The sequence below is a fragment of the uncultured Leifsonia sp. genome (genome assembly GCF_945957465.1).
In the GTDB taxonomy this organism is placed as follows: Bacteria; Actinomycetota; Actinomycetes; order Actinomycetales; family Microbacteriaceae; genus Leifsonia.
The window spans coordinates 57,672-115,342 of sequence record NZ_CAMFLC010000001.1; the positions used below are offsets into that span (position 1 = coordinate 57,672).

A 57,671-nucleotide genomic window follows, 5' to 3' on the forward strand; every position below is an offset into this window, starting at 1 on the left:
AGACGCCGGCCGCTTTGGCGTACGCGGCGATCTTGCCGACCTGGTCGTCGAACTTGCGGATGTTGCCCGGGTTGACGCGGACGGCCGCGCAGCCCGCGTCGATCGCCGCGTAGACGTAGTTCGGCTGGAAGTGGATGTCGGCGATCACCGGGATCTGGCTCTTCTTGGCGATGATCGGCAGCGCCTCGGCGTCGTCGCGGCTCGGAACGGCGACCCGCACGATGTCGCAACCGGAGGCGGTGAGCTCGGCGATCTGCTGGAGGGTCGCGTTGATGTTCGTCGTCGGCGTCGTGGTCATCGACTGGACGCTGACGGGGGCGTCGCCTCCGACCAGGACCTTGCCGACGCGGATCTGACGGGACTTGCGACGGGGTGCGAGGGTCTCGGGGACCTTGGGCATCCCCAGGTTGATAGCTGCCACCCGACAATCCTACGCGTGCGGGTGGGAGGCGGCTGGGCGTGACTCGTGAGCCGCCTCAACCGAACAGGTTGACCGGTTTGACGATGTCGGCGTACATGAGCAGCAGGCTCATCCCGCCCAGGACGACCACGACGGCCATCGTCAGCGGCATCAGCTTGGCCATGTCGACCGGTCCAGGATCGCGGCGCTTGAAGAGCTTGGCCATCGTCCTCCGGAAGCCCTCCCAGAGCGCCCCGGCGATGTGGCCGCCGTCGAGCGGGAGCAACGGGATCAGGTTGAAGACGAAGAGGGCGACGTTCAGCGAGGCCAGGATGCCCAGCATCGTGTAGACCTTGTCGATCACCGGGACGCCGTCCAGCGCCGTGAGTTCTCCCGCCGCCCGGCCCACCCCGACGAGACTGATGGGACCGTTGGGGTCGCGCGTGCCCGAGCCGAAGGCCGCGTTCCAGACGTCGACCATGCGCTGCGGGAGGTGGATGACGACCCCGACCACCGCCGACGTCTGGGCGCCGACCGCCGGCAGAACGGATGTGATCGGCTGCGGGACGAGCTCGGGAACCGAGCCGATCCCCACGAAACCGGCGGTCAGCGTCTCGGTGCTGCCGTCGGCCGCCTTCACGATCTGTCCGTTCGCGTCGGTCTTCGCGACGGTGTTGGTCTTCGGTGTCAGCGTGACCGTGCGCTCCTGGCCGTCTCGGCGCACGACGACGGTCAGCGCGCGATCGGCCGAGTCGCGGATGATCGCGGTCGACTGCGCCCACGACGTGATGGGCGTGCCGTCGATGCTGACGATGGTGTCGCCGGGCTTGAGCCCCGCTGCAGCGGCCGGCCCCTGCGGATCGCTCGCCGCGCAGGTCTGGCTCGTGGTCGTCGCCGGGAGGACGCACTGGCTGACCGAGCCGATCGTCGTCGAGTTCTGCGGCGTGCCGAAGCCCATCAGGATCACGCCGAACAGCACGGTCGCGATCACCAGGTTCATGAACGGTCCGCCGAACATGACGATGATCCGCTTCCACACCGGGAGCCGGTAGAAGGTGCGGTCCTCGTCGCCGACCATCACCGTCTCCGAGCTCGCGGTGCGGGCGTCCTGCACCATCGCCTGCATGAAGCCGGTCGTCGCGTTGCGGCCGGAGCCGCCCGCCTTGCCGGGCGGGAACATCCCGATCATCGAGATGTACCCGCCGAGCGGAATCGCCTTGATTCCGTACTCGGTCTCACCCCGCTTGACGGAGAACAGCGTTCGGCCGAACCCGATCATGTACTGGGTCACCTTGACGCCGAACAGCTTCGCGGGCACCAGGTGGCCGATCTCGTGCAGCGCGATCGAGAGGGCGACGCCGATCAGGATGATGACGACGCCGAGGATGAACAGGAGCACGGAATCCACGTGCTCAGGTTAGTGGCGATCGCTTGGAGGGAGCCGGACGGATGCTATGCGCAGGCTGCCCTGTTCCCGCGCTCAGGCCGAGGCGATGAGGGCGTCCGCCGTTTCGCGCGCCCACCGCTCCGCCTCGGCCAGCGACTCCAGGTTCAGCTGCGCCTCGGGTTCGTGCGCGTCGACCACCCGTTCCACCGTCTCGACGATGTCGAGGTAGCCGATCGTGCCGGCGTGGAACGCCGCGACGGCCTGCTCGTTGGCGGCGTTGAAGACCGCCGGGTAGGTCGAACCCGCCGCGCCAACGCGCTTCGCGAGGGCCACTGCCGGGAACGCCTCGTCGTCGAGCGGCTCGAAGGTCCAGGTGTGCGCGCGGGTCCAGTCGAGCGGCTCCCCCACCCCCGGCACCCGGTCGGGCCAGCCCAGGCCGAGCGAGATCGGAAGCCGCATGTCGGGCGGCGAGGCCTGGGCGATCGTGGACCCGTCGACGAACTCCACCATCGAGTGGATGACCGACTGCGGGTGCACGGTGACGTCGATGCGGTCGTACGGCACATCGAACAGCAGGTGGGCCTCGATGACCTCCAGGCCCTTGTTCACGAGCGTGGCGGAGTTGGTCGTGACGACCAGGCCCATGTCCCAGGTCGGGTGCGCGAGCGCCTGCGCCGGGGTCACGTCGCGCAGCGACTCCCGGCTGCGGCCGCGGAACGGTCCGCCCGAGGCGGTGAGCACGAGCCTGCGCACCTCGGAGGCCGCGCCGGAGCGCAACGCCTGCGCGAGAGCGGAATGCTCGGAGTCGACGGGGACCAACTGCCCGGGGGCCGCCGCCCGCTTGACGAGCTCTCCCCCGACGATGAGCGACTCCTTGTTGGCGAGCGCCAGCATCGCACCGGTCTCGAGCGCCGCGAGCGTCGGGCCGAGGCCCACCGAGCCGGTGATGCCGTTGAGCACGACGTCGGCCTCGACGGAACGGATCAGCCGGACGGCGTCAGCGGCCCCGAGCGCGGTCTCCCGCACCCCGAACCGCTCCGCCTGCTCGGCCAGGAGCCCGGCGTTGCGCCCCGCGGTGAGACCGACGACCTCGAACCGGTCGGGGTTCGCCGCGATGACGTCGAGCGCCTGCGTGCCGATCGAACCGGTCGAGCCGAGGATGACGACGCGGCGCGCGGTCATCAGCGCGTCGTCTTCAGGATGTCGACCACGAACACCATGGTATCCGTCGCCTTGATCTCGCCCGATCCCGCGCTGCCGTATCCGTCTGCCGGCGGGACGATCGCGATCACCTGCGACCCGACCTTCTGGCCTTCGAGCGCTTTCTGGAAGCCCTTGACGACCTGTGTGGTCTGGAAGGACGCGACCTCACCGCGGCTCCAGCTGGAGTCGAACATCTGGCCGTTGCGCCACAGGACACCCTTGTACTGGAGGGTGACCGTGTCGCCGGATTGCACGACCTCGCCGTCGCCCTGCTTGAGCACGGCGATCTTGGTCTCGGTCGGCGGGTCGGCCTTCGGGATGGTGATGGTCGGTTCGCCGGTCTTGGCGTCGTCCTTGACCGTCGGGAAGCCGGGCGTCGGCGCGACCGGGGTGCCGTTCGCCTTCGTCTGGGCGATGTCGGCGATGTCGGCGATGAACACCACCGTGTCCTTGTCCGTCAGCTTGAGCTGTGAGATGTCGGCTTTACCGAACGCGGCCGCGACCGGGGCGGTGAGCACGACGCGCGAGCCGACAGGAAGGCACTCGACCGCGCGGACGAGACCGGGCACGAACGTCTTGTCGTCCACCTTCATGTTCTGGGTGGCCTGGCCGTCGAAGCCGACGGTGCTCAGCGCCTTGCCGGTCGTGCCGTTGTAGGCGGCGAGGGCGATGTCGATGCTCGATCCGGCCTTCGCCTCCGCGCCGGTGCCCTTGATGACGACCGTGCGTTCGGTGTCGTTGGTCTTCAGCGGTGCGGGGACCGTCACGGCCGGAGTCTTGAGGAAGTCGCCTGACACTTTGACGGAATCGGAGGCCGACCCCGACTTCACGTTCTCGCAGCTCGCGGCCTTCGCCGTGCTGGATGCGGACGGAGCGGGCGTCGACGAACTGCATGCGGCGAGGCCGGCGACGACGAGGGCTGCGGTGAGGACGGAAAGGGATCTGCGCACGATGAGCCATACTGCCGCATCCACCTCGGTCCCCGCTGAACGGACGCTCCGGAAGCGCCCATACGATGGAGGTCATGACCCGTGACTTCTCCGTTCCCCAGTCCCGCCACCTCGTCACCGAGCTGCCCGGCCCGCGCTCGGTGGAGCTGCAGCAGCGCAGGACCGCCTCGGTCAGCCGTGGCGCGGGCACGCTGGCGAACATCTACATGGAGTCGGGCTCCGGCGCCATCCTGGTCGACGTCGACGGCAACCGTCTCATCGACCTCGGCTGCGGAATCGGCGTCACGACCATCGGACACGCGCACCCCGCGGTCGCGGCGGCAGCGGCCGAACAGGCGGCCAAGCTGACCCACACCCTCTTCACCGTGACCCCCTACGAGAACTACGTGCGCGTCGCCGAGAAGCTCGCCGAGATCACCCCCGGCGACTTCGAGAAGCGCAGCATCCTCGTGAACTCCGGAGCGGAGGCGGTCGAGAACGCCGTGAAGATCGCGCGCAAGTTCACGGGTCGCCGCGCGATCGCGACCCTCGACCACGCGTTCCACGGCCGCACCAACCTGACCATGGCCATGACCTACCGGCCCTGGCCGGAGCGCGCGGGGATGGGTCCGTTCCCCGGGGAGATCTACAGCCTCCCGATCAGCTACCCGTTCCGCGATCCCGAGGGGATGACCGGCGAGGAGGCCGCCGAGCGGACCATCGACTACATCACGACGCACATCGGCGCGACGGAGCTGGCTGCGCTCTTCGTCGAGCCCGTGCAGGGCGACGGCGGCATCATCATCCCCGCGCCGGGCTACTTCGCGCGGCTCGCGGAGTTCTGCGCCGAGAACGGCATCGTCTTCGTCGCCGACGAGATCCAGGCGGGCATCGGCCGCACCGGGACCTGGTACTCCATCGAGCACCACGGCGTCGTACCCGACCTCGTCACCAGCGCCAAGGGCATCGCGGGCGGCTTCCCGCTCGCGGCCGTGACAGGTCGCGCCGAGATCATGGACGCGGTGCAGCCGGGCGGCATCGGCGGCACCTTCGGAGGAAACCCGGTGTCGACCGCCGCGGCCCTGGCGGTGTTCGACGCCTTCGAGCAGGAGGACCTCCTGGCGGAGGCGCGCAGGGTCGAGAAGGCGCTGTGGGCGCGCATCGGCGACTGGGCCGAGCGGTTCCCCGCCGTCGGCGAGGTGCGCGGCATCGGCGCGATGTTCGGAATCGAACTCGTCGTCCCCGGCACCAAGAAGCCCGACCCGGAGGCTTTGAAGGCGGTGCTCGCCCACGCCACCGCGAACGGCGTCATCCCCCTCGATGCCGGAAGCTGGGACAGCGTGCTCCGCCTGCTGCCGTCGGTGGTGATCAGCGAGGAGCTGATCGACGACGCGGCGACCGTCATCGAAGAGGCGCTCGGCCGTCTCGGCTGACCGGCGCGCGATGCAGCTGGTACGTCGGCGGCTCGTCGCCGTGGTCCTCGCGGCCGCGGCGACGCTCACCGTGCTCCCAGCGCTCGGTGCGGCGCCGGCGGCCGACGCCGCGCCGGCCGGGCGAACGGACACGCAGTCCGCCGCGCGCGCCGCGACGACCTCACCGGCGTTCGACCCCGGCGACATCATCAGCGACGACAGCTTCTACAACCCGTACGCGATGACCGCCTCGCAGGTCCAGCGTTTCCTCGCGCAGCGGGACTGCACCCCCAAAGACTCCTCGCCCTGTCTGAAGGACTTCCGCATGGACGTCCCCCGCACACCGGCCTCCCCCGAGCGCTGCGCCGGGATCCCGGCGAGCAGGAACGAGCGCGCGAGCAGCATCATCGTGCGCGTCGCACAGGCCTGCACGATCAGCCCGCGCGTACTGCTCGTGCTGCTCCAGAAGGAGCAGTCCCTGCTGACGACGCCCAGCTCCGGCGGCTACCAGAAGGCGACCGGCTACGCCTGCCCCGACACCGCAGGCTGCGACACGCGCTACTTCGGGTTCTTCAACCAGGTGTACCGGGCCGCCTGGCAGTTCCGTGAGTACACCGCGCACCCGGGCGACTGGCGGTACCGGATCGGGGAGAACGACATCCAGTACCACCCCGACACGACCTGCGGGTCCAGCCGAGTGGAGATCGTGAACCAGGCGACGGCGAACCTGTACAACTACACCCCGTACCAGCCCGACAAGCAGACGCTCGCGCACCCGGCCGGGCCGGCCGGCGCGTGCTCGGCGTACGGCAACCTCAACTTCTCGCGGCTCTACGACCGTTGGTTCGGCGATGCCCGCGCTGTGCGGTATCCCGGCTTCCAGCTGCCGTGCCTGATCTACACCGGCGGCTACGGCTGCGCCCCGATCCGCCCCCTCGACGATTGAGCGACGCATACCGGCGCCGGCATACGTCCGGAACTAACCTCGTTCTGTGAACCAGAGCACTCCCGACGACGGGCAGCCGGCCGAGGACGAGGTCGTCCCGCGCCCCGGCCTCCTGTATTTCGTGGGCCGCCATGTGGTGGCGCCGCTGCTCCGCCTCATCTACCGGCCGACGGTCATCGGCACCCGCAACGTCCCCCGGCACGGCAAGATCATCCTGGCCAGCAACCACCTGTCGTTCATCGACTCCCTCGTCATCCCGATGATCGCTCCGCGGCGCGTGCAGTTCCTCGCCAAGTCGCACTACTTCGAAGGCACGGGTGCGAAGGGCGCCATCTCACGCGCGTTCTTCACGGCCATCGGCGCCGTCGGGGTCAAGCGCGGAGCGGGACAGGCGGCGCAGGAGGCCCTCGAGCAGTCGCGCCGCATCATCGACACCGGAGCCGCCTTCGCGCTGTACCCGGAGGGGACGCGCTCTCTCGACGGCCGGCTCTACAAGGGCCGGACCGGCATCGGTTGGCTCGCCCTGACGACGGGCGCCAAGGTCGTGCCGGTCGGCCTCATCGGCACAGCGGAGGTCCAGCCGGTAGGAGCGAAGTTCCCGCGCGTCCGCCCGATCACCATCGCGTTCGGGGAGCCGATCGATGTCGCCCACTACGGCCCGGCCGAGTCGGGGCGGGCGCGGCGCCAGGCCACCGACGAGATCATGGCCGCCATCCACGCGCTCACCGGTCAGGAGCTGGCCGGCGCCTACAACGAGTCGCCGCCCGCGAACACGGTCGAGCGGGTCAAGCGCGCGCTGCGGCCCGAACGTCTCTGACGGCGACGCGCCCAGCCCCCGGGATTCGTCACGAATGTCGACATTCGTGGCACGAAACACGACATTCGTGACGAATCCTGGAGCGCGGGCTCCAGCGCACCGGAGTGGGTCAGGCGAGAACGAGCAACTCCGGCGCGTGATGCACCGGGAAGTTGACGCTCGCGGCAATGAAGCACTTGCTCGCGGCGGGGGCGTGCAACGACTCGGCGAGCTCCGCCTGCGCGGGGTCGGCGATCGTCACCGTCGGCCGGAGCAGGGCGCTGGTGAAGTGACCTCCGCCGTCGTTGGTCTGCTCCATGATGCCCGTGGCGCGATCGGTGTACGCCACCACGACGACGCCCGCACGGGCGGCCTCGGCCAGATAGCTCAGCATGTGGCACTGGCTCAGCGCCGCGAGGAGCAGCTCCTCCGGGTTCCAGCGGTCGCGGTCGCCGAAGAAGGTGCGGTCCGCCGACCCCTCGATGGCGTGCTTGCCTTCGGTGCGCACCGTGTGGTCGCGACCGTACGACTTGTAGCCGCTGGTCCCCTCACCCCGGTTGCCGGTCCACTCCAGGTCGATCCGATAGCGGTGCTCGAGCTTCATGCCACGATTCTCGCACCCCGGCTAAACTGGCCTGCATCATGACTGACACCCTGAGCACGCCCACGTTCACCGTGGCGCAAGAACGCCGCATCGTCTCCGCCATCCCCGGTCCGAAGTCTCAGGAGTTGCACCAGCGCCGTCTCGCGGTCGTCCCGACCGGCGTGTCGTCGGCGCTTCCCATCTACATCGCCCGCGCGAACGGCGCGATCCTCGTCGACGTCGACGGCAACCAGTTCGTCGACTTCGGCGCGGGCATCGGCGTCACCACGGTCGGGCACACCGAGAAGGCGGTCGTCGCCGCCGCGGCCGAGCAGCTGCAGGACGTCATCCACACGCTGTTCACCATCACTCCGTACGAGGAGTACGTCCGCGTCGCCGAGTTGCTGGCGGAGCACACGCCAGGCGACCACGCCAAGAAGACCGTGCTGGTCAACTCGGGCGCCGAGGCCGTCGAGAACGGCGTGAAGATCGCCCGCAAGCACACCGGCCGACGCGCCGTCGCCGTGCTCGACCACGCGTACCACGGCCGCACCAACCTCACGATGGCGATGAACTACAAGGCCATGCCGTACGCGACCGGCTTCGGCCCGTTCGCCGGCGACGTCTACCACGCGCCGAACTCCTACCCCTACCGCGACAGCCTCAGCGGCGAGGAGGCCGCGGCCCGTACGATCGCGTACCTCGAGAAGGTCGTCGGCGCATCCGACCTCGCCTGCCTGGTGGCCGAGCCGATCCAGGGCGAGGGCGGGTTCGTCGTCCCCGCCGAGGGCTACCTCGCCGCACTCCAGGAGTGGTGCACGGCCAACGGCGTCGTCTTCATCGCGGACGAGATCCAGAGCGGGATGGCCCGCACCGGCGCCTACTTCGCGAGCGAGCACTTCGGCCTCGTACCCGACCTGGTGCTGAGCGCCAAGGGCATCGCGGGCGGCCTCCCGCTCGCCGCGGTGACGGGGCGCGCAGAGATCATGGACTCGGCCCAGCCCGGCGGACTCGGCGGAACGTTCGGGGGCAACCCGGTCGCCGCCGCTGCGGCCATCGCGGTCTTCGAACAGATCGAGAAGGGCGCCCTCCTCGCGCACGGCGCCCGCATCGAGAAGGCACTCAAACCCGCACTGGAGAACCTCCAGCAGAAGTACGACATCATCGGCGACGTCCGGGGCATCGGAGCGATGATCGCCATCGAGCTCGTGCAGCCGGGAACGGGCCAGACGACCAAGACGCCGAACCCCGATGCGGTGAACGCGATCATCGCCTACGCCGCGCAGCGCGGAATCCTCTTCCTCAACGCGGGCACCTGGGGCAACGTCCTGCGATTCCTGCCGAGCCTCGCGGTGTCCGACGAGCTCATCGCCGACGCCGTCTCGGTGCTCGACGACGCCTTCGCCGCCCTGTGACCCCCGCAGTCTTCACCGCCGGGGAGGCGGTCGAGCTCGCGGTCGTCGAGCGCAGCGGCTTCGTCGAATCGCGCCACTCCGGTTCGGCCGTCGTACTCGGGCCCGACGGCGGCACGACGATCTCGCTCGGCGCGCCGGACAAGCCGGTCTTCCCTCGGTCATCGCTCAAGCCGTTCCAGGCCGTCGCGGTGATGGGGGCCGGGGTGCACCTGGAGGGCGCCGCGGCCGTACTGGCGACGGCGAGCCACGCCGGAACACCGGCGCACGTCTCAGTGGTCCGCGGCCTGCTCGCGCAGGCACAGCTGACGGAGGACGCCCTCCGCTGCCCCGCCGACTGGCCGCTCGACACCGCTGCCCGAGAGGCGGCGATCCGTGAGGGCGCCCAGCGAAGCCCGGTGTTCATGAACTGCTCGGGCAAGCACGCCGCGATGCTGCTCGCCTGCCGTGTGAACAACTGGCCGTTCGAGAGCTACCTCGACCCCCAGCACCCGCTGCAGCAGCACATCCGCGACACCACCGAGCGGCTGACCGGCGAGAAGGTCGTGGCGACCGGCGTCGACGGCTGCGGTGCGCCGGTGCACGCGATGTCGCTCCTCGCGCTCGCACGCGGAATCCAGCGCATCGGCACGGCTTCAGACGGCTCGCCCTTCGCGCTGTTCCGGAATGCGGCGCAGCTGCGCACGGCGGTGCTGGCCGACGGCTGGGCCATCGACGGACCCGGGCGTGCGAACACGGTGGTCATCGACGAGCTCGGGATATTCGCGAAGCTCGGCGCGGAAGGCGTCATGGTCATGGCGGCACCCGACGGAACGACCGTCGCGCTCAAGGTCCTCGACGGCAGCCTCCGGGCCGCCACCGTCGTCGCGCTGTCGCTGCTCGCCGACGCCGGCGCGCTCGAACGCTCCGCGATCGACGCCGTGTCGCCGAAGCTCGACCTGGCCGTCCTCGGCGGCGGCGCCCCCGTCGGCGCCATCCGCGCCTCCTACGCACGCTGAAGTGGCGCCGAAGGGCGCGTAATCGCCCCCAAAACTGAGTTTCGGGGGCGATTACGCGCCCTTCGAGCGGTCCGCCGGGATGCTATTGCGTGGCGCGGGCGAGGCGCTTGGCGCGGGCGGCGGCGGTCAGCTGCGCGATGAGCACCACGAGGATGGTCAGGATGAACACCGCGGACGCGATCACGTTCGCCTGAGCCGGGATGCCGCGCGACGCCGCGATGTAGATATACATCGGAAACGTCGTCACCGCGCCGGCGTTGAAATTCGTGATGATGAAGTCGTCGAAGCTCAGCGAGAACGACAGCAGTGCAGCCGACAGGATGCCCGGCAGCAGCAGTGGGAAGGTGATGCGCCAGAACACCGCGTTGGGCGAGCCGTACAGGTCGCGCCCGGCCTCCTCCAGCGCCGGGTCCAGCGAGGCGACACGCGCCTTCACCGTCACCACCACGAAGCTGATGCAGAACATGACGTGCGCGATGATGATCGTGCCGAAGCCCTTGTTGACGCCGAGGCTGAGGAACTGGGCGGCGAGCCCGGCACCGAGCACGACCTCCGGGCTCGCCATCGGCAGGAACAGCAGCAGGCTGGTCTGGGAGCGGAACCGGAAGCGGTAGCGCATCAACGCGATGGCGATCATCGTGCCGAGCACCGTCGCGATCACCGTGGAGACGATGCCGATGATGATCGACGCGGCGAACGCGTCGCAGATCCCCGCCGCATCGCACACGTTCGTCCAGTTGCGCAGGGTGAACCCGCGCCACGCGATGTTGTTCTTGATCGCGTCGTTGAACGAGAACACGAACGTGTAGACGATCGGGATGAGCAGGAACGCCAGCGCCAGGAACGCGTAGACGCCGAGCCCCAGACCGCGGAACCGGAAGCGCGCGCGTGGTTCGGTGGTCGTCACAGCAGGTCCTCCGTTCCACTGCGGCGCACGTAGAAGCCGACGATGACGAGGATGACCGCCATCAGGATGACCGACATCGCGGCGGCCGTCGGGTAGTTCTGCAACACCAGGAAGTTGCTCTCGATGACGTTGCCCATCATCGACGTGTCTGCGGCGCCGAGGAAGTCCTGCGACGCGTTGATGTAGTCGCCCGCCGCCGGGATGAACGTCAGGAGCGTTCCCGAGACGATGCCGGGCATCGACAACGGGATCGTGACCTTGCGGAACGTCGTCCAGCTGCTCGCGTAGAGGTCTTGGCCCGCCTCCAGCAACCGCGTGTCCAGACGTTCCAGCGTCGAGTAGAGCGGCAGCGTCATGAACGGGATGAAGTTGTATGTCAGACCGAAGATGACCGAGAAGGGCGTACCGGTGATGTGAGCGTCCGGCGGCAGGATGCTGATCGCCTTGAGAGAGCTCGCCACCCACCCGTCGTCGCTCAGGATCGACTTCCAGGCCAGCGTGCGCAGCAGGAAGCTGATGAAGAACGGGGCGATGACCAGGGTCATCAGCAGGTTCTGCAGCACCGGGCGCGCCCGCATCTTCACGCCGATGAAATAGGCCAGCGGGTAGCTGATCACGAGCGCGGCTGCCGTCGCGATGAGCGCGTAGCCGAACGACCGCAGGATCTGCGGCCAGTACTCCGAGATCGAGTCGGTGTAGTTCTGCCACTGGAACGCTGCCTGGTACTGCCCGATGTCGCCGCCGGGCACCGGAGTCTGGAAGGACGTGATGATGAGCGACACGAGCGGCGTCAGGAAGAACAGCACCAGATAGAGCACGCCGGGAAGCAGCAGCACCAGCGCGATGCCGGATTTGCGCCGGGCCGCCGGCTCCTGATCCTGAGTCGTGGGAGGGCCGGTGAAGGCGGCGATGGCCATCTACGCCTCCTCCAGCTCCGACAGCAGCCGCTCCTTCGCCTGCGCCGCCACCGCCTGGGTGTCCGTGTCGTCGGCGAAACGGCCGTCGGCCGGGGGCTCGTCGGCGAGCACGAAGGTGTGCGACGCGTCCCACGAGACCCAGACCTCGTCCCCGAAACCGGCCACCGGGCCGCTCGCCAGGTTCTGTGCGAACACGATCACGCTGCCGAGCCCGGGCACGTCGACCAGATACTGCGTGCTCACCCCGCTGAACGAGACGTCGATCACGCGTCCAGGACCGAGGCGGTTCGCACCGGCGGGGATCTCGCCCTCGGCCCGGTGGAGCGTGAGCTTCTCCGGACGCACGCCGACGGTGACCGTGCCGGAGGTGCGCTGCGCGCGCGAGCGCGGCACCTGCATGCGCCGCCCGGCGACCTCCACGCCGAGGGTGTCACCTGAGCTCTCGACCACCGGACCGACGAAGAGATTCGACTGGCCCAGGAAGTTCGCGACGAACACCGTGGACGGCAACTCGTAGAGCAGCTCGGGCGCACCCATCTGCTCGATGCGGCCCTTGTTCATGACGGCCACGGTGTCGGCCATGGTCATGGCCTCCTCCTGGTCGTGGGTCACATGGACGAACGTGAGACCGACCTCGGTCTGGATCGACTTCAACTCGAGCTGCATCTGCCTCCGGAGCTTGAGGTCGAGCGCGCCGAGCGGCTCGTCGAGCAGCAGCAGCGCCGGTCGGTTCACGACCGCCCGCGCCAGGGCGACGCGCTGCTGCTGTCCTCCGGAGAGTTGCGCGGGACGTCGAGCGGCGAGATGGTCGAGCTCGACCAGCCGGAGGGCCTCGTGCGCCTTGGCCACCGGATCGCCGATCTTGCGTCGGCGGAGGCCGAAGGCGACGTTCTCGAGGATCGTCATGTGCGGGAAGAGCGCGTAGCTCTGGAACACGGTGTTCACCGGCCGCTGAAACGGCTTGGTGCGGGTCACATCCTGGCCGCCGATGACGATGCGGCCCTCCGTCGGCTCCTCGAGGCCGGCCACGAGCCGCAGAGTCGTCGTCTTGCCGCAGCCGCTCGGGCCGAGGAGCGCGAAGAACGATCCGGCGGGGATGGTGAGGTCGAGATTCTCGATGGCGGTGAATCCGGGGAACCGTTTGCGGATGCCGATCAGTTGCAGGTCGGCGCCGGACTCGGCGAAGACTCCCTTCGGCATCAGGCCCCCAGGATCACTTTCTGGAACGCCGCCTGGTACTTCTGCTCCTGGGCCGGGGTGAGCGTGCGGAAGACGTGCACCTTCGACAGGGTCTCCTCGTCGGGGAAGATCAGCTGGTTGTCGGCCAGCTGGGGATCGATCTTCGCCGCGGCCTCCTTCGCGCCCTGCACCGGGGTGATGTAGTTCACCCAGGCGGCGACCTCGGCTGCGACCTCCGGCTCGTAGTAGTAGTCGATGAGCTTCTCGGCGTTGGCTTTGCGCGGCGACCCGATCGGGATGATGAAGTTGTCGCTCCACAGCGTGCCGCCCGCTTCCGGGATGGCGAACTGCCAGTTGTCGCCGGCCTCGGCGTTCAGCTGCGTGATGTCGCCCGACCAGCAGATCGCGGCGAGCGTGTCGCCGGACTTCAGGTCGTTGAGGTACGAGTTGCCCTTGATGTTGCGGATCTGGCCGTCGTCGACCTCCTTGGTCAGCTTGTCGATGGCCTTGTTGAAATCGTCGTCGCTGAACTCCTTGGAGATGTCGACGCCCTGCTGCAGCAGGAGGAGACCCACCGTGTCGCGCATCTCGCTGAGAACGCCGACCTTGCCCTTGAGTTCGGGCTTCCAGAGATCGTCAACAGACTTCAGCCCGTTCGGCAGCTTCTGCTTGTTCCAGCAGATGCCCGCGAAACCGCTCTGCCACGGCAGCGACTTCTTGCGGCCGGGGTCGAAGTCCACGTTCACCAGGTTCGAGGTGAGGTTCTTCTTGTTCGGGATGGCGGACTCGTCGAAGGACTGCACGTAGCCGAGCCGGATCCAGCGGGCGATCATCCAGTCGGTGAGGCAGACGGTGTCGGCGCCGATGTCCTTGCCGAGCGCGAGCTGGTCTTTGACCTTGGCGTAGTACGTGTTGTTGTCGTCGACCGCGACGTCGTACTTGACCTTCAGCCCCGACTGCTTCTGGAACGCCTCGAGCGTCGGATACTTGCCGTTGTTGTCCTGGTCGAGGTATGCCTGCCAGTTGGCCCAGGTGAGCGTCTTGTCGGTGCTGGACTGGTCCTTGGCGGGTGTCGGCTTGCCGGAAGCCCCTCCGGTGGAGCACGCGGCCAGGGCGAGCGCCGCCGCACCGGCGGTGGCCCCGGCGAGCAAACCGCGACGGGTGAGCTGGGAAGCACGAGCGGACTGCACCAGCTGGCGGATCATCGGATCGGTCGGGAGTGGCCTGGATTTCACTTGCGGAGCTCCTTCGGGTCTATCTGGTGGTGCCAGAGGCGGTCCGCCGGGCACTTCGCTGTGCCTGCGCGGTGGGTCGATACTGGCACACGGCCGGCGCGATCCGCACCCCCCAAGGGGCGAATCGTCCATTTTGAAACATGATCGTCACGAAATCCGTTCCGATTCGTCCGAATCGCGGGGGAAACCGCACGTGTCGCGCGTCGCCCGAGCAGAGGCCGAGACGAACTGCCGATATCAGCGCTGGGTCGAGGCAGAATTTACGGAATCAGCACGATCCTTCGTGGATCGCTATCGAAATCGTCCGTGAAGGGCGCTAGGGTGTTGTCGAACCATCACGTCGTAGTGTGAGGAGCTGAGGAGCCCCATGAAGGTCGCGATCCCCCGCGAGATCAAGAACAACGAATTCCGCGTGGCGATTACGCCCGCAGGTGTCCACGACCTGGTCGGCGCCGGCCACGAGGTCTTCGTCGAGACGGGAGCCGGAGTCGGCTCCTCGATCCCGGACGACTTGTACGCAGGAGCCGGAGCCACCATCCTCCCGGACGCCGCCGCCACGTGGGCGGCAGGCGACCTCATCCTCAAGGTGAAGGAGCCGATCGCCTCCGAGTACGGCTACTTCCGCGAGGGTCTGGTGCTGTTCACGTATCTGCACCTGGCCGCCGACGAGGAACTCACCCGCGCGCTGATCGACTCCGGAGTCACCGCGATCGCCTACGAGACGGTGCAGCTGCCCAACCGCGCGCTCCCCCTGCTCGCACCGATGAGCGAGGTGGCCGGCCGGCTCGCCCCGATCGTCGGTGCGAACACGATGCTCAAGCCGAACGGCGGCCCCGGCCTGCTCGTTCCCGGCGTGCCCGGCACGCACCCGGCCGTCGTCACCGTGCTCGGCGGCGGCGTCGCCGGTACGAACGCCACGTCGGTCGCCGTCGGTCTCGGCGCGGAGGTCACCGTGCTCGACACCAACATCGCACGCCTCCGCGAGCTCGACGCGCTCTACGCGGGCCGCATCAAGACCATCGCCTCCAACAGCTTCGAGATCGAGAAGGCGGTCGTCGCCTCCGACCTGGTGATCGGCTCGGTCCTCGTGCCCGGCGCCAAGGCGCCGAAGCTGGTCAGCAACGAACTCGTCTCGCGCATGAAGCCGGGCAGCGTGCTCGTCGACATCGCAGTGGACCAGGGCGGCTGCTTCGCCGACTCGCACCCCACCACGCACGCCGACCCCACCTTCACGGTGCATCAGTCGCTCTTCTACTGCGTCGCGAACATGCCGGGCGCCGTGCCGCACACCTCCACCTACGCGCTCACGAACGCGACGCTCCCGTACGCGCGGGCGATTGCGAACAACGGCTGGCAGGCCGCGCTCCGCGCCGACGCTTCGCTCGCCCTGGGCCTGAACGTGCACGCCGGTCGGGTCACCAACCCGGGCGTGGCCGAAGCCCACGGGATCGTCGACGCCGGCATCGCCGACGCCCTCGTCTGACCGCAGCACGTCCGACTCCTCCGTCTGCCGCTCGACCGGCGGCGGAGGGGTCCTGCGTTTCAGGCGTTCGCGGCGCGGTCGGTCAGCGCCCGATGCCGCGGGGCCGGCTGATGCGCACGATCAGCTGACGTCGAACCACTGGTCGCCGATGTCGACGCGGGTCCCCCGGCCGACACGGTAGCGCCTCCCGGCCTCGCACTGCCGGGCGAGCCCGCCGAGCGGGCGGGCGACGGTGCCGTTGCCCGAATACCGGTCGCAGATCCAGAGATCGTCGCCTTCGAGCCCGAACTCGAGGTGGGTCTTCGAGACGCTGCGGGCCGGGTCCGAGATCGCGACGAGCTGGTCGACGTGCTCGCCCGGCTGGGTGATCGGCCGTCTGCCGATGAGACCGCTTCCGTACACCTCGACGGACTCGCCGGTCGAAAAACTCAGCCGGTACGTGCGTGTGCGCACAACAGGTGGAGCGGCCTCGATCGGGACGATGTCGATGGCCTCGGTCGGTGGGAGGCCGTCCTCGTCGACCAGTGCGTCGCCGGGGAACCGTCCCGCCACCGCCGGCTTCGCCAGCGGCGGCACGATCGAGGTGTCCGACGGCCGCGAATCCGCGACCTCCGGCGGCCGCACGCGCGACGCCGTCACCGAGCTCCCGCAGTTTCCGCAGAACAGCGTCCCCTCGGAGAGCGCCGCTCCGCACACCCGGCATCTCATCGCCTGTTCGTCCTCTCTCGCGTCCTTCCACGGTAGCCGAGTGACCGCAGCGAGACGGCCGCCAACAGTCGCTTCCACCGCGTGTCGCGTCGATCCAGCTGGGCGCGGAGGTCGTCGACCGCCTTCCACACCGTGTCCGCTTCGGCCGCGGTCGGCGCAACCGGGCTGAAGACCGCACGGTCGGCGACGTTCGCGAGCGCCGCAGCCCGCGTGCCGCCGATCGTGGTGGCGAACTCCACGCGCGTGGCCGCCGGCGGCGGATCGTACCCGTGGTCCACGGCCGCGTCCGCGAACTCGCGCCAGCCGCCGACGATCCGGTCGGCGGCGGTCGGCGCCGATCTCCGGAGCGAGCGACGCCTCCACTTGGCGGCGATGACCGCCAGGAACGGCGCCGCGAGCACTGCGAGTACGAGCAGCGTCCAGCCGACGGCGATCAGCACCGCCAGAATGGTCTCGAGGACCGGGTTCGGCGCCTGCTGCGGCGTCGAGTCGACCTGAGCCTGCGGCGGTTCCTCGTTCTGCTGCGGGCTCTCGTCGACCGGAGGCTGCACGTTGGTCTGCGGGCGGGAGATCTCGGTCGGCTGCTCCGGCTGGTTAGGCGGCACAGGCCGCACGGGCGGTGTGGGGTCGACGGTGACCCAGCCGGTCGTGGTCTGCACTTCGATCCAGGCCGAGGCGTCGGAGCCGAGGAAGGTGACGACGCCGCCGGACGCGTCCTTCGGAGCGACGAACCCCATCGCGACGCGGGCGGGGAACCCGAGTTGACGCGCCATGAGGGCCGCCGTCACCGCGTACTGCTCCTGGTCCCCCAGCATCGGCACGTTCGTCAGTAGTTCCGTGATGCGGTCCGCGCCGTGGCCCGACCGGCTCGCGGGCTCGTCCTTCCCGACGCCGTGACTGATGTAGCCGTCGGTCTGAAGACCCTGGATCGCGGCAGCCAGCTTAGCCCCGGCACTGGTGACGCCCGCCGTGTACTTCTGCAGCGTGGACTGGAGCTCGTCGGGGATCACCGCGGGTCGGGGCACGGTGTCGGAGCCGGGCTGGACCGTCTTCAGCTGCGCCACGGCGAGCGTGGGCAGGCTGACCGAGTCCGCCACATAGGAATCGCCGTCCCGCAGCGGAGCCATGACCGCACCCGTTCCGGTGACGTCGTTGTAGAAGAAGGCTCCGGAGAGGGCCGAACCGTGACTTCCGAGGAACTGGATCTGCTCCAGCTGCCCGGTGCCGGGCACCCAAGGACCGCGGTAACCGCGCACGGTCACCGTCAGCTGCGTCGGCGTGCCGTTCGTCTCGGACTGGTCGAGCCGGTAGGGCAACCGGGTGAACGCACCGGAGGCGCTCGTGACGGCCGCACTTCCCACCGAGTAGGTCACGCCGTCGTACGTGTCGAGCGTTGCGATGCGAATCCGGCGATCGGCCGGCAGCCCGCTCACGCTGAGCATGGGATCCGACGCCGACGCCGGCTCGAAGTAAGAGCGGAATCCCGTGAGCGGACTCGGATAGGCGCGAGGGTCGAAGGGCTGCTCGACCGCCGTCCGCACCACCTGCCGGTCGGACGGGGGCGGCATCAGCGCCGTGGCCGAGATGCCGACCACGGCAGCGCCCGCGAGCATCACGGTCGCGCCGGTCGCGGTGAGCACCGCCGTCGAGCTGCGCTCCCTGCGCGTCTCGACGGTCAGGCCGCTCTGCGCGCGCAGGGCGCGCACAGCGGCCGTGCGCCGCCGGAGCCGGAGACGGATGTTCCAGACGAGCACCAGCGCGAACAGCCCCAGCACGAGCCACAGCGGCACCGGCGCGGTCGCCGGGCCGAAGGCGATCCCGGCCACCAGCACCACGACAGCGGGTACACCGGAGAGTTCGGGCAGCGACGAGCGCAAGGCGATGGTCGTCGTGATCACGCTCGCCAGCAGCACCAGGATGAAGGCGGGTACGAGGAGCGCCTGATACGAGCCGACCGGAACGGAGATGGTCACCAACTGCTTCCACGACAGCCAGGTGCCCTCGAGGAGGTCGAAGAACCCCTGAACGGTCGGCAGGAGACCTCCGGCCGTCGACTCCCCCGGCACCGCCAGCTGCACGCCGGTCGCCAGGTACGTCACGAGAACGACACCGGCCACGACGATGCTGGGCCAACGGAACGTCGCGCCCAGCACGGCGATCGCGGTGCCGAGCACGATCGTCAGCACCAGCATCGTCACGAAGGCGGGCGACTGATAGACGGGCCAGAACGACCACGCCGCCAGCGCCACCGCGGCCATCGCCAACGCGATGTCGGCCACGGCCGATCGCCACGCCACGCGCCCGATCATGTCGCGAGCCGCTTCGCGAGACTGCGCTGGAGGTCCTCCAGATAGCCGATGGTGAGCACGCTGAGGTCCGCGACCCGGCGCAGCGTCGGCACGGCGCCCTCGTCGCAGACGATGGCCACCACGTCGACGCCCAGCGGGAAGTGGGCGGCAGCGGAGCGCAACTGCGTCGCCGTCACCGTCGACCCGCACACGAGGAAGACGATCGACGTCCCCGCGGCGTCCTCGCTCGCGACCTGGGCCAACTCGGGCAGTCGCAGCGCCGCCTCCGCCATCTCCACCCCGGCCAGGTCGTCGAGCAGGCGGCCCCTGCCGATCGTGCTCAGCCGTCGGGCGCTGAACACGACCCGCTTGGCGAACTCCGGGGTCTTCGCGCTCGCCACCACCGACACCGTGCGGGAGTCCAGCATGGCACGCACACCGAGCGAACCGGTCGCGCTCACCGCGAGCTCGAACTCCTCGTCGCTGGCGTAGTCCGCCTCGGACAGACTCAGGGCGACCAGCAGGTGGCTGCGCCGGGTCTCCTCGAACTGGCGCACCATATAGCTGCCGGTCTTCGCGGTGCTCTTCCAGTGGATGTTGCGGCGCTCGTCGCCCGGCATGTATTCGCGCAGCGCGTGGAAGGCGACGTCGCTCGCGGTCAGGTCGCGCGTCGGCGCGCCCTCCAGGTCGCGCACGAACCCGGTGCTCATGCTCGGAATCGCGATGATGCGCGGATGCACGAACAGGTCCAGCGAGTCGGCCCACACCATCTCGCGGCGCAGCAGGCCGATGGGATCGGCGCGCACCGTTCGTACCGGACCGATCGGGACGATTCCCCGTCGGCTGGTCGGCACGACGAAGACGTCGGAGTGCTCCTCGCCGCTCTGCAGGGCGGGAGCGGCGAACTCGGCGAGCCCGGCGCCCACCGGCACCTCCACCCGCACCCCCGGCAGGCGCCGGCGCGTCGGGTTGCGCACCAGCACCTCTCCGGGGGCTCGGTCGCCCACCACAACGCGGTTCGTCGGAAGGCTGAGCCCGACGTCGTAGGCGATCCGGCCGACCAGATACAGCGAGGCGATCGCCAGCAGCGCGGCCGCGGCCCAGCCAGCCACGACGGCTTCCGTCCAGCCGAGCACGTAGCCGGCCGCGAGCGCGAGCACGGTCACTGCCACCATCGACCAGCCGAGCGCGGTGATCACCGCGCCGAGCACACGCGCAGCGGTCGCGATGACCCGGCCGACCGCCGCACTGGTGCGCACGAACCAGACGATCGCGTCGGCGAGCAGCCCGTCACGCTCGCCGACGATGCGGGCGCGCGCGTTGGTGAGCTCGACCTGGGTGCGGCTGACGGTGCTGGTCACACGGCGGCCCGATCGCTCGGCGGCGGCACCTCGATCAGCAGCTGGCCGACCACGCTGGAGGCCGTCACACCTTCGAACTCCGCTTCGGGATCGAGCACCAGGCGGTGCGCGAGCACAGGCTCCGCGAGAGTCTTCACGTCGTCCGGCGTGACGTAGTAGCGGCCGGACGACGCGGCGAGCGTCTTCGCCGCGCGGACCAGGGCCAGCGCTCCCCGCACGCTCACGCCCAGGCGGATCTCGTCCGCCGACCGGCTCGCGTCCACCAACCGCGAGACGTAGTCGTTGATCGACGGGTCGACGTGGACACCGCGCGCCATATCGGCCATCTCGACGACGGTCTCGGCCGAGATCACCTCAGGTACGACGATGTCGTGGGCGCGTCGTTCCGCCCCCTCGAGGATGCGCAGCGTCGCCTCATGGTCCGGGTATCCGATCGACGCCTTCATCAGGAAGCGGTCGAGCTGCGCCTCGGGCAGCCGGTAGGTTCCCGCCTGCTCGATGGGGTTCTGCGTCGCGATCACCATGAAGGGCTCGCCCACGGTGTGACGGACGCCGTCGACGGTGACCTGCTGCTCCTCCATGACCTCCAGCAGGGCCGACTGGGTCTTCGGGGACGCACGGTTGATCTCGTCGGCGAGGACGATGTTGGCGAAGACCGGGCCGCGGTGGAACTCGAACGCCCCCGTGCGCTGGTCGTAGATGTTCACGCCGGTGATGTCGCCGGGCAAGAGGTCCGGCGTGAACTGCACACGGTTGGTCGTGCCGCGCACGCTCTCGGCCATCGCCCGCGCGAGCGAGGTCTTGCCCGTTCCCGGAAAGTCTTCCAGCAGCAGGTGCCCCTCGCTGAGCAGAGCGGTGAGGGCGAGCCGGATGACGTGCGACTTGCCCAGGAGGACCCGGTCGATGTTCTGCACGAGACGGTCGAACACGCCCGAGAACCAGCCGGCCTGCTCAGGGGTCATCGTCATGCTGTGGCCTCTCTCGGGGTGCGTGAGCAGCGCTGCGCCGGTGCGCGCGCCGTCCTCAGTATGCCGTTCCCCGCTCATTGCATGCCTGAGGCCGGGTACGGTGTGGAATACGTGTCGCCTCCGACGCGCACCGTCACGGTGAGCACGGGGTTCGCGGCCCCGGCCGGAGCCTGGCACGTCGCGGTCTGCCCGGCCGGCGGCATCGGCGCCGACACGCCGGTGACGCAGCTGTACGTGACCAGCGTGTACCCGGAGCCAGTGGGCCAGCTCGTCCAGCTGAACGTGCTGGTCGCCGGGTCGTACCGCTGCCCGTCGATCGCCGTGCTCACGGCGACCCCCATCCGCGTGCTGTAGTTCTGCGGCGAGCAGAGCTGGGAGCCGTCGGGATAGGTCTCGCAGATGCTGGTGACGCTCAACGTCAGGCCGGTTCCGTAGTGCGCCCCGTTGCCTCCCGCGACCATCCCGCTGGTGCCCGGGAGCTGTCCGTTCTCGACCACGCCGTTGTCGCCGATGAGCTGGTAGTTGACGATCGGGCTCGATCCGCTGCCGTTCTGATAGTCGACCGAGGCCTGGAAGTCCCACGTGTCCGACAGGTTCTGCACCGGGCCGCTGATCCTCACGCTGCGGACCGCTCCCGGCTGCAGACGCTGCGTCGCCGACACGACGGCGCTCGGCGTGCAGCCCTGACCGTTGTAGGCGTACACCACGAAGTTGTAGCTCTGGTTGGGACGCAGCCCCGAGAAGGTCACCTGGCCGCCCTGAACGCGTTTGAAGGTCGAGGACTCGGGATCGGCGTGCAGGACCGGGTTTCCCGTCTCCACACCGGTGACACTGCACCCGGGCTGCGCACCGCCCTGGAAGACGCCGGCGAAGTAGTCGGTGATCGCCTTCCCGTTCGGGCCGAAGACGTTCGACCAGGTCAGCGTCGCGCTGGAGCCGTCGCTGTTGTCCGGGCTCGCGACAGGGGCGGCGCCGGTGAGCACGGGAGCGCCGGCCGGCACTCCGCTGCCGGAGGTCTGGTTCCAGGTCGTGCGGCCCTGATAGAAATCGTTGCGGCTCGCCACCGTGAAGCCGATCGCCGCGCCGTTGGCGATGCCGGGGTCGGTCACGTTCAGCGCATACGTCCCGCCATCGCCCGGACCGACCTGCAGCGCTTTGGTGATGCCGCCCACTGTCACCAGGTACGACGTGATCGGACTGGCCCCCGGGGCATCCGTCGGCCGGTTCCAGGTGATCCGGAGGCCGTTGTTGAGCGGCGTCGAGCTGACGTTGGCGGGCGCGTTCGGCACCACATCCGACCAGGCCGGCTCGACGTAGCTCGTGGGATCGGACAGACCGAGCGCGTTGCGCGCGCGCACGGCGAGCAGCACCGCGTTGGCAGGGCCGTTGCCCGGTGTCGTGATCGCGCAGACCGTGGTCGTGCACTCCGTGGTGCCGAGCGCCGCGCCCGTCGCCGCGCTGCTCACGGTGACCTCGAAACCGGTGATGGGCGAGTTGTTGAATGCTCCCGGCGTCCAGCTGAGCGTCAGGCTCCGGTCGCCGATGGCCGAGATCTGCACGTTCGAGACGGGGGCCGGCCGATCCTGCACCGAGACCGTCACCGTCCCCCAGGTGTACCGATCGGGGTCGCCGGTGGCATCGGCCACCTCGTACTGAAGGGTGGTGTCGGCCGGAGCAGCCGTGCTCGAGACCGTGATCTGCAGGACCGAGTAGTCCGCGCTCGGCGTGATGGCCACGCCGTCGGGCAGCGAGCCGCCGAGCCCGCGGACCGCGATCACCCGCAGCGGCTTGTTCGGGAACGGGTTGGTCGCCGCGTCGTTCGCCAGCACGTCGACGGTCGTCGTCTGCCCGCGTGGCGCGATCACGCGGTCGGGCTGCGGGCTCGCCAACGGGCGGGTCGACGGAACGATGTTCAGGTCGATCCGGCCGGCCTGTCCCGCGTTCACGGCGTCTTTGACACCGATCGAGATCGAGGGCGTGCTCCCCTTCTGCACGCCCGCTCCGACCGAGATCGTCAGCTTCTGACCCGACAGGGAGAGCGAGACACCGTCCGGCCGGGGGTTCTGGATCGAGTACTCCAGCTCGGACTGGTCCTTCGCATAGGGATAGCTGGTGAGCTTGGTGAGGTCGACCGTCTTCGACTGTCCCGGCTCGAAATCGATCAGTGCCCCGGTGAACACCGGCGGCTGATTCTCACGCGGCGTCACGTCGATGGGCAGCACGATCGTCGCGACATTGCCGTTCGGGTCGTTCGCGCCGTTTCCGTCCGTCACCTGGAACGAGATGCTCGCCGGTCCGAAGTAGCGGTTCGACGATGCGTACTGGAGTGTGTCGGAGCTGACCACCAGGTCGTCGCCGTTCGCGTGGGTGGCGCGCACCGTGGCCGCATCCGTCAGCTTCACCTTGCGGCCGCCGACGGCGACGATGTAGTCGTTCAGGTGGATGGTCAGCGTCTTCTCGCTGACCACGCTGAGCTTCGGGGCACCGCGCTTGAGCTGCGGGAGCGCGTCGTCGTAGCCCGGGAGTCGCACGAAACCGTAGGCGGCGTAGGACTCGTCCTCCGGATTCGCCACCTTGAACGGGATGATCTGGCTCTTGGCCGTGACCGTGACCCGGATCCGCTTGCCCGAGGTGACCTGTGCCGTGATGCCGTATCCCGGCACGATCGACAATTTCAGGGACGACACCGGGCCGTCGGCGAAGAACACGTTGGACAGCGCGTTCACGTCCACCGTGTCGCGGCCCAGGATGTCCGACAGGCCGAGGACGGTGTCGGAGACGACCGGCCGTGCCGGGGGGGCGTTCTTGTCGACGGTCACGCGCAGGAACGCCTGGCTGGTGCCGCCGCGCTCGTTCTGGATCGTGTACAGGAAGCCGTACGCCCCTTCCTGCTGCGGCGCCGTCACCACGACGATGTCGCCCTGGATCTTCGCCTTGGCCTTGCCGTCCAGCGAGGAGACGGCCGTCACGCTCAGCGGGCTGCCGTCCGGGTCGGAGTCGTTGGCGAGCACTTGGACGCTCAGCGTCCTGCCCGGGCGCGTCGTGACGTCGTCCTCGACCGCGACGGGGTTGCGGGCGCCGTCGACTCGCGCCGCGATCCCCACGCGCACCGTCCCGGTCGCCCTGGCGCCGAGGGCGTCCACCACCGCGTACGTGAACGTGTCGGTGCCGGCCGCGTACTCGCCGGCCTGGAAGTCCATCCAGTCGCTGCCCGATGCGACGACCGCGCCCTTCTGCGGGTTGGTCTCCTGGCCGATGAACTGCACGGAGTCGCCGTCCGGGTCGATTCCCGACAACGGGATCGTGATCCGCACCGTGTCGCCGGCCAAGACGCGCGCCGTGACCGTCTTCGGCACGGGCGGATTGTTGGTCGCGACGTCTCGCTCGCGGACGGCGATGCTCACCTCCGCGGTGGCCCACTGACCGTCGGCCCCGTAGACACGGTAGGCGGCCGTGTAGTTGCCCGGCTTGGACGGCGCGAGGTAGCGCAGATGGTCGCCACTGGCGAACAGCAGGCCTGCGCCGGCGGGCAGCGGGCTCGCGAGCGTCGGATCGAGGGTCAGCTTGTCGCCGTCCGGCTGCACATCGTTGGCCAGCACCGGGATGTCGACGACATCGTTCACGCGTACGGCGACCGAGTCGGGCGCTGCGATCGGCGGCTGGTGCACGGTGAGCGGCGGCAGCTGGACGACCGTGACGGTGCCCTCGGTGTCCGCGAGCCCGTTGCTCAGCCGGTAGTGGAAGTCGACGGGCTCGGTGAGCGGCCGGGTCAGCGAGACGCGCAGGGTGCGCTGCTGGAGCACCTGGACCTTGATCCCCGACGACACCGTCGGCTCGGTCGCGCCGGTCACCAGGAGCACGCCGCCGGAGGGGTCGATGTCGGTGGAGAGCACATCGACGTCCTGAGTCGACTGCTCGCGGATGAACGCCGTGTGCGGAACCGCGATCGGAGCCGTCTTGGCGCCGGGCGGGGCTTTCACTTCGACCCGGACGGTGCCGGTCGTCGTGATCACGCCGTCGGTGACCGAATACTCGATGTTGTGTGTGCCCGCCTGGTCGGACTCGAACCGGAACGTGCCGCCCTGATAGTCCGGCGTGATGGTTGCGTCTGCCTTCGTCGGCACGGTGCTGAGGCGGACGACACCGTTGCCGCCGCGCACGTGGTCGAGCGGGCGGACGGTCGTCTCCTGGCCTTGGTACGTCACCACGGCGAACGGGTCGGCGATGATCGGCACCTGGCCGGGCGGCTGGACCGTCACGGCCAGCTGTCCGGTCCCCTCCGCGCGTCCGTCCGAGAGCACCAGCGCCACGTCTTTGAGGCCGCCGCCTGTGCCGTGGTCGGAGTACGCGACCTGGCCCTGCGGCGTGAACGTGACGGTGTCGGGAGCCGGCACCGTGGCACCCGCGAGATAGAAGGAATCGCCGTCGGGGTCGTAGCAGTCCCCCGTCACCGCGGTCGTGACGCGACCGCCCGCCTGCACGACGGCCTTGGCCGTGCGCACGCACACGGGAGGCGAGTTCTCGGAGGGCGAGCGCACCGTCACCGTGACGTGAGCGGTCGCCGTCCCGCCCCGGCCGTCCGAGATCGTGTAGTCGAAACCGATCGATCCCGTCGCGGTTGCAGGCAGCGAGATCTGCAGCTGCTGATCGGAGTTGGTCAACTCGATCGTCCCCTGGTCGGCCGGGATCGCGGTGAACGAATCGATCGTCAGGACATCGCCGTTGGGGTCGTAGTCGTTGAGCAGAACCGGGAGCGGCGAGACGCGCCCGGGTCGGGCACCGAACTGGTCGTTCACGGCGACCGGCGGCTGCTCCTGCTTCTCGTACTGCGGGGTCGTATCCTGCTTCGACTGGTCGACGAGCTCCTGCGTCGTCTTCTTGGAGACCAGCTCGTCCCAGTTGTCGATCCGCGCGTTCCCCGACTGCACGGCCCACGACACCCCGGAGCGGGCGTCGTTCAGCACGACGCGATCACGGTTCACCCGGAACGAGAGGACCGCGTTGGCGGGTACCTGGCTCAGCGTGCTGCGTGTCCCTGCAGCCGACGACGTGCAGCTGCGCCACGCCGAGCCCGAATTCCATGCCGCGTAGACGCAGCCGGCCACGCTCACCGGCGCTGCCGGCGCACCCGACACGGTACCCAGCACCCGCGACGGCTTCGATCCGTCCAGCGGCACGCGGACGAGACCGGATGAGGTCGCGATCCATACGGCCGTCCCGACGGACGACGGAGACTGCAAGACGGCGTCCGTGTCTGAGCCGAGCACCCCCGACAGACCGATCGCGCCGTCCGACGTCCACAGCATCTTCTCGTCCGGATCGAAGAGCACCCACCGGCCGCCGGCCGACGTGATCTGCACGTGCGTGCCGTCGCCCCGGGTGGCGACCTTGGCCGTCGAACTCGCCGGCTGCTGGCCGCCGAGATCGACGCGCACCATCGTGCGCGTGCCGGGCTGATAGAGGAACAGCACTCCGGACGGGTCCATCGCGGCGACGGCGCGGCCGCCGAGGTCCATCGTCGCGGCCGAGCCGGAGTTGTACTGCTCGAGTTGGTCCATCGACGTCAGCCACAGCTGGCCGGTCGTCTGGGACAACATCGCTACATGGTTGCCCGACACCGCCACTTGCGGCGACCGCGGCGGCAGGGCCACGGACTTCCCCGCCTCGGCCGTCGCCGGATCGACGACGGACGCCGTGTTGGCCTCCTTGTCGAGCAGGAGGACGTTCTCGCCGTCTTGCACGACGTCGAGAGCCTCCCCCGTGCCCGCGACGATGGAGTTCAGCGAGTCGATCTCGGTGTTGGCCCGGCCGAGCGCCTTCTTGGTGTCGCTCGCCACCCAGACCGCGGCGTCGTTGAGCTGGAGGTGCTGCGCGCTGTAACCGCCCGACACCACGGCGAGCGTCGTCACCAGCGCGGCGACGACCGTTCCGCTCAGCGCCGTGGCGGCGATCGACTTGTGGGCGAGCAGCCACGACCGGATCATGGCGATGCGGTCCTCTGCACGCACTTCTGCCCGCTCGGCGAACCGGTCTTGCCGTCGCGGTTGACCGTGACGGTGACGCACACGGTCTGGCCCGGCTTGGCGTCGACTCGGAACTCGGTCGCGCGCTGGCTGCTCGGCGGCTGATCGTCGACCGTGACCTGATAGCTGTCCGTGCTCTCGATGCCCGGGTCGCTCCAGGTGAAGACGATGGTGCCGGCCGAGACTCGTCCACTCAGGTCGCGCACGGTCGGGATGTCGTTGGACGCACCGGCGCGCACGAGCACGACCCCGGCCGTCACGGCGAGGACCACCACCAGCAGCGCGCAGGCCACCAGGGAGAGCACGAGGGCTCGGGACACCCGCGAGGGCGCGGGCGGCGGTGCGCTGGGCGAGCTGCCCACGCTCTCGCGCACCATGGTGCGCGTCGGCGTCCGGCTGGTCGCCGCGGAGGCCGCCGACGGCTTGCGCCGACGGCGCCGGGCGCCGGGGTCGACAGCGACCACGCCCTTGACCCTGGTGCGCTCTTCGGGGTCGTCGGCCGTCGCGAGAGCCCAGTCGTCCATGGCGACCTCGATGGGCGTCTGCGGGAGCCCGAGTTCGGCCTCCACCGACTGCAGTTCGCGGATCAGCTCCAGCACGCTGCGCTGACGGCTCGAGGGCTTGCGCGACATCGAGCGCATCAGGATCTGCTCGAGTCGCGCCGGTACGTCCGCCCGGCCGATCGGCTGCGGGCGGCCCTTGGTGATGCGCTGGATGAGCTCGGCTGACGTGTTCTCTTTGCCCGGCACCTCGAACGGCGACCGGCCGGCGAGCAGGGAGTACACCGTCGCGCCGATGGACCAGACCTCGCTGGCGATGGTTCCGCTGGTCTCGTCGAGCAGGACCTCGGGCGCCGACCACGGGATCGACAGCCCGATCGCCTCGGTGACATCGGCCTCGCTGAGGGTGGCGGCGATGCCGAAGTCGCTCAGCACCGGGTGGCCGTACGCGGTGGTGAGGATGTTCGACGGCTTGATGTCGCGGTGCAGCACGCCAGCGCGATGGGCGGTCTCGACGGCGCTCGCGATCCGCACGCCGATGCTCAGGACTTCGGGAACCGGCAGCGGGTCCATGCGGTAGCGCTGCCCGATCGCCGACGAACACAGCTCCATCACCAGGTAGGGACGGCCATCGGCGGAGACGCTCGCCTGATAGACGGTGAGGATGGACGGGTGGGTGCTCAGCTGGGCCATCAGATTGGCCTCGGCCTGGAACATCTGCTTGACCTGGCTGGTGACCACTTCGGCGAGCATCACCTTGACCGCCACCTGACGGCGCGGCATGTTCTGTTCGTACAGGAACACGTCCGCGAAGCCGCCCGAACCGAGCACCCGGACGTACGAGAAGCCAGGCAGGTTCGGCGGCTGTGAAGGCAAGCGCCGAGCCACGCAGCTCCTCCCGTCGTCGGCCGTACACCATCGCGGCGGCGAAGGCGTTTCCCAATTGTAGGCAGCGGCTCCAGGCCCTCAGGTGGCCGGACCCGCACTGGGGACAACTCCCTTACCCCCAACTCGGGGGGCACTTCGGCGCGCCGTCGCTCATGTGGAGGACTCTCGCGCGAACCGGTCTGCGTGCGTTCCGCGGTGCCTGGAGCCCTTGTCTGCGACCCGTCAGTGCCGGCGCGCGGCTCGGCGCGGGAAACCCTCACGATGCACGCCGCTCTCCGGCGTCGCCAGCACGTCGACGACGACCACGGTCACGTTGTCCCGGCCGCCGTTTCCGAGCGCCGCGTCCATCAGCTGCTGCGCGGCGTCGAGCGGGGAGCTTCCCTCGCCGAGGAAGAAGCGGATGCCGTGCTCGGTCAGCTCCTTCGTGAGCCCGTCGGAGCAGACCAGCAGCCGGGATCCGGCGACGATCGGGAGCAGGAAGTAGTCCGGCACCGGATCCTCGTTGAAGCCGACGGCTCGGGTGATCACGTTGCTGTGCGGATGGACCTCCGCCTCCTCGGGCGTGATCGCACCGGCGTCGAGCAGCTCCTGCACGATCGAGTGGTCCACGGTCAGCTGCTCCAGCGTTCCGTCGCGGAAGCTGTAGACGCGCGAATCGCCGATGTTGAACACGAGCCAGTACGGCGCGCCATCCACCAGGGTGAGCGCGATGCCCGTCACGGTCGTGCCGGTGCCGAGGTCGGTCTGGCCGACCCCGCGGGTCATATCGGCGACCGCGTCGCGGAGCGCGTCGGTCAACGACGTCTCGCTCACGAAGTCGGCCCTGACCTTCTCGGCGAGCCGCGTCACGACGGCGGTGCTGGCGAAGTCGCCGGCGGTGTGGCCGCCCATGCCGTCGGCGACGGCGAAGATCGGCGAGCGCGCCAGCAGGCTGTCCTCGTTGACGCTGCGCCGGTATCCCGTGTCGCTGAGCGCAGCCCACGCGAGACTGATGCGCGCATCAGCACCGCCCGGGACCACCACGGTGTGGCGACGGTTGGTGCGACCGATCTGGGTCACTCGCGTCCTTCTTCTCGACGGTCCGCCTCCGAGGCCGACCGAGGGGCACCCTCTGCGTCGTCGGCCGGGACGGCGGTGATCTCGATGATATTACCGTCGCCGATGTGCACAACCGTGCCCGAGAGGACCACGGTGGACTCGCCGGGCCGCAGCCGGGAGGTGTCGCCGTCCGGGCGGACAACGACCGTCCCATTGGTGGAGCGCAGATCGGTGACGACCACGGCGTCCCCCGACTGCTCGATGCGGAGGTGGGTCGAGGAGACCTCCTGCTCGGGAGACGAGACCGTGACGAGACGCAGCAGCGCGCCGGACTCCACGCGGGGCGGCGCCGGCCGGCGGCCCACCAGGATCGGCACCTCGAGGCCGATGCTGTCCCCCGGACCGACCCGGACGGCGAACCGCCGGGGAGCGACGACGGGTTCGGGAGCCTCCACGGTCGGCTCCGAGCGCCCCGCCGGCCGGTCTGTCGCCGCGCCGGGCGTGTCGCGGGACTCCACCGCAGAACGCTGCTCGGTGGCCGTCCCCGGTTCTTCGATGTCGATGGCACCGGGGAGTTCGTGCGCGACGGGAACCCGCTGGCCCACCGGCTCGGCCTCCGGCGACTCGGCCCGCTCGGTCGCGCCGTCGTGCCGCGGGAAGAGGCTGGAGCTCCGAGCCCGGTCGCGGATGATGGTCTCGTCGATGCTCCCCGGCTCGGCCTCGACGCCATCATGCAGGCCCGGATGCCCGGCGGAACGCTCGACACGTTCGATCGGGCTGCCGGACCAGGTGAGCAGCTCGCCGTCCACGACCCCCAGGCCGAGCGGCAACGATCCGACGGCGATCCGGGCGACGGGTCCGGTCGGCAGGTCGTCGCCGCCGAGGGCGAGGCCGGTGACGTTGCGGAACTCGGCGAGGACCCAGGGCTGCACGCCGCCGGAGCCGAACCGCCGCGCACCGCCCACCGAGAACACGTCGAGGACGGCGGATCCGCGGACCACGGCGGTCACCACGATCTCGCCCTGCGCGTTCGGCTCGCCGAGCTCGGCGACGGCGAACGACCGCACGCTGTCCGGTCCGGCGAGCGGGAACGCTCCCACGACCGACTCGATGGTCGCCAGCTCCGACTCGGCGAGCCACCACACGGCGTCGATGATGCTGTCGGCGGCCGTGCTCTCCACGCAGGCGACGAATCGCCGCCCTGCGATCAGCAGCCAGCGCGACGGGCCGGCGGTCGGGGCGTACCGCGTGAAGCCGGGAGCCACGTGGGGGTTCCTCCAGGTCTGCGACGGACCGGGGCAGTTCCCCGATGTAGGACGTGTATCTGACCGAGTGTAGTCGTCGACTCAGTCCGCCGGAGGCGCCGCCACCAGACGGAAGGGGGTTCCGACGCACCGTACCGCGCCCTCCGCCTCTCCGCCCGCCATGTCTGCCACCGATCCGACCAGCACGGACGGCTCGGTCGACACCATCACGCGGCCCCACTCGTTGACCAGGACGACCGGCCGCCCCACCGCCAGCATCGCCGGCAGCAGTTCGCGCTCGAGACGGCGCACGTAGATGTCCACGCCGACCACTCCGAGCATCCGTCCGTCGCGCTCGACCGGCGACGTCACCGTCACGATGTAGTCGCACGCGCACAGATGATCGACATAGGGCCCGGTGACGTGCGTGCGATGCGTCGACAGGGGGATGCTGTACCACTCGAGGGAGTGGAAGTCGCGCAGATAGTCCGAGTACGACCGCGATGCCAGATCCAGCCGGGTGGGCGCGCTGGTCGCGCCGCCGAGCGGGTTCTCGTCGAGCGGCCCGAGCCACCAGGCGAAGTGCAAGTCCTCGGCTCCCGTGTATTCCGGTGCGGCGACGAACCCGGCGCCGACCAGGAGGGGATCGTCTTCGCGCAGCGCGGGGAGCACCAGTGCCTCAACCCGTTCGTCGAGGGCGGTCGTCGTCATCCCGCCGCCTCCGCCGTCGGCGAGGATCGCGTCCTTCCAGACGGCCAGCCGCTGTCCGAGTTGAGCGAACAGGACACTCACGTGCTCGGCGGCCCTGTCGATCGCGGCGCCGGCGATGGTCTCAGCCATCGATCGTCCCTCCCGTCTCGATCCGCGCCTTCGCCGAGAGCAGCCAGCGCGCCACGCGATCCAGCAGCGCCGTGACCTCGCGGCGCGCGCGTTCGGCGTCGTTCCCGGCCACCGCAGCGGCGATGGCACCGCTCGCGGCGGACGTCGCCTCGCGCAGTGCGGCATCGCGCATCCCGAGCCACAGCAGCGGACCGAACTCGGCCTGCAACCGGATCTGCTCGCGCACCAGCCGGGTGGACTGGCTGAGCACGGCGAGTTCGAGCAGAAAGCCTCCCGCGCTCCGTCGCGCCTGGGCAGGCTCGGTGAAGTCGGCGGCGGCCAGCCAGGCCGCCAGGCGCGCGTCGTCCGCCGGCGTCGACCGTTCGGCCGCCCGGTCGGCGCAGCCCGCGGCGATCGCCGTCACATACACCGTGAGGTCGCTGAGCTCGACCTGCGAAAGGCCGCGCAGCCGCGTGGCGAGCATCGTCGCGTCGGCGTCGCCCGGGTGCACGACGAAGCTGCCGCCGTCGCGCCCGCGGCGGGTCTCGACGAGGCCCGCCTCGCGCAGCATCCCGAGACCTTCTCTGGCCGTCACCAGTGCGACGCGGAACCGCTTGGCCAGATCCGCTTCGCTCGGCAGCCGCTCGCCCGGGATGAGCACCCCGAGCACGATCGCGTCCGCGAGCCGGCGAGCCACCTGCTCCGCGCGCCCGGCATCGGACAGCTGCGCGAAGACGGCGTCCCGCGCCCCTGGCGCCGGCCGCGTGGTTCGGGCAGCATCGCGGGTGGAGGTGGTCACCTCACCACGATAGCCCGCCATAATCATTCGGTATAGGATGATTGCGGTGCGGCTCGGCTATCCGTGGTGGCCGCCGCCGGAGCGAAGGAGCACCCCATGACCGACGGCATCCTGACCGGAGTGCGCGTCGCGGACTTCTCGCGCGTGCTGGCAGGACCGTACGCCACCATGATGCTCGCCGACTTCGGCGCCGACGTCGTCAAGATCGAGAGCCCGAACGGCGACGACACGCGCGCCTGGCGGCCGCCGGTCGACGAGGCGGGCGAGTCCACCTATTTCGGGGCGGTCAATCGCAACAAGCGGTCGGTCGTCTGCGACCTGACGACGGCGGACGGCCTCGACGCGGCCCGCGCGCTCGCAGAGACGGCCGATGTGGTCGTCGAGAACTTCCGGCCGGGGGTCATGGAGCGCTTCGGCCTGGACGAGCAGAGCCTCCGCGCGACCAACCCCGGCCTGATCTACTGCTCCATCACCGGGTTCGGGCGAGACGCCGGCGCCGACCTGCCGGGCTACGACCTCCTCGTCCAGGCGGTCGGCGGTCTGATGAGCATCACCGGGCCGGCCGACGGCGAGCCCAGCAAGGTCGGCGTGGCGCTCGTGGATGTGCTGACAGGGCAGAACGCGCTCGCCGGCATCCTGCTCGCACTCCGCGACCGCGACCGCACCGGCCGTGGCGCGCGGGTCGACGTCGACCTCCTCGGCTCCCTGCTGGCGGCCCTCACCAATCAGGCGTCGAGCACGCTCGCGACCGGTCGCTCCCCCGCCCGGCTCGGGAACGCGCACCCGAGCATCGCGCCGTACGAGCTGCTCCGGGCCGCCGACCGCGAACTGGTCGTCGCCGTGGGCAACGACCGCCAGTTCGCCGCTTTCGCGACCGTGCTCGGCCTCGCGCAGCTGGCCGAGGATCCCCGGTTCGCCAGCAACGAGGAGCGGGTGCACAACCGCCGCGAACTCCGCGCCGTCGTCGAGCCCGCCCTCGCTCGCCGCGATGGCGCCGACTGGGTCGCCGACTTCCGCGCGGCACGCGTCCCGGCCGGCCTGGTCAACAGCGTGGCGGAGGCGTTCGAGTTCGCGACCGCCCTCGGTCTCGACCCGATCGTGACGACGGTCGACCCCGCCACCGGACGCACCTCGCGCCAGCCCGCCACTCCCATCCGGCTCGACACGGCCCCTGCCGTGCACCGCACGCCGCCGCCCCCGCTCGGCGCGCACGACCCCGCCTGGACGGACACCGTCGCCGCCCGCACCGAAAGGACCACACCATGACGTCCCCGGCCACTGCCCGCACAGCCGCGTCCGCGCTCGACGACGCGTTCAGCATCGACCACTTCCTGACCGCCGACGAGCGGCGCTGGCGCGACGACGCCCGCCGCTTCGCCGCCGAGCGCATCGCACCCGTGATCGCCCAGGACTTCGAGGACAAGCACTTCCGCACCGAGCTCATCGCCGAGCTGGGCGCGCTCGGCGTGCTCGGCATGCACCTGAAGGACCCCGGGTGCGCGGGTGCCGGCGCCGTCGCCTACGGTCTGGTCTGCCATGAACTCGAGGCCGTCGACAGCGGCTGGCGCACGTTCGTCTCGGTCCAGGGCTCGCTCGCCATGAGCGCGATCTCGAAGTTCGGCTCCGACGAGCAGAAGTCCGACTGGCTCGCGGCGATGGCTCGCGGCGAGCGCGTCGGCTGTTTCGCGCTCACCGAGCCGCAGGGCGGCAGCGACCCCGCCGCGATGACGACGTTCGCGCGGCGGGACGGCGACGACTGGGTGATCACCGGGGCCAAGCGGTGGATCGGACTCGCGTCCCTCGCGGACGTCGCCGTGGTGTGGGCGGCCACGGACGACGGTGTGCGCGGCTTCGTGGTCCCGACCGCGACCCCCGGCTTCACCGCGACACCCATCGAGGGCAAGCTGTCGATGCGCGCGTCGGTGCAGTGCGACGTGATGCTCGACGAGGTCCGGCTTCCCGCTGCGGCGATGCTGCCGGGGGCACGCGGGCTCTCCGGTCCGTTCTCCTGTCTCAACGAGGCGCGGTACGGAATCGTCTGGGGGGCGATGGGCGCGGCGCGGGCGTGCCTGGAGGTGTCCATCGAGCGTGCGACGACCCGGGAGGTCTTCGGCCGCCCGATCGGTGCGACGCAGCTCGTGCAGCAGAAGCTGGCCGACATGCTGGTGGAGTACGAGAAGGGGATGCTGCTCGCGCTGCATCTGGGCCGGCTCAAGGAGGCGGGCCGGCTGACGCCCACCCAGATCAGCGTGGGCAAGCTCAACAGCGTGCGCGAGGCGCTTTCCATCGCCCGCGAGGCCCGGACGATCCTGGGCGGCGACGGCATCACCGACGCCTTCCCGGTCATGCGGCACATGGCGAACCTCGAGTCGGTGCGCACCTATGAGGGCACCGACGAGATCCACACGCTCGTGCTCGGGCGCGCGCTGACCGGGCTGGCGGCGTTCTGATGGGAGCGGCCGACACCGTCGAGGCCGCCGCCTCCGCCGCCGCCTCCGCCGCGCTCCGTCCGACCGAGCGCGAAGAGCGGGCGGGCCGGCTCGAGGCGCTCGCCGGCACTCTGGAGGCCGATCGCGCCGCCCTGGTCGCGCTCGCGGCCGACGAGACCCATCTCTCCGGAGCGCGGCTCGACGGCGAAGTCACGCGCACCGCCGCGCAATTGCGTTTCTTCGCGGGGGTGGCGCGTGAGGGCGCGTACCTCGAAGCCACGATCGACTCCCCCGATCCGGCGCTCATCCCGCCGCGCCCCGACCTGCGGCGCATGCTCCGTCCTGTCGGTCCGGTCGCGGTGTACACGTCGTCGAACTTCCCGTTCGCGTTCTCGGTGCTCGGCAACGACACGGCGTCCGCTCTCGCGGCGGGGTGTCCGGTGATCGTGAAGGCGCACCCGGGTCACCCACGGCTGTCGCGGCGCACCGCCGAGCTCGCGCTCGGAGTGCTCCCGCGCGGCCGGTTCGCGCTGGTGGAGGGCATGGAGGCCGGCATCGCGCTCGTGCAGCACCCCGCTGTGCGCGCCGCCGGGTTCACCGGTTCGGAGCGTGGCGGGCGCGCCCTGTTCGACCTCGCGGCATCGCGGCCCGACCCCATCCCGTTCTACGGCGAGCTGGGCAGCATCAACCCGGTCGTCGTGACCCGGGCCGCCGCCCGCGAGCGCGCGACCGCTATCGGCGAGGGCCTGGTGGGTTCGTTCACCCGGGACGCGGGCCAGTACTGCACCAAGCCCGGTCTGGTGCTGGTGCCGAGGGGCGAGGGGGTCGACGACGCCGTGGCCGCGGCGCTCGGCGCGGCTCCGGCCTCCCGTCAGCTCACCGACGGGATGAGCGCGGCCTACGCCGAGGCCCTGAACCTGTTCGGCGCCGATGACGACGTCACGGTCCTGCTGGGACGCGACGAGCCGGGCGTTTCCGTGCCCGCCGTCGCCCTGACCGACGCCGCGACGCTCCTGGCGGAGCCGGAGACGTTCCTGACGGAGCGGTTCGGCCCCGTGACCGTGCTGGTGTCGTACGGCGACGAGGAGCTCGGCGCGCTGCTCTCCGTGCTGCGCCCGTCGCTCACGGCGACGATCCACCGCGGAACCGGTGAGGATGTCGCAGCGCTGGCGGCGGCGCTGACGCCGATCGCCGGACGCCTCCTCTTCGACGGCTGGCCCACCGGCGTCGCGATCGGCTGGGCACAGCACCACGGCGGGTCGTGGCCGGCGACCACCTCGAGCATCCACACCTCGGTCGGCGCAACGGCGATCCGCCGCTGGCTGACCCCCATCGCGTACCAGGACGCTCCGCAGGACGTCCTCCCGCCCGAACTCCGCGACGGGAACCCGCTCGGCATCCCGCGCCGCGAGTCCTGACCCCCTCCCAACGCCGCCGGTTGCCACGAAGGGGCGCAACACGCCGCTTCGCGAATCGCTTCGCGGCGTGTCGCGACCCCTCTGCGGCTCACTCGGCCGCCGGGCTCACTCCCCGATGTACGACATCACGTGCTTGACGCGCGTGTAGTCCTCGAACCCGTACATCGACAGGTCCTTGCCGTAGCCGGAGTGCTTGAAGCCGCCGTGCGGCATCTCGGCGACGATCGGGATGTGCGTGTTGATCCACACGCAGCCGAAGTCGAGCCCCTTCGCGAAGCGCATCGCCCGGCCGTGGTCCTTCGTCCACACCGACGACGCCAGACCGTACCTCACCCCGTTCGCCCAGCGGAGCGCCTCCGCCTCGTCGGTGAATCGCTGCACGGTCTGCACCGGCCCGAAGATCTCGTTCTGCACGGCCTCGTCGTCCTGACGCAGACCCGAGACGATCGTCGCCTCCCAGAAGTAGCCGCGGTCGCCCTGCCGTCTCCCGCCCAGCTCGACGTTCGCATGGTCGGGCAGCCGATCGACGAACCCGCTCACCTGGGCGAGCTGATTGGCATTGTTGAGCGGGCCGTAGAGCACACCGTCCTCACGCGGCGCCCCCGTACGCGCGTTGGCGCGCGCGTACTCCGCGAGAGCCGCAACGAACTCGTCGTGCACACCCTCCTGGACCAGGAGACGCGTCGCGGCGGTGCAGTCCTGACCGGCGTTGAAGTAGCCGGCCGCGACGATGCCCTCGACGGCCTTCTGGATGTCGGCGTCGTCGAACACGATGACCGGCGCCTTGCCGCCGAGCTCGAGGTGCACGCGCTTGAGGTCGAAGGACGCGGCCCGGGCGACCTCCATACCCGCACGCACCGAACCGGTGATCGACACGAGCTGGGGCGTCGGGTGATCGATCATCGCCGCGCCGGTGCTGCGGTCTCCCAACACGACGTTCAGCACACCGGCCGGGAGGAACTCGCCGGCGACCTCCGCCAGCAGCAGGGTCGACAGCGGAGTGGTGTCCGACGGCTTCAGCACCGTCGTGTTCCCCGCCGCCAGCGCCGGTGCGAACTTCCACACGGCCATGTTGAGCGGGTAGTTCCAGGGCGTCACCTGACCGACCACGCCGATCGGCTCGCGCCGGATGAACGACGTGTGATCGGGCATGTACTCCGCGGCCGACCTGCCCTCCAGGTTGCGGGCCGCACCGGCGAAGAAGCGGATCTGATCGACCGACAGCAGGATCTCGTCGGCCACGAGCGTGCCGCGCGGCTTGCCGGTGTCCTGCGATTCGGCGTCGGCGAACTCCTCTGCGCGCTGCTCCATCGCATCGGCGATGCGGAACAGTGCGAGCTGACGCTCGGCGGGTGTCGTGTTGCCCCAGATCTCGAAGGCGGCCTCCGCGGCGCGGTAGGCGTCGGCGACGTCCTCGGCGGTCGAGACCGGCGCGGTGGCGTACACCTCTTCGGTGGCGGGATCGATCAGGGAAATGGTGTCGCTGCCCCGGGCATCGGCGCGCACGCCGTTGACGAAGTTGGTCAGTTCGGGTGCCGTAGTGGTGCTCGTCGGTGAACTCATGCCGCGGAGTCTACTGATTTCGTCAGTGAATCGGGTACTGAAGTGCGGATTCGCTTGCTAGACGGCTCTGCCACTGACAGAATCGCTCCATGAGTACCCCTCGGGCAACGAACGGCACGAAGGCAGCGGTCATCGACGACGTCTCCAAAGCGATCATCGAGCAGCTGCAGGTGGACGGCCGCAAGTCGTACGCGGAGATCGGCAAGGCCGTCGGTCTCAGCGAGGCGGCCGTGCGTCAGCGCGTGCAGAAGCTGACCGAGTCGGGTGTGATGCAGATCGTGGCAGTGACCGACCCGATGCAGCTCGGCTTCTACCGCCAGGCGATGATCGGCGTGCGAGTCACGGGCGACACCCTGGTGATCGCCGACAAGCTGGCGGCGATGCCGGCGGTCGACTACGTCGTCCTCACGGCGGGGACGTACGACATCCTCGCCGAAGTCGTGTGCGAGAACGACCTCGACCTCATCACCATGCTCAACTCCGAGATCCGGACGCTCGAGGGAGTGCTCTCCACCGAGACGTTCGTGTACCTCAAACTCCACAAACAGTTCTACAACTGGGGAACGCGATAACCATGACGACAACCGTTGAAACGTTCGGGGAGCCCATCACACCCGATGAGGCAGACCTGCAGGCCAAGGCACGCGATCACCTCTGGATGCACTTCGCACGCCAGTCGGTGATGGAGGAGGGCCACGGTGTGCCCATCATCACCCGCGGCGAGGGCCACCACATCTGGGACGACCACGGAAAGCGGTACATCGACGGCCTCTCCGGTCTGTTCGTGGTGAACGCCGGCCACGGTCGCAAGCGCCTCGCCGAGGTCGCGGCCAAACAGGCCGAGCAGCTCGCCTTCTTCCCGATCTGGTCGTACGCCCACCCGAACGCGATCGAGCTCGCCGACCGCCTTGCGCACTACGCGCCCGGCGACCTCAACCGCGTGTTCTTCTCCACCGGAGGCGGCGAAGCGGTCGAGACCGCGTTCAAGCTGGCCAAGTACTACTGGAAGCTTCAGGGCCGGCCCACCAAGCACAAGGTGCTCTCGCGCTCCGTGGCGTACCACGGCACCCCGCAGGGCGCGCTGGCGATCACGGGCATCCCCGCCATGAAGGAGATGTTCGAGCCGCTGACCCCCGGCGGCTTCCGCGTTCCCAACACGAACTTCTACCGCGCGGGCGAGATGGGCGCACCGACCGACGATGTCGAGGCCTTCGGCGTCTGGGCGGCGAACCGCATCGAGGAGATGATCCAGTTCGAGGGCCCGGAGACCGTGGCCGCGATCTTCCTGGAGCCGGTCCAGAACTCCGGCGGCTGCTTCCCGCCGCCCCCCGGCTACTTCCAGCGCGTGCGCGAGATCTGCGACAAGTACGACGTGCTGCTGGTCAGCGACGAGGTCATCTGCGCCTTCGGGCGCATCGGCCACATGTTCGCGTGCGACCAGTACGGCTACGTGCCCGACATGATCACCTGCGCCAAGGCGATGACCTCCGGGTACTCCCCCATCGGCGCGACCATCGTCAGCGACAAGATCTACGAGCCGTTCAAGCACGGCAACACGTCGTTCTACCACGGGTACACCTTCGGTGGTCACCCGGTCTCGGCCGCCGTTGCACTCGAGAACCTCGACATCTTCGAGGAGGAGGGCCTCAACGAGCGGGTCCGCGAGAACTCGCCGCTGTTCCGGGCGGAGCTCGAGAAACTGCTCGACCTCCCGATCGTCGGCGACGTCCGCGGCGACGGCTACTTCTTCGGCATCGAGCTGGTGAAGGACAAGTCGACCAAGGAGACCTTCGACGACGACGAGTCCGAGCGTCTGCTGCGCGGCTTCCTCTCCAAGGCGCTCTTCGACGCCGGTCTGTATTGTCGCGCCGACGACCGTGGCGACCCCGTCGTGCAGCTGGCGCCTCCGCTCACGATCGGGCCGGACGAGTTCGTCGAGATCCGGCAGATCCTGGAATCGGTGCTCACCGAGGCGTCCAACCACCTCTGACACCACCTCGCAACGCTCGACGAGTCCGCGCGCCGCACCACCGTGCGGCGCGCGGACTCTTTCGTCTGGCCGTCACCGACGGCTCGAAAGGATTCGCGTGGACTACCGCAGTGTCGGCTTCTGGTTCGACTCGATCGCGGAGGCCGAGGACGGCTTCCGGCCCCGGCCGCCCTTGGGCGACGACGCGACGGTCGACGTCGCGATCGTCGGCGCCGGCCTCACCGGGCTGTGGACCGCGTACTACCTCCAGGAGGCGGATCCGAACCTGCGCATCCTCCTGCTGGAGCGGGAGATCGCGGGCTTCGGCGCCTCCGGCCGCAACGGCGGATGGTGCTCAGCGCTCTTCCCGTGGTCGGCCTCCGCCCTGGCCGCCCGCTACGGGCGAAGCGCAGCGGTGGCCCAGCGGCGAGCGATGGTCGACACCGTGACCGAGGTCGGGCGGGTGACCGAGGCGGAGGGCGTCGACTGCGACTTCGTGCGCGGAGGAACCGTGACCTTCGCCCGTGACCGCGTGCAACTCGCGGCCGCGCGCGCCGAGTTCGCCGAGTCCGAGGAGTTCGGCGTCGACCGGGTCTCTCTCGCCGGCACCGAGACCGTCCGCGCCCGCTACGGCGTTCCCGACGCTGTCGCCGCGACCATCACGCCGGCGTGCGCGCGCGTCCATCCCGGCAAGCTCGTGCGCGGCATGGCCCGCGTCGTCGAGCGCCGCGGCGCGGTCATCGCCGAGCAGACGGAGGTCGTGGGCTGGCGCGACGGCGTGGTCCGCGTGCGGGCGGCCGGCGTCGAGCGCACCGTCACAGCCGGGACCGTCGTCAACGCGACCGAGGGCTACGGCTCGCGGATTCCCCAGGTGGGCCGCCGCATCCTCCCGCTCTACTCGCTCATGATCGCGACCGAGCCGCTGCCGGATGCCGTCTGGGAGCGAATCGGAATCGACCACGGTCAGACCTTCGCCGACTTCCGCCACCTGATCGTGTACGGGCAGCGCACGGCCGACAACCGGATCGCCTTCGGCGGACGGGGCGCCCGTTACCATCTCGGCAGCGCCATCCACACGTCGTACGACCGCTCGCCGCGCGTGCGCGACCATCTCGTCCGCACCCTGGGCAAGCTGTTCCCGGCGATCGCCGGGGTGCGCATCACCCATCACTGGGGCGGCCCGCTCGGCGTGCCGCGCGACTGGCACGCCGCGGTCGGACTCGACCGCGACGCGCGCGAGGCGTGGGCCGGCGGTTACGTCGGGGACGGACTCAGCACCACGAACCTCGCCGGACGGACGCTCGCCGACCTGCTCGCGGGTCGCCGCACCGGCCTCACGGAACTCCCGTGGGTCGGCCACCGCTCACCCCGCTGGGAGCCCGAGCCGCTGCGCTTCCTCGGCGCGAACGCGGGCTTGGTCGCGATGGAGGGCGCCGACCTGGAGGAGCGGGCCACCGGGCGTCCCTCCCTCGTCGCCCGCGCCATGGCTCCGCTCACCGGCCACTGACCGCCGATCGCTCGCGTCCGGCGGGTCAGTCGTCCTCGAAACGGAGGTGGCGGACGCTGCGGCCGTTGCGTCTGACCAGCCGCAGGGACTCGACGCCGATCCGGATGTGCCGTTCGACGAACTGGGTCGTCACGCTGCGGTCGCTCTCGGCCGTCTTGACCCCCTCCGGAATCATCGGCTGGTCCGATACCAGCAGCAGGGCACCGCTCGGGATGTGGTTGGCGAATCCTGCGGCGAAGACTGTGGCGGTCTCCATGTCCACGGCCATGCAGCGCGTCTGCCGCAGGTAGGTCTTGAAGGTGTCGTCGTGCTCCCAGACGCGCCGGTTGGTCGTGTAGACCGTGCCGGTCCAGTAGTCGTGGCCGAAATCGCGGATGGTGGTCGAGACACCCCGCTGGAGCTGGAACGCCGGGAGCGCCGGAACCTCCGGCGGCAGGTAGTCGTTCGACGTGCCCTCGCCACGGATGGCCGCGATCGGCAGCACCAGGTCGCCCAGCCGGTTCTTCTTCTTGACGCCTCCGCACTTCCCCAGGAAGAGCGCCGCCTGGGGGCTCACCGCGCTCAGCAGGTCCATGATCGTGGCCGCGTTCGGACTTCCCATGCCGAAGTTGATCATCGTGATGCCGTCGGCCGTGGCGTTCGGCATCGAGCGGTCGGTCCCGCGCACCTCCGCTCCGTACCATTCGGCGAACCGGTAGACATAGTCGCCGAAGTTGGTGAGCAGGATGTGCTCGCCGAACTCCTCCAGGGGTGTGCCCGTGTAGCGCGGCAGCCAGTCCCGGACGATCTCGACCTTTTCCTTCATCGCTCTCCCTGGGTCCCGGTTGATGCCCAGCGTAGAGGACGACGGTCAGGCGACGGTCGTCCCGAGCAGCGCGCCGATCGCGAACGTCGCCGCGAGGGCGAGCGCCCCGCCGATGACCACCCGGATCATCGCCCGGCCGCGCGACGCTCCGCCGATCCACGCGGCCACGTAGCCGGTGATGGCGAGGGCGATCAGCACGATCACGAACGTCAGCGGGATGCGGACGGCCGACGGTGTCAGGATGGTGAGCATCGGCAGGATGCCGCCGATCGTGAATGCGATCGCCGATGCGAACGCAGCGTGCCAGGGGCTCACCACGTCGTCCTGGTCGATGCCGAGCTCCGCCGACAGGTGGGCAGCGAGGGCGTCGTGCTCGGTGAGCTCGATCGCCACCTGCCTGGCCGTCTCCGGCTTGAGGCCCTTCGCCTCGTACAGCCCGGTCAGCTCGGCGAGCTCTTGCTCCGGCATTTCGGCGAGCTCACGCCGTTCCTTCGCGATCAGCGCGTGCTCGCTGTCCCGCTGGCTGCTCACCGAGACGTACTCGCCGAGCGCCATCGAGATCGCGCCGCCGACGAGGGCGGCGAGCCCCGCCGTCACGATGGCGGCGACCGAGGTCGTCGCTCCCGCCACACCGACGACCACCGCCGCGACCGATACGATCCCGTCGTTCGCGCCGAGTACTCCGGCGCGCAACCAGTTCAGTCTCTGGGCCAGGCCCTCCCGATGCGGCTCGCCGGGATGCTGTCCGTTCACGATCTCGGAACTCATGACGACAGCCTAAGAAGGCGCGCCCGCCGCTGCCAGCAAGGACAGCCGAACCTCACCCGCGGCATCCGCGCCCGAGCACGACCCCGGTCAACCGCGCCCGATCCGTTTGCGCAGCCATTCGATGCGCGCCTGGAGTTGTGACACGCTGGCCTGCGCCACCGCCGGGCCGCCGCAGACCCGCCGCAGCTCGGCGTGGATCAGTCCGTGCGGCTCGCCGGAGTTCTTCGAGTACAGGCCGACCAGGCTGTTGAGCAGTTGTCGCTGTTCCTTGAGCGTGCGGTGCAGCGGTGCGGGCGGATGGCCCTCCGCCGCCGCGGGCCGCGAGCTGTGCCTGCGCGACTGCCGCTGCTGCCGCTGCATGAGGAGGTCGTGCACCTGCTCCGGTTCCAGGATGCCGGGCAGGCCGATGAAGTCGAGTTCCTCGTCGGAGCCGGGCACGGCGAACCCGCCGAACTCGCGGCCGTCGTAGACGACCCGGTCGAAGTTGGCTTCGGAGCCCAGCGCCTCGAACGCGAACTGCTCTGTGAGCGCCTCGGACGCGCGCTCCTCGCGGTTCGCCTCGGCCATCATCGCGTCCTCCGGGTTCCAGAGGTCGCCCTCGGCGCCCTCTGCCGTCGACCGGTCGAGGGCGTGATCGCGTTCGAGCTCGAGCGCGTTGGCGAGCGCCATCAAGGTGGGCACGTTCGGCAGGAACACGGACGCCGTCTCTCCGCGCCGCCTCGCCCGCACGAAGCGCCCGATCGCCTGTGCGAAGAAGAGTGGAGTCGAGGCGCTGGTCGCATAGACGCCGACGGAGAGACGCGGCACGTCGACGCCTTCGGAGACCATCCGGACCGCGACCATCCAGCGGGAGTCGCCCGCCGAGAACTCCGCGATCCGGTCGCTCGCCTCCTTCTCGTCGGAGAGCACGACGGTCACCGGCTCGCCGCTGATCTGCTCCAGGATGTCGGCGTAGGCGCGCGCCGCGTAGTGATCCGTCGCGATCACCAGACCGCCGGCGTCCGGGATGGAGTTGCGCACCTCCGTCAGCCGTCGGTCGGCGGCGCTCAGCACGGCCGGGATCCACTCGCCGCGCGGGTCGAGGGCGGTGCGCCAGGCCTGCGAGGTGATGTCCTTGGTGTTCCCCTCGCCGAGGCGCGCCTCCATCTCGTCGCCGGTCTTGGTGCGCCAGCGCATGTGACCGGCGTAGATCATGAAGATCACCGGCCGCACGACGCCGTCGCTCAAGGCCCGGCCGTAGCCGTAGTTGTAGTCGGTGACCGAGGTGCGGATGCCCTGTCGGTCGGGCAGGTAGGTGACGAACGGGATCGGCGCCGTATCGGAGCGGAACGGGGTGCCCGTGAGCGAGAGCCGCCTGGTCGCGCGCTCGAACGCGTCGCGGATGCCGTCGCCCCAGCTCAGCGCGTCGCCGCCGTGGTGCACCTCGTCGAGGATGACCAGCGTGCGATAGGACTCGGTGATGTCTTTGTGGAGGCTGGGCCGCATCGCGACCTGGGCATAGGTGACCGCGACGCCCTTGTAGTGCCGGGCGTAGCGGCCCTCCGCGTTGCGGAAATCGGGGTCGAGGTGCAGGCCGACCCGCGCCGCGGCCTCCGCCCACTGCCGTTTGAGGTGCTCGGTCGGAGCGACGACGGTGACGCGCTCGACGATGCGGCGCGAGAGGAGCTCGGTGGCGAGGCGCAGTGCGAACGTGGTCTTGCCCGCACCCGGGGTCGCAGCGGCGAGGAAGTCGCGCGGCTCGTTGACGAAGTAGGCGTCGAGCGCCTCCGCCTGCCAGGCCCGCAGCTTGCCGGCCGTTCCCCAGGCGGCCCGCTCGGGGAACGACGGCGAGAGATGCTCGGCGGCGAAACTGCCCGCACGTGCGCCCACGCTCGGCTCGGCCGCCGTGTGGTCGACGTGGTCGACGTCGGCGGCGCGACCCTCGCCGCCGGTGGGTACGGCACCGCCAGGCGAGTGCTCGCCGGGCGGGGGTGCTGCTGTCGTCTCCACTTGGATCAAATCTACCCGAGGCGTCTGACAGCGTGCCCGACGACGTGAACCGTGACGTCGTCACGATGCAGAATGGAGGAATGGTCGAAGCCCAGCACCCGTGGTCCCGCTATGTCGCGCTCGGCGACTCGTTCACCGAGGGGATCGGCGACCCCGAGCCGTTGAGCCCGGGCGGTCATCGCGGCTGGGCCGACCGCGTCGCGGAGGTCCTGAGCGCGCAGACCGAGGACTTCGCGTATGCCAACCTGGCCGTGCGCGGCAAGCTCATCAAGCAGATCCTCGACGAGCAGGTCGAGCCGGCGTTGGCCCTGCGCCCGGACCTCATCACGATCTCCGCGGGCGGCAACGACGTCATCCGCCCCGGGACCGACCCCGACCAGATCGCGGCGCTCTTCGACGAGGCCGTGCGACGTCTCAGCGCGGACGGCGCGACCGTGGTGGTCTTCACGGGTGTGGACGTCGGCTTCTCGCCCGTGTTCCGCGGCATCCGCGGCAAGGTCGCGATCTACAACGAGAACGTCCGCGCCGTGGCGGCGCGCTACGACGCCATCGTCGCCGACCAGTGGTCGCTCACCGAGATCCAGGACCAGCGGATGTGGGCGCCCGACCGCCTCCACCTGGCCCCGCTCGGGCACCACACGGTCGCCCGGATGGTGCTGGCCGCTCTGAACGTCGAGAACGACCTCCAGCCGCTCGAACCGGAACCGCTGCCGCCGCGCACGTGGCGTCAGGCCCGTGCGGAGGACCTGTCCTGGGCCCGCGAGTACCTCGTGCCCTGGGTCGTCCGGCGTATCCGCCACCAGTCCTCCGGCGACCATGTGCTGCCCAAGCGCCCGGAGGCCGGCCCGTTCCTCATCGAGTCCGACTGAGGACTACGGAGCAGCTGCTGCACCGGTCAGGTCCACCCCCGCTTGGTCGAGGAGGACTGCGGCTGCGGAGGCGACGTGTCGCGACCAGGCCTCGGTGATGTGGATCATGTCGAACTTGATCGGGATTCCGGCGGCGAACGCGGGGCACTTGTTGTCGACACAGAACAGCGGCCGTGTATCCACCCACACCCCGCCGACCGATTTCGCGACGGCCTCGTCCGCGGAGTTGAGCTGCTTCCACCTCGTCTGCACGTGCGTGACGCAGGCTGACGGCGCGCTCCGCGGCGTGTAGCACTCGCGGATGTCCTTGTCTTCCGGAGGTGTCGCGAACATCACGACCTTCCCTGTGTCGGGGGCCACCTTCTTCAGATACTCGTCCAGGCCGGCCTTGTACTGAGCGACCGTCAGCACCTCACCGTCGAGCGTCTTGATCGGCCCGGTGAGATTGGAGACGAAGACGAAGCTCGGCTTCATCGTGCTGATCTCCTCGATCGCCATCTCCTTTCGGGCCGGGCACGCCTCCTTGTACGCCGCGTTCCCCGCGTCGATGGAGATCGGGATGAAGGGACATCCGTACATACCGAATGCCGTCATCCTCAGTCGACCGTTCGACGCGTCGACGAGCGTCCGGAGCAGCGGCAGATACCCCACGGACGTGGAGTCTCCGACGACAGCGATGGTCACGGGAGCATCAGCCGACCCCCACGTGCACGAGTCGACACCGGGGTACGCCGGTACCGAGCACGCGTCGAAGTCCGCGCTGCGGGCCGAGTTCTCGGCCGCGTCGAGCGCCGGGGTGATCTCCGGCCATTCCTTCATGCCCAGGGCCGCGGTCAACTCGGCCGTGATCGCGGCGGGAGCCTCGCCCCCTGTCGGCGCGGCCGTGGACGTCGATCCCCCGGCTCCCTGCGCCGGCTCGGGCTGTTCGACGCGCGCGCCCCTGTCCACCATCAGAGCGAACACGACCGCCACGATCGCCACGGCGGAGATCCCGGCCATGGCGATGGACCGGTACAGCTGGGGCGCCGATCGGGTGTTGCGCCGCTTGCGTTTCGACGGTTCGAGCCACGCGGAGTGCCTCACCGGTTCTTCGATGAATCGGTACGAGAGTGCGGCGAGCACGAGCGAGAGCGCGATGGATTCGAGGGCCGGGATCGGCGTGCCGTGACCGGCGGTTCCGCGCGCCAGTTCCGTCACCAGGATCAGCGCGGGGAAGTGCCACAGATACAGCGAGTAGGAGATGTCGCCGAGATAGCTGAGGAACGGGTTGTCGAGCGGATTGAGCCACGCCCGCTTCGGCTGCCAGGGGAAGGCGATGAAGGCAGCTGTGCTGAGCACGGCGACGGCTGCCCACGGCGCGGGAAAGCCGTGGTCGGCGGGTGTGATGATGCTTGCCGCGACCATGCCCGACAATGCCAGCAGGGCGATGGCGGGCCGGAACCCTCGTGGGAGCTTCGAGAACCAGGGCATGCAGAGGGCCACAGTCGCTCCGACCGACAGCTCCCAGAGCCGCGCCGGCGTGATGAAGTACGCCGTTCCGATATCGGCCTGGGTGAGATGAAGGGAGAGCAGGAAGAGCGCGACCGTGATCGCGAGTGTGATGAGGGCACCGAAGACCCGTGGCCGCCGCGACCGACCGACGAGGAGCGCGATCAGAAGGATCGCCAGCGGCCAGACGAGGTAGTACTGCTCCTCGAGGCTGAGCGACCAATAGTGCTGCAGCGGCGAAGTCTGAGCGCCTTGAGCGAAATAGTCGGTGGCCTCTGCCGCATACCGCCAGTTGGCGACGAAGAACAGCGATGCCACGGCGTCCCCGACGGTCGCAAGAAAGCGGCCGGACGTGAACACGGCCCAGGCGCCGATCACCGTCGCCAGGAGTACGGCGACCGAGGCCGGGATCAAGCGACGGATGCGTCGCCGATAGAACCCGAGGAAGTCGATGCGCCCCCTGCGTTCGTACTCGCGGTGCAGAACCGACGTCATCAAGAACCCGGAGATGACGAAGAAGATGTCCACACCGATGAATCCGCCCGCCGGCCACTCGAACGCGTGATTGAGCACCACCAGACCGACCGCGAGCGCACGGAGCCCCTGGAGGTCGAGGCGCTTCACGGATCGTCCTGTAGCTGCTGCGGACCGAGCCGCCTCTCGAGGAACCTCACGGCGGCGGGCCGCGGGGCGTGGGGCTTTCGCGGATTCGGGGACGGTCTCCATCAACGACCGTTCTCCTGGCCCGCTTCGTCGGTCGACGTATCGTTTGCCGGCGGTTGCTCGCCCGTCGACGCTTCCGGACCGGGCGTCGCGCCCGATCCAGAGGCGTCGCCCAGGTGGATGTCGTTCTTCGCCAGCAGCTCTGTCATTCCAGCGGCGATGTGGCGCGAGTATTCCTCGGTGAGGTGGACCTGATCGAACTTGATCGGCATTCCCGCGGCGAAAGCGGGGCACCGTCCGCTGACGCAGAAGAGATCGCGGGTGTCGATCCATTTCGCGTTGGGCACCCGCTTCGCCCAGGCGGCATCGCCCTCCGCGCGCTTCTTCCACTCCGCTGTCACCTGCGAGACGCACTCCTTGGGGCTGGTGCGCGGGGAGTAGCACTCGCGGATGTCCTTGTCCGCGCTCGGCGGGGCCAGCAGCGCGATGGTTCCGACGTCCGGCGACAGCGTGGTGAGGTAGCTCAGCAGTGCGTCGCCGTACTCCTCCATCGTGACCGCACCGTTGCCGGCCGGGTAGCGCTGCTGGATGAGGTAGCTGTTCGTGACGACGAGCAGATCGGGCTTCAGCGAAGCGATCGTCTCGACGGCGTAGGCCCGCCGATCGGGGCACGCCGCCTGCGACGCCGCGTTCATCAGGGTGGCGAGGTCGATGAACGGGCAGGAGTACATGCTGAGCGAGGTGACCTTGATCCGTCCCTCCGACCCCTCGGCCAGCGCGCGGAAGAGCGGCAGGTAAGCGACCGACGTCGAGTCGCCGGCGAGCACCACGGAGTAGGGGGCGTCCGGCGACCCCCAGGTGCATCGGTCGACCGGCGGACGACCCGGGTTCGCGCATGCGTCGGTGGCCGCGTCGCGCTGATACTTCGCCACGATGCTGTCGAAGGACGGCGTGGTCTCCGGCCATTGCGTCGCCTCGAGTGCGGCGCTCAACGCAGCTTTGATCGTTGTCAGCGCTTGTCCCTCCGCACCGGGTTGGACCGGCGCCGGCGCGGCTTGCGACGGCCCCGTCTCGCTCGGTCCTCCGCTTTTCGCCTGATTGTCGACGACGAACGTCGCGACCACCGCGACGATCGCGACCAGCGATGTCGCCGTGAGGACCACGGCCTGCACCCTGTTGATCGAAGAGCTTCGGCGCCTCGGGTTGGGCTCCAACCACTTCGAACGGCGCACTGTCTCCTCGACGAAGCGGAACGACAACTCCGCCACGACGAGGGTCACCGCGATCGACACGACGGCGGGAATCGCGGTCTTGTCCCCCGGCAACCCCCGAAAGGCTTCGGTGATCAGGATCAGGGCGGGGAAGTGCCAGAGGTAGAGAGAGTACGAGATGTCGCCGAGATGGGTGAAGACCGGGTTGTCGAGCGGGTTGAGCCACGGCCTCCGCGCGGGTCGCCAGGGGAAGGCGATGAAGACGGCGGCGCTGACGACCGCCAGCAGCGCCCAGGGCGCAGGGAAGCCCTGATCCGACGGCGTGATCGCCGCCGCGAGCAGCATGCCCGCAAGCGACAGCAGCATGATCGGCGGCCGCCACAGCGATGGCAGCCGGTCGAAGAGCGGCATGCAGAACGCGATCGTCGCCCCCACCGAGAGCTCCCAGAGCCGGGCGGGCGTGATGAAGTACGCGGTGGCGCTGTCGGACTGCGTGAGCTGGAGGGAGACCAGGAACAGGCCTGCAGTGATCACCAGGGACACGGCAGCGGCGAGGACGCGGGGATGACGCTCCCGGATCACCAGCATCGCGATCACGAGGACGGCGACCGGCCACACCAGGTAGTACTGCTCCTCCAGGCTGAGCGACCAGTAGTGCTGGAGCGGGGAGGTCTGCGCGCCCTGAGCGAAGTAGTCCGTCGCCTCAGCCGCGAAACGCCAGTTCGACACGAAGAAGAGCGAGGCGATCCCGTCCCACACGGTCGACATGAACCGGCCCGTGGCGAACAACGCCCACGCACCGATGAGTGTGACGGCGATCACGGTCGCCGACGCGGGGATGAGCCGCCGGATGCGTCGCCGGTAGAAGGCGAAGAACTTGATGGTGCCCGAGCGCTCGTACTCGCGGTAGAGCAGCGATGTCATGAGGAAGCCGGAGATGACGAAGAAGATGTCGACACCGACGAACCCGCCCGCCGGCCACTCGAACGCGTGGTTCAGGATGACCAGCCCGACGGCGAGCGCGCGGAGACCCTGCAGATCCATCCGCTTCTTCGAGCGCACGACGGGCAGCGTGCGCGCCGATGGCGTCGCCGACCTCCGGCGCGCGCCCGATTCTGCGCGGGTACGGGGCTGGGTGTCTGATGTCATGTGGTCGGGGCCTCGTCGGGTGCGGTGAAGCACCGACGCTAGCGCGCCGAATCGGACGTCCCGGAGGCTGCTCCGCCTCCACCGCCCCGGCCGTCTGGGCTCAGTCCGAGCCGCTCACCCCGGCCCTCACCCGAGCAATCATCTGCGCGGCAGGAGCCCCGGGCGTGTCAGGCCCCGAGGCCGCCCGGGTGGGCCAGACGCCATCCGAATCCCGGGTCGGGCACGTCCTTCGCCAAAGCGAGGTCGACGGTCTTCGTGGACCCGTTGAGCGTGAAAGTGATGCGGCCGACCACGTCGCCCTTGAACCCCGACTGGATCGGGCGTGTCATGAGGTCGACCTGGATCGGTGTGTCCGACCACACCACGAACGACTGACCGCTGGTGGCGACGAGGTTCGACGACGCGCCCCACGGGGTCGTGTAGGAGCCGAACGCCTGCCCGGTCGTGGCCGCGTCCACTTCGTGGAAGCCCGCCTGCATGCTGGTCAGCAGGCCGGTCACGCCGGCCCACAGCGTGTCGTGGTCCGACGCGCCGAGCACGACGCCCAGCACCCGCACTTTCACTTTCCCGACGGGCACCTCCGCTGAGAACAACAGGCAGTATCCCGCCTCGTCGGTGTTGCCGGTCTTGATGCCGTCGACCCCGTCCACGCCGAGCAGCGCGTTGGTGTTGTCCTGTGCCCCCGCTCCGGGAAGCGTCGCGGACTTCTGCGAGACGATCGACGACAGCACGGGAGAGGCGAGCACCAGCTTGCCGAGGCCGATCAGGTCTTTCGTCGTGCTGACGTTCGCGGGGTCGAGGCCGTCCGGGCTGACCACCTTGGTGCCGGTGAAGCCCTTGGAACCGAGCCACGCGTTCGCGGCCTTGACGTAGGCCGAGGTGGACCCGTACGCCCAGTTCGCCAGCGAGATCGCGTAGTTGTTCGCGGAGGGCAGAAGCATCGCGGTGAGAGCCTGCTTCTCCGTCATCGAGGTGCCCGCTTTGACCGGGGCCCACGAGCCGCCGTCCGCGATGACCTCGTTCCAGATGTCGACGTCCTTCTGCGTGAACGAGATCGTCGGCCCCTCGGAGGATCCGTCGAGCGGCTTGGCGTTCAGCACGACGAGGGCGGTGACCGTCTTGGTCATGCTGGCGATGGGCATGCTGGCGTCGCTGCCGTGGTACTCGGTGGCACCCGGGTAATCGGGCGCCGTGATCGCGGCCGACCCGTAGCCGGGCCACGCCAGCTGCGCCGCGGCCTGGGTGAGCGACTTCTCATGCTGGGTCACCGCCGCCGTCGCGGGCACCGGGGTGACGATCGAGGCTGCGAGGTACAGCAGAGCGATAAGCAGCGCGCCGCCCACTCCGAAGACGGCCACCCGGCGACGCCGATACACCTGCTTGCGGTTCAGACGGCGCGGCGGATCGGCGAGAACTTGCTGAGGCACGTTCGGAGTCTACGGAACCTGCGCAGGCATCTCCTGAGAACGCGCCAGCGGTGCACGATTCGGGCCGCCCGGCCGACCTCCCTCAGTGGCCGACACGCATCGCCCAGAGCACGACCGCGCTCGCGGACGCCACGTTCAGCGAGTCCACACCGTGCAGCATCGGGATGGTGACGACGCTGTCCGCCGCGCGGAGCGCCCGCCTGCTGAGCCCGTCGCCCTCCGCGCCGAACACGAGCGCGACGCGCTCCGGCGCGGCGGCGGCGTAGTCGTCGAGCGCGACCGCGTCGTCCGCGAGGGCGAGCGCCGCGATCTGGAACCCGGCCTCGTGCAGGAGCGGCGCCGCCTCGTCCCATTCCGGCAGGCGCGTCCACGGCACCTGAAGCACCGTCCCCATGCTCACCCGTACGCTGCGCCGGTACAGCGGGTCGGCGCACCGCGGGCTGACGAGGACCGCGTCGGCGCCGAGGCCGGCGACGCTGCGGAAGATCGCCCCGACGTTCGTGTGGTCCACGATGTCCTCGAGGACCACCACCCGGCGCGCACCCGCCAGCAGCTCCCGGGGGCCGGGCAGCGTCGGCCGGTGCATCGCGGCGAGCGCACCCCGGTGGAGGTGGTAGCCGGTCAGCTGCTCCAGCAGCGCGGACTCCCCCACGAACACCGGCACGTCCGGGAACGGCTCCAGGAGTGGGGCCACGTCATCGAGCCACTGCTCCTGCAGCAGCACGGAACGCGGACGATGGCCTGCGGCCAGCGCGCGCGTGATGACCTTGGTGGACTCCGCGATATAGAGGCCGCCTTCCGGCTCGCTCACCCGCCGCAGCGCGACGTCGGTGAGACGGGAGTAGTCGGCGAGGCCGTCGGCGGTCAGGTCGGTCACGCGATGGATCTGCACTCGTCCAGATTGCCAGTCCCCGGAAACAAATCCGAAAAGCGGCCGGTTTAGACTCCAGAGAGGACCGACCGGGAGGTGACAGTGACCACACTGACGACGGAGCTCTCCCCCGAGCTGGCCCGGGGCATCGACGAGGCCGCCTCGTTGCTCGCCGGCCGCACCTTCGCGGTCCTCACCGGAGCGGGGGTGTCGACCGACTCGGGCATCCCCGATTACCGCGGTGAGGGCGCCCCGAAGCGCACGCCGATGACGTTCCAGCAGTTCCTCGCCGACGACCGCTACCGCCGGCGCTACTGGGCGGGAAGCCACGTCGGCTATCGCCGCTTCGCCGCGGCGAATCCCAACGCCGGTCACCGGGCGCTGGCGGCCCTGGAGGCGGCGGGCGCCGCGAACGGGGTCGTCACCCAGAACGTCGACGGTCTGCACAAGCAGGCGGGCAGCCGGCGGGTCGTCGACCTCCACGGCTCGATGGATCGCGTCCTCTGCCTGGTGTGCGGTCAGATCTTCGCGCGCGAGGCGATCACGGCGCGCATCGACGCCGCCAACCCGTGGCTCGACGCCGAAGGCGCCGTCGAGATCGCGCCGGACGGCGACGCGATCGTGACCGACGTCGACTCCTTCGTCGTGCCCGACTGCACCGTGTGCGGGGGCCGGCTGAAGCCCGACGTGGTCTTCTTCGGCGAGTTCATCCCGGCAGAGAAGTACCGCGAGGCCAGCGCGCTCGTCCGCGGGGCCGACGCGCTCGTCATCGCCGGGTCGTCGCTGGTGGTCAACTCCGGCATCCGGCTGCTCGAGGAGGCAAGGCGCAGGCGCCTGCCCATCGTGATCGTCAACCGCGGCGAGACCAAAGGCGACGGCAGAGCCACCATTAAGCTGGACGGCGGGACCACCGAGACGCTGGTCGAGCTCGCACACCGGCTCGCCTAGCGCGACGCGCGTCCTTCGACGAAAGGACGTGCGTGACCTTCATCTCGCTCGTGCGGCACGGCCAGACCGACTGGAATCTGGCCAAGCGCATCCAGGGCTCCAGCGACATCCCGCTCAACAGCACCGGCCGCGAGCAGGCCGAGGCCACCGGTCGTGCGCTCGCCGGCGGTCGCTTCGACGCCGTCTTCGCCAGCCCGCTCAGCCGGGCGGTGGACACGGCGCGGATCATCGCCGGCCATCTCGGCCTCGGTGAGCCGCACCGCATCCCCGCGATCGCCGAGCGCCGCTACGGCGAGGCGGAGGGGCTGACCGGGGCGGAGATCCTGGAGCGCTGGCCGGAGGGGACGCCGGTTCCCGGCCGGGAGTCGCGCGAGGAGGTCGTGCAGCGTGCGCTCCCCGCGCTGCTGGAGCTCGGCGATGCGCACCCGGGCGAGAACCTCATCGTCGTCAGCCACGGGGGCGTCATCAGCTCGCTCGTGCGCCACGTGACCAACCACGCCCTCCCCGGTCCGGGGGAGGTCATCCCGAACGGCTCGGTGCACCGTTTCCGCTACGAGGACGGCCGGCTGACGCTCGATCGGTTCAACCTCGGCCCCGAGGACCACGACCTGTTCACGGCGTCGGTGCTCTGAGTCCGGTCGCGCGGGCTCCGCTCAGCGGCCGGGTCGCGGTGCGCGCGCAGCGGTGGCGGTCAGCACGGTCATGAGGTGCTCGGCGGAGGCGTCCCAGGTGAACCGCGCGGCCTCCCGTCGTGAGCCGGCCGACCGCTCCGCCCAGACACCCGGCTCCTCCAGGTGGCGCACACGCGCGACGAGCGCATCGGCGTCGTCGGCCGGGAAGTAGAGCGCCGACGACCCGCCGATCTCCCGGAAGATCGGGATGTCGCTCACGACCACCGGCGTCCCGAGGGTCATCGATTCGACGAGCGGGATGCCGAAGCCCTCGTCGCGGGAAGCGGTGACGAGCGCGGTCGCTCGCGCAAGGGTCTCGGCGTAGTCCTCGTCGCTGGCGCCGTCATGGAACACCAGCTGTGCGCCGGGGGCGAGGGCGGTGAGCCGCTCGCGCTCGGCCGGGGTCACCCGGCTCATCAGGTGCAGGCGGTAGTCAGGAAGCTGCGCCGCCGCGCGAACGAGGGTGTCCACGTTCTTGTAGGGCATGAACGACCCCATGTAGACGAGGCTCTTCGATTCGGGCTGCGTGCGAGCCGCGCGCTCCTCCGGGATCGCCGGCATGTCGGCCGCATTCGGGACCACGGAGACGGGACGGCGGGTCAGCCGGTGCTCGGCGATCAGAGACTTGGTCGTCCCGGACACCGTGACGACCGCGTCGGCACGGTTGAGGAGCAGTCGCTGCGGCCACCACGCCAGGTGATACAGCCTCCAGAGAACGCGCACGAACGCCGGCAGGTCGCGCGGCGGGGTCGGGTGGCGGTAGTAGATCAGATCATGGACGGTGAGTACGAGCCGGTAGCGTCTGCCGAAACCGCCCATCGTCTGCATGGGAGTGAACACGACATCCGGCTTCAGCTTGTTGACCCGGCGTGCGATCCACGGCTCGCCGACCGAGGTCGGCGACGCGATCAGCTCCCACGGGAGATCGGGCAGCAGTTCGAGCTGACGGTGGTCGCTGATCAGCATGGTGACCGCGTGCCGTTCGGCCAGCGCCGTCACCAGTCCGGCCGTGAACCGGCTGATCCCGTCGTGGCGGCCGATACGCGTGTAACGGCAGTCGAAGAGGATCTTCACCTGTCGTCCTCCGGGCGGTTCCGCTCGGCCCGCGCCGCGGAGCGCAGGAACTCCTCGATGGCGGTCGCGGCCTCCACCGGCTTCTCGTAGTGGATGAGATGCCCGACGTCGGCGATCTCGACGAGTCGTGCGTCGGGAAAGAGGCCGCGGAGCCGCCGCTCGGCCGCGATCGGCGTGATGTCATCGTCCACCGCGGCCACCAGGAGCGTCGGCTCGGGGATGCGTGCTGCGTACCCGCTGACGTCGTGCGACACCGACGCACGGAACGCCTCCAGCACGACCCGCCTGTCGCGGAAGGCCGAGAAGTAGCTGTCGTGCTGGCCGTGGATCCAGGAACGCAGCCCGCGATCACGCGTCTTGGCCATCGCTTCGCTCATGACCCTGACGATCACGCGGTTGCGCAGCAGCACGAAGCCGAGTCGTTCCGGCAGCGCCGCCGCCAGCCAGTAGTAGAAGATCGCGAGCCGCGTCAGCACCCCGCGCGGCCCGGCGAGCGCAGGCTGGCCGATGGGATTGACGAGCACGACCGCAGCAGGCCGCGCACCTCCCGCGTGGGCGAGCGACGCCGACACGACGATCGAGCCGAACGAATGGCCGAGGAGGACGACCCGCCCCTCGATGCCCAGCGCGGCCACGAACGCGCGCAGCCACTGCGAATAGCCGTCGATGTCGTGGGCGCGCTCGGTCATCGGGGTGGATTCGCCGAATCCCGGGAGGTCGGGCGAGATCAGCCGCAGACCGTGCAGCTGGGCCACGACGGGCTCGAGACCGTGGTGATCGCCTCGGAACCCGTGCACGAGCACCACCGTCGTGTCGGCGTCGGGGGCGCCGTACTCCCAGTAGTGCGTCATCCCGCCCAGCAGCGGGAGCTCGCCTTGCCGGACGGGAACCCGGCCGAGCGCCTCCGCGTACGGCGAGGCGGCGTACCGTGTCGTGGGGGTCATCGCCGTCCAGTCTAAGCGGCGCGGCCCGGCGCGCCGTGAATGTGCCGCAGGGACTGGACACAGCACGGCGCGCAGGTCCTAGACTTCTCTGGATGTAATCGCTTGCATGCCCCACGTGCACGACCCCCGGGCCCAGCGCTCGAAAAGGAGAACCGTGAGCTTCACCGCTCCCATCACGCTGCCCGGTCTGACCCTCGACCCCCAGTGGTACCGCCGCGCGGTGTTCTACGAGGTCATGGTCCGCTCGTTCGTCGACAGCAACGGCGACGGCTCGGGCGACCTCGCCGGGCTCACCTCCAAGCTCGACTACCTGCAGTGGCTCGGCATCGACGCGTTGTGGTTGCCGCCCTTCTTCCAGTCGCCCCTGCGCGACGGCGGGTACGACGTCTCCGACTTCAAGGCGATCCTCCCCGAGTTCGGAACGATCGACGAATTCCGCGATCTGGTGACCAAGGCGCACGAGCGCAACATGCGCATCATCATCGACCTGCCGATGAACCACACGTCCGACCAGCACGAGTGGTTCCAGCAGTCGCGCAGCGACCCAGAGGGACCGTACGGCGACTTCTACGTCTGGAACGACACCGACGACAAGTGGCCGGACATCCGGATCATCTTCGTCGACACCGAGGACTCCAACTGGGCCTTCGACGAGGCCAGGCGGCAGTATTTCTTCCACCGGTTCTTCTCGCACCAGCCCGACCTCAACTTCGAGAACCCCGCCGTGCACGACGCGATGTTCGACGTGGTCCGGTTCTGGCTCGATCTGGGCGTCGACGGGTTCCGCCTCGACGCCATCCCGTACCTGTACGAGTCGGACGAGGGCAACGGCGAGGGCGAGCCGCCCACGCACGAGTTCATCAAGAAGCTCCGGACGATGGTCGACCGCGACTACCCCGGCCGGATGATGATCGCCGAGGCCAACCAGTGGCCGCGCGAGGTGGCGGCGTTCTTCGGCACCGAAGACGAGCCGGAGTGTCACATGGCCTTCGACTTCCCGGTCATGCCGCGCATCTTCTATGCGCTGCGCAGCCAGCAGGCGAACGAGCTCATCCGCGTGATGTCGGAGACGACCGACGTCCCCGACGGCTCGGCGTGGGGAGTCTTCCTGCGCAACCACGACGAGCTGACGCTCGAGATGGTCAGCGAAGAATACCGGCAGGCGATGTACGGCTGGTACGCCTACGACCCGCGGATGCGCGCGAACATCGGCATCCGCCGCCGCCTCGCCCCGCTGCTCGACAACTCGCGCGCCGAGCTCGAACTCGCCCACGCTCTCCTGTTCTCGCTGGCCGGGAGCCCGTTCCTCTACTACGGGGACGAGATCGGGATGGGTGACAACATCTGGCTGCCCGACCGCGACAGCTCGCGCACCCCGATGCAGTGGACGCCTGACCGCAATGCCGGTTTCTCCACAGCGGACCCGGGGAAGCTGTTCCTCCCGATCGTCCAGTCGCTGGTCTACCACTACAACCAGGTCAACGT

At 69.7% G+C, this 57,671-nt stretch carries 45 protein-coding genes (2 of these 45 cut by a window edge); 16 read left to right on the forward strand and 29 right to left on the reverse strand.

The genetic code is table 11. The annotated features are described in order from the left end of the window. From ispG to Q0Q23_RS00275, 4 genes are all read right to left on the reverse strand, one after another. Nucleotides 1-400 carry the beginning of a flavodoxin-dependent (E)-4-hydroxy-3-methylbut-2-enyl-diphosphate synthase gene (ispG, locus tag Q0Q23_RS00260; RefSeq protein ID WP_295118063.1) on the reverse strand. The gene continues 737 nt to the left of window position 1, outside the view, so the window shows 400 of its 1,137 coding nt (coding positions 1-400); the start codon lies at nt 398-400; its stop codon lies off the left edge, out of view. A 76-nt stretch (nt 401-476) separates the two neighbouring features. Further along, nucleotides 477-1,808, reverse strand: a complete 1,332-nt coding sequence (locus tag Q0Q23_RS00265) for an RIP metalloprotease (RefSeq protein ID WP_295117531.1) — start codon at nt 1,806-1,808, stop codon at nt 477-479. 72 nt (nt 1,809-1,880) lie between these two features. After that, nucleotides 1,881-2,969 carry a 1-deoxy-D-xylulose-5-phosphate reductoisomerase gene (gene dxr, locus Q0Q23_RS00270; RefSeq protein WP_295117534.1) on the reverse strand — a complete coding sequence of 363 codons (1,089 nt, stop codon included), beginning with the start codon at nt 2,967-2,969 and terminating at the stop codon, nt 1,881-1,883. Continuing rightward, complete coding sequence (locus Q0Q23_RS00275; protein ID WP_295117537.1) at nt 2,969-3,940, reverse strand: FKBP-type peptidyl-prolyl cis-trans isomerase; 972 nt, start codon at nt 3,938-3,940, stop codon at nt 2,969-2,971. The genes dxr and Q0Q23_RS00275 overlap by 1 nt, the downstream gene beginning before the upstream one ends. A 65-nt stretch (nt 3,941-4,005) precedes the next feature. On the opposite strand from Q0Q23_RS00275, the gene Q0Q23_RS00280 reads away from it, so the two are divergent. Genes Q0Q23_RS00280 through Q0Q23_RS00290 form a run of 3 tightly spaced genes read left to right on the forward strand, consistent with a single transcriptional unit; the run spans nt 4,006 to nt 7,094 of the window. Next, a complete protein-coding gene (locus Q0Q23_RS00280; RefSeq protein ID WP_295117541.1) occupies nt 4,006-5,352 on the forward strand; it encodes an aminotransferase class III-fold pyridoxal phosphate-dependent enzyme in 1,347 nt (448 codons plus the stop codon). A 10-nt stretch (nt 5,353-5,362) separates the two neighbouring features. Beyond that, entirely contained in the window at nt 5,363-6,277 is a 915-nt protein-coding gene (locus Q0Q23_RS00285; RefSeq protein WP_295117542.1) for a hypothetical protein, read from the forward strand. A 46-nt stretch (nt 6,278-6,323) separates the two neighbouring features. Further along, on the forward strand, nt 6,324-7,094 hold the full coding sequence (locus tag Q0Q23_RS00290) for a 1-acyl-sn-glycerol-3-phosphate acyltransferase (RefSeq protein WP_295117544.1): 771 nt from the start codon (nt 6,324-6,326) through the stop codon (nt 7,092-7,094). A 109-nt stretch (nt 7,095-7,203) separates the two neighbouring features. Here Q0Q23_RS00290 and Q0Q23_RS00295 read toward each other — a convergent pair whose 3' ends face one another. Further along, nucleotides 7,204-7,677 carry an OsmC family protein gene (locus tag Q0Q23_RS00295; protein WP_295117546.1) on the reverse strand — a complete coding sequence of 158 codons (474 nt, stop codon included), beginning with the start codon at nt 7,675-7,677 and terminating at the stop codon, nt 7,204-7,206. 38 nt (nt 7,678-7,715) lie between these two features. Here Q0Q23_RS00295 and gabT point away from each other — a divergent pair, with 38 nt between their 5' ends. Beyond that, complete coding sequence (gene gabT / locus Q0Q23_RS00300) at nt 7,716-9,071, forward strand: 4-aminobutyrate--2-oxoglutarate transaminase (protein WP_295117549.1); 1,356 nt, start codon at nt 7,716-7,718, stop codon at nt 9,069-9,071. Further along, nucleotides 9,068-10,066, forward strand: coding sequence for an asparaginase (locus tag Q0Q23_RS00305; protein ID WP_295117552.1), 999 nt, complete (start codon nt 9,068-9,070; stop codon nt 10,064-10,066). The genes gabT and Q0Q23_RS00305 overlap by 4 nt, the downstream gene beginning before the upstream one ends. An 82-nt stretch (nt 10,067-10,148) precedes the next feature. Here Q0Q23_RS00305 and Q0Q23_RS00310 read toward each other — a convergent pair whose 3' ends face one another. The 4 genes from Q0Q23_RS00310 to Q0Q23_RS00325 are packed head-to-tail and all read right to left on the reverse strand — an operon-like array spanning nt 10,149 to nt 14,304. Next, entirely contained in the window at nt 10,149-10,973 is an 825-nt protein-coding gene (locus Q0Q23_RS00310; RefSeq protein WP_295117555.1) for an ABC transporter permease, read from the reverse strand. Beyond that, nucleotides 10,970-11,890 (reverse strand): ABC transporter permease, encoded by a 921-nt coding sequence (locus Q0Q23_RS00315; RefSeq protein ID WP_295117559.1) that lies wholly within the window; start codon nt 11,888-11,890, stop codon nt 10,970-10,972. The genes Q0Q23_RS00310 and Q0Q23_RS00315 overlap by 4 nt, the downstream gene beginning before the upstream one ends. After that, nucleotides 11,891-13,090: an ABC transporter ATP-binding protein gene (locus tag Q0Q23_RS00320; RefSeq protein WP_295117562.1), complete on the reverse strand. Its 1,200-nt coding sequence runs from the start codon at nt 13,088-13,090 to the stop codon at nt 11,891-11,893. It lies immediately after the preceding gene. Continuing rightward, on the reverse strand, nt 13,090-14,304 hold the full coding sequence (locus Q0Q23_RS00325) for a PotD/PotF family extracellular solute-binding protein (RefSeq protein WP_295117565.1): 1,215 nt from the start codon (nt 14,302-14,304) through the stop codon (nt 13,090-13,092). Before Q0Q23_RS00325 ends, Q0Q23_RS00320 begins: the two co-directional genes overlap by 1 nt. A gap of 367 nt (nt 14,305-14,671) precedes the next feature. Between Q0Q23_RS00325 and ald the strand changes: the two genes are divergently transcribed. Beyond that, nucleotides 14,672-15,787 carry an alanine dehydrogenase gene (gene ald, locus Q0Q23_RS00330; protein ID WP_295117568.1) on the forward strand — a complete coding sequence of 372 codons (1,116 nt, stop codon included), beginning with the start codon at nt 14,672-14,674 and terminating at the stop codon, nt 15,785-15,787. A 120-nt stretch (nt 15,788-15,907) separates the two neighbouring features. On the opposite strand, the gene Q0Q23_RS00335 is transcribed toward ald, so the two are convergent. The 10 genes from Q0Q23_RS00335 to Q0Q23_RS00380 form a co-directional block, all read right to left on the reverse strand. Further along, a complete protein-coding gene (locus tag Q0Q23_RS00335) occupies nt 15,908-16,495 on the reverse strand; it encodes a zinc ribbon domain-containing protein (RefSeq protein ID WP_295117571.1) in 588 nt (195 codons plus the stop codon). Continuing rightward, nucleotides 16,492-18,792, reverse strand: a complete 2,301-nt coding sequence (locus Q0Q23_RS00340) for a transglutaminase domain-containing protein (protein ID WP_295117574.1) — start codon at nt 18,790-18,792, stop codon at nt 16,492-16,494. The genes Q0Q23_RS00335 and Q0Q23_RS00340 overlap by 4 nt, the downstream gene beginning before the upstream one ends. Nucleotides 18,793-18,800: 8 nt before the next feature. Continuing rightward, nucleotides 18,801-20,144, reverse strand: a complete 1,344-nt coding sequence (locus tag Q0Q23_RS00345) for a DUF58 domain-containing protein (protein WP_295117577.1) — start codon at nt 20,142-20,144, stop codon at nt 18,801-18,803. Continuing rightward, nucleotides 20,141-21,112, reverse strand: a complete 972-nt coding sequence (locus tag Q0Q23_RS00350; protein ID WP_295117580.1) for a MoxR family ATPase — start codon at nt 21,110-21,112, stop codon at nt 20,141-20,143. Before Q0Q23_RS00350 ends, Q0Q23_RS00345 begins: the two co-directional genes overlap by 4 nt. Before the next feature lie 74 nt (nt 21,113-21,186). Then, complete coding sequence (locus Q0Q23_RS00355) at nt 21,187-27,120, reverse strand: Ig-like domain-containing protein (protein ID WP_295117582.1); 5,934 nt, start codon at nt 27,118-27,120, stop codon at nt 21,187-21,189. After that, nucleotides 27,093-28,523 carry a serine/threonine-protein kinase gene (locus tag Q0Q23_RS00360; RefSeq protein WP_295117584.1) on the reverse strand — a complete coding sequence of 477 codons (1,431 nt, stop codon included), beginning with the start codon at nt 28,521-28,523 and terminating at the stop codon, nt 27,093-27,095. The genes Q0Q23_RS00355 and Q0Q23_RS00360 overlap by 28 nt, the downstream gene beginning before the upstream one ends. Nucleotides 28,524-28,745: 222 nt before the next feature. Further along, nucleotides 28,746-29,582 (reverse strand): PP2C family serine/threonine-protein phosphatase, encoded by an 837-nt coding sequence (locus Q0Q23_RS00365; protein WP_295117589.1) that lies wholly within the window; start codon nt 29,580-29,582, stop codon nt 28,746-28,748. After that, nucleotides 29,579-30,826: an FHA domain-containing protein gene (locus Q0Q23_RS00370; protein WP_295117592.1), complete on the reverse strand. Its 1,248-nt coding sequence runs from the start codon at nt 30,824-30,826 to the stop codon at nt 29,579-29,581. Before Q0Q23_RS00370 ends, Q0Q23_RS00365 begins: the two co-directional genes overlap by 4 nt. An 81-nt stretch (nt 30,827-30,907) precedes the next feature. Beyond that, nucleotides 30,908-31,645 (reverse strand): cache domain-containing protein, encoded by a 738-nt coding sequence (locus tag Q0Q23_RS00375; protein WP_295117595.1) that lies wholly within the window; start codon nt 31,643-31,645, stop codon nt 30,908-30,910. Then, entirely contained in the window at nt 31,638-32,423 is a 786-nt protein-coding gene (locus Q0Q23_RS00380) for a FadR/GntR family transcriptional regulator (protein WP_295117598.1), read from the reverse strand. Before Q0Q23_RS00380 ends, Q0Q23_RS00375 begins: the two co-directional genes overlap by 8 nt. 96 nt (nt 32,424-32,519) lie before the next feature. Here Q0Q23_RS00380 and Q0Q23_RS00385 point away from each other — a divergent pair, with 96 nt between their 5' ends. The 3 genes from Q0Q23_RS00385 to Q0Q23_RS00395 are packed head-to-tail and all read left to right on the forward strand — an operon-like array spanning nt 32,520 to nt 36,270. Further along, nucleotides 32,520-33,689 (forward strand): CaiB/BaiF CoA-transferase family protein, encoded by a 1,170-nt coding sequence (locus Q0Q23_RS00385; protein WP_295117603.1) that lies wholly within the window; start codon nt 32,520-32,522, stop codon nt 33,687-33,689. Further along, nucleotides 33,686-34,873, forward strand: coding sequence for an acyl-CoA dehydrogenase family protein (locus Q0Q23_RS00390; protein WP_295117606.1), 1,188 nt, complete (start codon nt 33,686-33,688; stop codon nt 34,871-34,873). The genes Q0Q23_RS00385 and Q0Q23_RS00390 overlap by 4 nt, the downstream gene beginning before the upstream one ends. Continuing rightward, complete coding sequence (locus Q0Q23_RS00395) at nt 34,873-36,270, forward strand: aldehyde dehydrogenase family protein (RefSeq protein WP_295117609.1); 1,398 nt, start codon at nt 34,873-34,875, stop codon at nt 36,268-36,270. The genes Q0Q23_RS00390 and Q0Q23_RS00395 overlap by 1 nt, the downstream gene beginning before the upstream one ends. A gap of 105 nt (nt 36,271-36,375) precedes the next feature. On the opposite strand, the gene Q0Q23_RS00400 is transcribed toward Q0Q23_RS00395, so the two are convergent. Then, a complete protein-coding gene (locus tag Q0Q23_RS00400) occupies nt 36,376-37,833 on the reverse strand; it encodes a gamma-aminobutyraldehyde dehydrogenase (RefSeq protein ID WP_295117612.1) in 1,458 nt (485 codons plus the stop codon). Between the two features lie 89 nt (nt 37,834-37,922). Here Q0Q23_RS00400 and Q0Q23_RS00405 point away from each other — a divergent pair, with 89 nt between their 5' ends. The 3 genes from Q0Q23_RS00405 to Q0Q23_RS00415 all read left to right on the forward strand — a co-directional run bounded on the left by Q0Q23_RS00405 (nt 37,923) and on the right by Q0Q23_RS00415 (nt 41,309). After that, nucleotides 37,923-38,405, forward strand: coding sequence for an Lrp/AsnC family transcriptional regulator (locus Q0Q23_RS00405; RefSeq protein ID WP_208039325.1), 483 nt, complete (start codon nt 37,923-37,925; stop codon nt 38,403-38,405). Between the two features lie 2 nt (nt 38,406-38,407). Continuing rightward, entirely contained in the window at nt 38,408-39,823 is a 1,416-nt protein-coding gene (locus Q0Q23_RS00410) for an aspartate aminotransferase family protein (protein ID WP_295117619.1), read from the forward strand. 97 nt (nt 39,824-39,920) lie between these two features. Then, nucleotides 39,921-41,309 (forward strand): FAD-binding oxidoreductase, encoded by a 1,389-nt coding sequence (locus tag Q0Q23_RS00415; RefSeq protein WP_295117622.1) that lies wholly within the window; start codon nt 39,921-39,923, stop codon nt 41,307-41,309. Between the two features lie 25 nt (nt 41,310-41,334). Here the strand turns inward: Q0Q23_RS00415 and Q0Q23_RS00420 are convergent, their stop codons facing one another. The 3 genes from Q0Q23_RS00420 to Q0Q23_RS00430 form a co-directional block, all read right to left on the reverse strand. Then, nucleotides 41,335-42,114: an AMP nucleosidase gene (locus Q0Q23_RS00420; protein ID WP_295117625.1), complete on the reverse strand. Its 780-nt coding sequence runs from the start codon at nt 42,112-42,114 to the stop codon at nt 41,335-41,337. A 45-nt stretch (nt 42,115-42,159) separates the two neighbouring features. Beyond that, entirely contained in the window at nt 42,160-42,882 is a 723-nt protein-coding gene (locus tag Q0Q23_RS00425) for a VIT family protein (protein ID WP_295117628.1), read from the reverse strand. 87 nt (nt 42,883-42,969) lie between these two features. Next, on the reverse strand, nt 42,970-44,751 hold the full coding sequence (locus Q0Q23_RS00430) for a DEAD/DEAH box helicase (RefSeq protein WP_295118066.1): 1,782 nt from the start codon (nt 44,749-44,751) through the stop codon (nt 42,970-42,972). 200 nt (nt 44,752-44,951) lie between these two features. On the opposite strand from Q0Q23_RS00430, the gene Q0Q23_RS00435 reads away from it, so the two are divergent. Further along, on the forward strand, nt 44,952-45,740 hold the full coding sequence (locus tag Q0Q23_RS00435; RefSeq protein WP_295118069.1) for an SGNH/GDSL hydrolase family protein: 789 nt from the start codon (nt 44,952-44,954) through the stop codon (nt 45,738-45,740). A gap of 3 nt (nt 45,741-45,743) precedes the next feature. On the opposite strand, the gene Q0Q23_RS00440 is transcribed toward Q0Q23_RS00435, so the two are convergent. The 4 genes from Q0Q23_RS00440 to Q0Q23_RS00455 all read right to left on the reverse strand — a co-directional run bounded on the left by Q0Q23_RS00440 (nt 45,744) and on the right by Q0Q23_RS00455 (nt 52,570). Next, a complete protein-coding gene (locus tag Q0Q23_RS00440) occupies nt 45,744-47,852 on the reverse strand; it encodes an acyltransferase family protein (RefSeq protein ID WP_295117631.1) in 2,109 nt (702 codons plus the stop codon). A 101-nt stretch (nt 47,853-47,953) separates the two neighbouring features. Beyond that, nucleotides 47,954-50,251 carry an acyltransferase family protein gene (locus Q0Q23_RS00445; protein WP_295117634.1) on the reverse strand — a complete coding sequence of 766 codons (2,298 nt, stop codon included), beginning with the start codon at nt 50,249-50,251 and terminating at the stop codon, nt 47,954-47,956. 167 nt (nt 50,252-50,418) lie between these two features. After that, nucleotides 50,419-51,678 (reverse strand): D-alanyl-D-alanine carboxypeptidase family protein, encoded by a 1,260-nt coding sequence (locus Q0Q23_RS00450; protein WP_295117636.1) that lies wholly within the window; start codon nt 51,676-51,678, stop codon nt 50,419-50,421. Between the two features lie 82 nt (nt 51,679-51,760). Further along, the gene (locus Q0Q23_RS00455; RefSeq protein WP_295117639.1) at nt 51,761-52,570 is read right to left on the reverse strand and encodes an RNA methyltransferase; all 810 of its coding nucleotides are present in this window, start codon (nt 52,568-52,570) and stop codon (nt 51,761-51,763) included. Between the two features lie 81 nt (nt 52,571-52,651). Between Q0Q23_RS00455 and Q0Q23_RS00460 the strand changes: the two genes are divergently transcribed. Further along, entirely contained in the window at nt 52,652-53,497 is an 846-nt protein-coding gene (locus Q0Q23_RS00460; RefSeq protein ID WP_295117642.1) for a Sir2 family NAD-dependent protein deacetylase, read from the forward strand. Nucleotides 53,498-53,529: 32 nt separating this feature from the next. Further along, nucleotides 53,530-54,129: a histidine phosphatase family protein gene (locus Q0Q23_RS00465; RefSeq protein WP_295117646.1), complete on the forward strand. Its 600-nt coding sequence runs from the start codon at nt 53,530-53,532 to the stop codon at nt 54,127-54,129. Between the two features lie 21 nt (nt 54,130-54,150). Here Q0Q23_RS00465 and Q0Q23_RS00470 read toward each other — a convergent pair whose 3' ends face one another. Both Q0Q23_RS00470 and Q0Q23_RS00475 read right to left on the reverse strand, forming a co-directional pair. After that, nucleotides 54,151-55,242: a glycosyltransferase family 1 protein gene (locus Q0Q23_RS00470; RefSeq protein WP_295117649.1), complete on the reverse strand. Its 1,092-nt coding sequence runs from the start codon at nt 55,240-55,242 to the stop codon at nt 54,151-54,153. Then, nucleotides 55,239-56,186, reverse strand: coding sequence for an alpha/beta fold hydrolase (locus tag Q0Q23_RS00475; protein WP_295117651.1), 948 nt, complete (start codon nt 56,184-56,186; stop codon nt 55,239-55,241). Before Q0Q23_RS00475 ends, Q0Q23_RS00470 begins: the two co-directional genes overlap by 4 nt. Nucleotides 56,187-56,340: 154 nt before the next feature. Here Q0Q23_RS00475 and treS point away from each other — a divergent pair, with 154 nt between their 5' ends. Further along, nucleotides 56,341-57,671, forward strand: partial view of a maltose alpha-D-glucosyltransferase gene (gene treS, locus Q0Q23_RS00480; RefSeq protein WP_295117653.1) — the 5' portion only. Its footprint extends 379 nt past the window's final position; the window shows 1,331 of its 1,710 coding nt (coding positions 1-1,331); the start codon lies at nt 56,341-56,343; the stop codon falls past the right edge of the window.

Coding starts and splice junctions, on each gene's coding strand:
- dxr (WP_295117534.1), bottom strand. CDS start 2,969: ATGACCGCGCGCCGCGTCGTCATCCTCGGCTCGACCGGTTCGATCGGC.
- Q0Q23_RS00280 (WP_295117541.1), top strand. CDS start 4,006: ATGGAGGTCATGACCCGTGACTTCTCCGTTCCCCAGTCCCGCCACCTC.
- Q0Q23_RS00285 (WP_295117542.1), top strand. CDS start 5,363: ATGCAGCTGGTACGTCGGCGGCTCGTCGCCGTGGTCCTCGCGGCCGCG.
- Q0Q23_RS00295 (WP_295117546.1), bottom strand. CDS start 7,677: ATGAAGCTCGAGCACCGCTATCGGATCGACCTGGAGTGGACCGGCAAC.
- gabT (WP_295117549.1), top strand. CDS start 7,716: ATGACTGACACCCTGAGCACGCCCACGTTCACCGTGGCGCAAGAACGC.
- Q0Q23_RS00315 (WP_295117559.1), bottom strand. CDS start 11,890: ATGGCCATCGCCGCCTTCACCGGCCCTCCCACGACTCAGGATCAGGAG.
- Q0Q23_RS00320 (WP_295117562.1), bottom strand. CDS start 13,090: ATGCCGAAGGGAGTCTTCGCCGAGTCCGGCGCCGACCTGCAACTGATC.
- ald (WP_295117568.1), top strand. CDS start 14,672: ATGAAGGTCGCGATCCCCCGCGAGATCAAGAACAACGAATTCCGCGTG.
- Q0Q23_RS00335 (WP_295117571.1), bottom strand. CDS start 16,495: ATGAGATGCCGGGTGTGCGGAGCGGCGCTCTCCGAGGGGACGCTGTTC.
- Q0Q23_RS00350 (WP_295117580.1), bottom strand. CDS start 21,112: ATGACGATGACCCCTGAGCAGGCCGGCTGGTTCTCGGGCGTGTTCGAC.
- Q0Q23_RS00375 (WP_295117595.1), bottom strand. CDS start 31,645: ATGGCTGAGACCATCGCCGGCGCCGCGATCGACAGGGCCGCCGAGCAC.
- Q0Q23_RS00385 (WP_295117603.1), top strand. CDS start 32,520: ATGACCGACGGCATCCTGACCGGAGTGCGCGTCGCGGACTTCTCGCGC.
- Q0Q23_RS00390 (WP_295117606.1), top strand. CDS start 33,686: ATGACGTCCCCGGCCACTGCCCGCACAGCCGCGTCCGCGCTCGACGAC.
- Q0Q23_RS00395 (WP_295117609.1), top strand. CDS start 34,873: ATGGGAGCGGCCGACACCGTCGAGGCCGCCGCCTCCGCCGCCGCCTCC.
- Q0Q23_RS00400 (WP_295117612.1), bottom strand. CDS start 37,833: ATGAGTTCACCGACGAGCACCACTACGGCACCCGAACTGACCAACTTC.
- Q0Q23_RS00405 (WP_208039325.1), top strand. CDS start 37,923: ATGAGTACCCCTCGGGCAACGAACGGCACGAAGGCAGCGGTCATCGAC.
- Q0Q23_RS00410 (WP_295117619.1), top strand. CDS start 38,408: ATGACGACAACCGTTGAAACGTTCGGGGAGCCCATCACACCCGATGAG.
- Q0Q23_RS00420 (WP_295117625.1), bottom strand. CDS start 42,114: ATGAAGGAAAAGGTCGAGATCGTCCGGGACTGGCTGCCGCGCTACACG.
- Q0Q23_RS00425 (WP_295117628.1), bottom strand. CDS start 42,882: ATGAGTTCCGAGATCGTGAACGGACAGCATCCCGGCGAGCCGCATCGG.
- Q0Q23_RS00435 (WP_295118069.1), top strand. CDS start 44,952: ATGGTCGAAGCCCAGCACCCGTGGTCCCGCTATGTCGCGCTCGGCGAC.
- Q0Q23_RS00445 (WP_295117634.1), bottom strand. CDS start 50,251: ATGACATCAGACACCCAGCCCCGTACCCGCGCAGAATCGGGCGCGCGC.
- Q0Q23_RS00475 (WP_295117651.1), bottom strand. CDS start 56,186: ATGACCCCCACGACACGGTACGCCGCCTCGCCGTACGCGGAGGCGCTC.